Source organism: Halomonas sp. 11-S5 (assembly GCF_029889825.1).
In the GTDB taxonomy this organism is placed as follows: domain Bacteria; phylum Pseudomonadota; class Gammaproteobacteria; order Pseudomonadales; family Halomonadaceae; genus Halomonas.
The window spans coordinates 1-41,631 of the sequence record NZ_JARANW010000030.1; the positions used below are offsets into that span (position 1 = coordinate 1).

The window sequence follows — 41,631 nt, forward strand, 5'->3', positions numbered from 1 at the left end:
TTAGACTGTGTCATGACCTGCCTCCCTCAATAGTGGCTCTGCGTTTAGGTCCCTCCTCAACGTAACCCACGACGTTGAGGAGGGGCAGGTCAATCCATGATGTCTACGCGAGACTCTGTCATTTTCACGCCGAATTGAGATGACCCTCACCCCTCACTATTACTCACTTTCCCCTTCCGGCAACGGCTCCAGCTGGCGGCTAAGGGCGAGCACGTCGCTGGGCTTGTCACCCGGATCGAAGCTGACCCGCGCCACGGCGTCCTCGCGCAGCGTCGGCCAGCTCGCCTGAAGTTCTTCGGCGGTCACGGCCAGCGCCTGCTCGGCGAGGCGGCGGTGGCGGTCGAAGGCGGTGTCGCCATAGGCGAGCGCGCGCCACAGGCGGTTGGTGAGCGCGGAGAGGCTGGTGTCGCGCTGCATCAAGCTGTCGTGTACGGCCTGGCGATAGGGGGCCAGGTCGTCATCGTCGAGCGTCGCGAGCCGCCCGGTGAAATCGTCCAGGAAGGCATCGATGCGGGCCTGGATCGCCTCGCTTGCGGTGTCGGGAGACTGCACCAGCAGGCTGATGCCCGGCGCGTCCAGCATCGGCGAGTAACCCGCGTTGACCACATAGCCGAGCTGCTCCTCGGTACGCAGGCGCTGGTAGAAGGGTGTCTCCAGTAGCTGGCCCAGCACCGCCAGGCGCGCCTGGCTGTCGAGCGAGCGGTCCGGCCCCTGGAGGTAGCGCAGTGCCAGTGACTCCTCCCGGGTGGTGGCCGGGGTCAGCGCGGGCAGGTCGTCCACCTGCAGTGGGACGAGGTCCGGGATCGCCTCGGCCGCCAGGGACGGAGAGAGCGCCTCGGCGACCAGCCGGGCCTCGCGCTCGGCAAGCGCGGCGCCGAGGTTGCCCACGGCCATGGCTTCCAGACGCAGGTCGGCTAGGAAGCGCTCGCGGAAGTCGCGCAAGTCTTCCACATCGAGCGACTTGCTCGCCTCGAGCAGGGTATCGGTGGACCACTGGGGGCGCACCAGTGCCTCGGCCAGGGTGCGATGGGCCTGCCGGTAGAGAGGATCCTGGGGGGCGTTGCGCCATTCGCGCTGCAGGCGGTAGTGCTCCCGGTCGAAGCTCGCCGCGTCGATCTCGCCCTCCTGCAGTTGGGCGAGGACCCGGGCGATCAGTCGGTCCTGGCGGTCCCGCCAGCCGGAGAACGACAGGGTGATGCCCCGGGCGTGGGCATAGGCCTCGAAGTCATGGCCGGCCAGGCGTGCCGGGTAGAGGGTCTCGTTGAGGCTGTCGCCGAGCCAGCCGGCGAGCAGACGGGAAAGCGCCGCCTCGCGGGCCTCTTGGCTGGCGGCGGGGTGCTGCAGGCTGAAGCGCCACTCCACCTTGGGGGTGTCGAAGCTGTCATCTGCCTTGTGCCAGAGGGTGAAGCCCGGCGCCTCGATGCGCAGCTCGGGAATCTCGTCCTGGCCGTCGAGCAGCTCGAGGTCCTCAGCGATATAGGGGTTGGGTTCGGGCAGGGCGATGCCCGCCAGCGGCTCGGCCTCGCTTGTTGCCTCGACCTCGCGCCAGGGCGCATCGAACCAGGGCGAGACCTGGTCGCCCTCGACGTCCGGGCCGCTGTAGAGCCGCAGCAGCCGGTCGGGTCGCAGGCCGTCGAGCCAGCGCGTGATCTGGTCGCGATCGAAGCCGTCCATGCGGTAGGGCGCGACGTTGACATCCTCCAGCGGATAGCGTGACAGGTTCATGGCCAGGCGCATGGCATCGCCCTGCGGCGAGCCGTGCTGCTGGAAACGGAACTGCTGTTCGGCCAGGCGCGCCTGCTCCTGGTAGCGCCAGGCCTCCAGGCCCGAGGCGCGGATCCGCTCGATGGTGGCCAGCAGGCTGGCCTGGATGCGCTCGAGCTGCTCAGCGCCGTCCGGCGTCAGGCTGATGTCCACGGCGAACAGCGCATGGCGGCCGTCGCCACGCGTCACGCCGGCGGAGAGGCCATCGGCCCAGCCCGCCTCGCGCAGCACCGCGAGCAGGCTGCCCTCGCCCTCGTGACCGAGCAGGTGGGCCAGGTAGTCGGCGGGCTTGTGGCGGTAGGCCTCCTGGGGGTCGGGCACCGGGAACAGGAAGCTGACCCGCTGGCTGTCGCGCACCGACTGCATCTCGGCCGCGCGGGGCAGGGTCTGTTCCGCCACCAGCGGCGCCTCGATGACCGGGCGAGAGAGGCCGCGGTCGGGTATCTCGGCGAAGCGCGCGGTAACCATGGCCTCCAGGTCATCGAGGGGCTGGGGGGCGACCACGGCCAGGTGCATCACGTTGGCATCGTAGTGATCCTCGTAGAAGCCGATCACGCGCTCTCGCAGGCTCGGCTCGCCCGCGGGGCGGTCGGCCAGGGTCTCACGGCTGCCCACGGAGAAGCCGGTGGTCGGGTGGTCGGGATTGAGCAACTGGTCGAGCACGTCCTGGGCACGGCGCCCGTCATCGCGGATGCGCGCCTGGTACTCGGAGTGCACCACGCTGCGCTCGCTCTCCAGGCGGTCGGCATTGAACAGCGGGGCGACGAAGAAGCGGCTGAACCGGTCCAGGGCCCCGGGCAGGGCGTCGGGCTCGATGTTGAAGAAGTAGTTGGTGTCATGGGGGGCGGTAAAGGCGTTGTGGCTGCCCCCGTGGCGCGACAGATAGGCCTGGTAGGCATCCGACTCGGGGTAGGCGTCGGTGCCCAGGAACAGCATGTGCTCGAGGAAGTGGGCCAGGCCGGCCAGGTCCTCCGGGTCCTGGGCGCTGCCCACGCCGACGTTCAGCGAGGCGGCGGCCTGGTCGGCCTCGGGGTCGCTGACCAGCAGCACGCTCAGGCCGTTGTCGAGGGTCAGGGCGCGGTAGTCGCGGTCATCGTGGGGGCTGACCCGCGGCGAGACGACGTCGTCGACGGTTGCCGCCGGCTCGGGTGCCTCGGCCCGGGCGGCCAGGCCCGTGATCAGGGTCGCGGCCACGGCGAGCCAGGCGAGCAGGCGGGCCGTTTGGCGCAAGGGGGCAGGCAAGGGCTGTGTCATCATCGCTCCTGTGGCATGGGCTGGCGCAGCATGGGCCCGGTGGGGTGGGCGCAGGCCGGATCCTGGTTGGCGGGATCGTTCACTCGTCTTGATACCGGAAAGGCGCCCAACAGTTCCCCGGGAGCGGGCGCGAGCAGCGACTGCGCCTCGGCCAATGGGGTCTGTGGGTCGAGCCAGCGCCGGGCATCCTCGGGGGCGATCACCGCCGGCAGGCGGTCGGTGAGCGGGGCGAGCAGCGTTCCCGTGGGCACCGTGATCAGCGCCATGGAATCATTATACTCGCTCAGGGTGGTATGGAAGCGGCACCAGAGCCCCGCCAGCAGCAGCGGGCCCCGGTCGACGCGGGTCACCAGGAAGGGCTGCTTGGCGCGTGGCTGCGGCTTCCACACATAGATGCCGCTGGCCGGCACCAGGCAGCGGCGCGCGCCGAAGGCCTCGCGGAACATGGGGCGGGCCGTCAGCGCCTCGGCCCGGGCGCAGTGAGGCGCATGGTCGAGCACCTTCAGCCAGGGAGGCGTGAGCCCCCAGAAGGCGTTCACCAGGCGCAGCCGGCCCCCTTCCAGGCGCAGGATCGACAGGGGGCGACGCGGGGCCAGATTGGCGCCGGTGATCAGGGTGGTCTCGGCGACCAGGTCGGGCAGCAGGCGCTCGAGTTCGAGGGGGGCGATGTGCAGTCGGCCGGCCATGAGGTCTCCGGGGTGGTGGGGCGTCAGGGTAACCAAGTCGTCCTGGCGAGGAAAGCGGCGAACGGGCGGCGATCCTGTCGCCGGCTTGCGCCGTCATTCGTGTGGGATATCCTGTCGAAAACAGTGTTCGATGAGAGTATCCTTGTTGCCCGACCCGCGATGCCCGCCACCCCTGCGAGGAAGCCGATGGCCCGTCCCAGACAGCATGCCCCCGAGGCACTCCATGCCCAGGTCATGGCCGCATGCGATGCCTGGCTGCAGGAGCATCCGGCCCACACGCTATCGCTGCGTGCTCTCGCCCGGGAGGTCGGCTGTGCGCCGAGTACCCTGCTCAAGCTCTACGGCAGCTTCAGCAACCTGCTGCAGCACGTCAACATCGAGACCCTGGCGCGCCTGCGCGGGGTGATCGAGCCGCTGCTCGCCGACATCGCCCCCGAGGAGCGGCTCAAGGCGCTGGCCAGGGCCTACTGGCAGTTCGCCCGCCAGGATGCCTACCGCTGGCAACTGCTGTTCGACTACCCCCTGGCCCAGGAGGGGGAGCTGGACCAGCGCCAGAACGAGATGATCGAGGGCCTCTTCCTGCGCGTGGAGGCGACCCTCAAGGAGTACCAGCCGGCGCTGGACGACCTGGAGGCACGGCGGCTGAGCCGCACCCTCTGGGGCAGCGTCCATGGCCTGGTCCAGCTGGGGCTCAACGAGCGCCTCGGGTACTGGCAGGGCGAGCCGCTGGAAGTGGGCGAGTTGCTCGACCAGCTGCTCGCGACCATCCTGGCCGGCCTCAGGCACGCGCCCGGCGTGACGTGATGACCTCCTGGCTGTGGGGAGTCACGGGTCTGGCGGTGGCGGCGGGGAGCTGGCGACTGGCCAGTGCGCCCCGGCCCTTTCTGCGCTGGTTGGTCTTCCTGCTGCTTCACCTCGTCTATCGGCTGCGTTTTCGCGGCCGACACCATATTCCCCCGCGTGGCCCGGCCATCGTCGTCTGCAACCACGTCAGCTTCATGGATGCCTTGGTGGTGGGTGGAGCAAGCCCTCGGCCGCTGCGCTTTTTGATGGACAAGCCGGTCTATGAGTCGCCCTGGCTCAACTGGCTGTTCCGTCTGGTGGGGGCCATCCCCGTGGATGCCGACCGTCGCGATCCGGGCAGCGTGCGCCATGCCCTGGTCGAAGTCAGCCGCGCGCTGCGCCAGGGCGAGGTGGTGATGGTGTTTCCCGAAGGCCGCCTGACGCCGAACGGCGAGGTGCAACACTTCCGCCGCGGCCTCGAGCTGATCCTGGCCCGGGATGCGGTGCCGGTGGTGCCCGCCGGGCTGGCCGGTCTCTGGGGCTCCTGGACTTCGCACCATGGCGGCAAGGCGCTGACCAAGCCGCCTCGCCGGTTCCGGGCGCGGGTGGCCCTGTTCTTCGGTGAGCCTCTGCCGGCCGGCGAGGCGAGTCGGCCTAGCGTCGAGGCCCGAGTGCGTGCGCTCAAGGCCGAGGCCGACGGCTGGGCCGACAGCGTTCCGCGGCGAGGGTAGGCATCAGCCGCGGCGCGGGGGACGCCGTACCGGCTGCCAGCAGCGTGCCGCGGTGATCAAGTTGTCGCGGACCTCGAGGATCTCCATGCGCACGCTGCCGATCTGCAGGCAGGCCGGTCCGTCGGGGAAGGACTCCAGGTGCTCGAGGATCACGCCGTTGAGGGTCTTGGGGCCATCCGTGGGCAACTGCCAGCCCAGCGCCTTGTTGATGTCGCGGATATTGGCGGTGCCGTCGATCACGTGGCTGCCGTCTTCCTGCGGGTGGATCTCCTGATGCAGTCCCGCCACGTCGGTGGTGAACTCGCCGACGATCTCCTCGAGGATGTCTTCCAGGGTCACCAGCCCCTCCACGTCGCCGTACTCGTCGACCACGATGCCGATGCGTCGCTTCTGTTTCTGGAAGTTGAGCAGTTGGGTGTGCAGCGGGGTGGACTCGGGGATGAAATAGGGCTCACGGGCCTCCTGGACGATGGCGGCCTTGGTCACCTCGCCGCGGGACAGGAAGCGCGCCGCATTGCGCAGGTGGAGCATGCCGATGATGTTGTTGATATCGCCCTTGTAGACCGGCACCCGGGTGTGCTGGCTGGTGCGAATGTTGGCCAGGATCTCCTCCAGGTCGTCGTCCAGGTCGAGGCCCATCACCTCGTGGCGCGGCACCATGATGTCGTTCACGGTGACGTTCTCCAGATCGAGGATCGACAGCAGCATCGCCTGGTGGCGGCGCGGGATCAGGGTGCCGGCCTCGTGCACCACGGTGCGCAGCTCGTCGCGGGTCAGGTTGTCGGCGCTCCCGTCGATGTACCTGACCCCGAGCAGGCGCAGCAGGCCATTGGAGATCGCGTTGACCAGCCATACCAGCGGGTAGAGCAGCTTGAGCAGCGGCTCGAGCACCAGCGAGGCGGGATAGGCGATGCGCTCCGGCTTGACCGCCGCATAGGTCTTGGGGCTCACTTCGGCGAAGATCAGGATCACGATGGTGAGGATCAGCGGGGCGATGGCTGGGCCGGTGACCTCGCCGAAAAAATGGATGGCGACCACCGTGGCGATCGCCGCGGCCAGGTTGTTGACCAGGTTGTTGCCGATCAGAATCACGCCGATCAGCCGATCGGGGCGGGCCAGCAGGCGCAGTACGCGCTGGGCGGCGCGCTCACCGCTGTTCGCCTGATGGCTCAGGCGATAGCGGTTGATCGACATCATCCCGGTCTCGGAGCTGGAGAAGAAGGCGGAAAGACAGACGAGCAGGAACAGCAGGCCGAACAGCAGTCCCAGCGGGAAGTCGTCACTCAAGTCGAAGGGTCCTCAACGGCGTATCAGGCTCGAGTTGTAGGGGGTCGGTCATCCGGTGTCAAGGCGCGTGCCGGCCTCAGCCGCGGTTGAGCAGGATCTCCAGCACGAACTTGCTGCCGAAGTAGGCCATCAACAGCACCAGGCAGCCCCCCAGGGTCCAGCGCACCGCCCGCATGCCTCGCCAGCCCAGCCGATGATGGCTGAACAGCAGGGTGGCGAAGATCACCCAGGCGGCCAAGGAGAGGATCGACTTGTGGGCCAGGTGCTGGGCGAACATGTTGTCGAGGAACAAAAAGCCGCTGACGATCGACAGGGTCAGCAGGATCATGCCGGCCCAGATCAGCTCGAAGAGGACCCGTTCCATGGTGGTCAGCGGCGGCAGCGACTGGACCACACCGCGGATGTGGTGGTGGCGCAGCGCCTGATTCTGGATGCCGAGCAGCACCGCCTGGATGGCGGCGATGGCCAGCAGCGCGAAGGCCAGTGCGCTGCTCAGGGCGTGCAGGGCGATCCCCGGCGTCATGCCGGTGGCGCGCTCGGGGCTCGGCAGCTCGGTGGCCAGCAGCAGGGTCAGGCCGGCCAGCGGCAGCAGGCCGGTGGCGACGTTGAGGACCGGCTTGACGAGGCTGACCACCAGCAGCACCAGCACGGCCAGGCCGCTGGCCAGCACCGCGCTGGTGGAGAGCCCGGGCAGCAGGGAGTCGCCCCGGACCAGCAGAGTGGCGGCCAGGGGCAGGTGGCAGAGCAGGCCGAGCAGGCCCAGCCCGCGCACCAGCATGGCGCGTGGCGGCACCCGCCGGATCAGGGTCAGCCCCTGCCAGGAGGCGGCCCCGAGATAGAAGATGAAGGCCATGACGGCAAGTGATAGCGGCTGCATCGATCGCTGTCCGTGCGCCTTCGCCAGCGCCTGGTGGTGGGGAATGGAGCCGCCACTATACCGAATCCGCTCGGCCGCGCCCAGCCGGCGGCGCGCCCCTCAGCGGCGAATGCCCGCCATGCATGGAGACTGGTGGCCACAGGGCGTATAATTTTCGACCATTGCAGGGAGCCCCCGGCCGGTGCCGGGTCGGCTCTCCGGCCATCGTCACTGGAGAGGCCCATGTTCCAGAATCTCAGCGAGCGTCTGTCGCAGACGCTCAAGTCGATCAAGGGTCAGGCGCGCCTGACCGAGGACAACGTCAAGGATACCTTACGCGAGGTGCGCCGGGCGCTGCTCGAGGCCGACGTGGCCCTGCCGGTGGTCAAGGCGTTCATCGACCGCGTGCGCGAGCGCGCCGTGGGGCAGGAGGTCTCCCAGAGCCTCTCCCCGGGGCAGCAGTTCGTCAAGATCGTCCAGCAGGAGCTCGAGGCGATCATGGGCGAGGCCAACGAGGGGCTGGTTCTCAAGAGCGCCCCGGCCGTGGTGCTGATGGCCGGCCTGCAGGGCGCGGGCAAGACCACCTCGGTGGCCAAGCTGGCACGCTACCTGCGCGAGCGGGAAAAGAAGAAGGTGCTGGTGGTCTCCGCCGACGTCTATCGGCCGGCGGCCATCGACCAGCTCGAGACCCTGGCCCGCGAGGTCGAGGTCGACTTCTTTCCGTCGCGCTCCGACCAGAAACCCGTCGATATCGCCGAGGCGGCGATCAAGCACGCCAGGATCCAGTTTCATGATGTGGTGATCGTCGATACCGCCGGTCGCCTGGCCATCGACGAGGCGATGATGGCCGAGATTCAGGCGCTGTATAAGGCGGTGGTGCCTGACGAGACGCTGTTCGTCGTCGATGCCATGACCGGCCAGGATGCCGCCAATACCGCCAAGGCCTTCCACGAGGCGCTGCCGCTGACCGGGGTGATCCTCACCAAGGCCGATGGCGATGCCCGCGGCGGTGCGGCGCTCTCGGTGCGCCACATCACCGGCAAGCCGATCAAGTTCATGGGCGTGGGCGAGAAGGTCGACGCACTCGAGCCCTTCCATCCGGACCGCGTGGCCTCGCGCATCCTCGGCATGGGCGACGTGATGTCGCTGATCGAGGACGCCGAGCGCACCGTTGACAAGAAGAAGGCCGAGCAGCTGGCCAAGAAGGTCAAGAAGGGCCAGGGCTTCGATCTCGAGGACTTCCGCGACCAGCTCCAGCAGCTCAAGAAGATGGGTGGCATGGGCGGCCTGATGGGCAAGCTGCCGGGCATGGGGCAGATGGCCGAGATGGCCCAGGGCCCCGGCCCCGAGAAGGAGCTGGGCAAGCTCGAGGCGCTGATCAACTCCATGACCGCCCAAGAGCGGCGCAAGCCCGAGATCATCAACGGCTCGCGCAAGCGGCGCATCGCCGCCGGGGCCGGCCTGCAGGTGCCGGACCTTAACCGCCTGCTCAAGCAGCACAAGCAGATGCAGAAGATGATGAAGAAGGCGGGCAAGAAGGGCGGCATGCAGAAGATGATGCGCGGCATGTCCGGCATGATGGGCGGTGGCGGCCCGGGTGGGCCCGGCGGCATGGGGGGTATGGGCGGCCCTGGCGGCATGCCCCGGCGCTGAGCCGGCGCATGGCGCGGCGTCGAGCGCAAAAAGGTTTCCAAGTCGGGCGGTTTTCCGTAGAATGTCGCGTCTTCACTGGCAAGACCGCGATCGACGCGGCCATCGTCGTGACCGAATGACCCGAAGCCGGGCCGTCGGCCCGCTTTCCGTAGCAGTTCGTCGAGGGCCAGCAGGGTATCGGCACCTCGGCCGAAACATCCGCAACTTCAACCCGAAGGATAATCAACGCATGGTTACCATTCGTCTGGCACGTGGTGGCGCCAAGAAGCGTCCCTTCTACCACCTCACCGTGACCGATTCTCGCAAGTCCCGTGACGGCCGCTTCATCGAGCGCCTGGGCTTCTTCAACCCCGTGGCCCGTGGCCAGGAAGAGCGCCTGCGCGTCGACCTGGAACGCATCAGCCACTGGCAGAGCCAGGGCGCACAGCTCTCCGACCGCGTCGCCGAGCTGGTCAAGGAAGCCCGCAAGCAGGCCTGAAGGGCCTGACTTGCCTGCTGCAACGCAACGGTCCAGGGGTCGTCGATGAGCGAACACGCGCAAGCGCAGCCCGCCGACGATCATGTGGTGCTGGGCAATCTGACCAGCCCCTACGGCGTCAAGGGCTGGCTGAAGGTGTACTCGTACACCAGCCCCATGGAGGGCATCCTCGACTACGCGTCCTGGGTGCTGCGCCAGGGGACAACGCTGACCCGGGTGGGCGTCGTCCAGGGGCGTCGCCAGGGCAAGGGCCTGGTGGCCCGGCTCGAGGGCATCGATAGCCGCGAAGCGGCCGAGGCCCTGGCCGGCGCCGAGATCCTGCTGCCCAAGGCCGAACTGCCCGCGCTCGACGCTGATGACTACTACTGGTATCAGCTGGAAGGGCTCCGGGTGGTGACCCGCGACGGGTTGGCGCTGGGGTGCATCGACTCCCTGTTCGAGACCGGCGCCAACGACGTCATGGTCGTCAAGGGCGAGGTCGACGAGGGCATCGAGGCCCGCGAACGGTTGCTGCCCTACCTGCCAGGCGAGGTGGTGCGGGACGTGGACCTCGAGGCCGGCGTGATGACCGTCGACTGGGATCCCGAATTTTGACGCCCGGCTCGACCCCGGCGGGGCCGGCCATGTGGATCGGGGTGGTGTCGCTGTTTCCCGAGATGTTCGAGGCGATCACTTGCCATGGCGTCACGGGCCGGGCGGTGGACAAGGGGCGCATCGCGCTCGAGTTCTGGAACCCCCGGGACTACGCCACCGACCGGCATCGCACCGTTGACGACCGCCCCTATGGCGGTGGCCCGGGGATGCTGATGAAGGTCGACACCCTGCGCTCGGCCATCCACGCCGCCCGCGAGCGGGCCGAGGCGGCCACCGGGACACGGGCGAAGGTCATCTACCTGTCGCCCCAGGGGCGCCGCCTGGATCAGCGCGGCGTGCAGGAACTGGCATCGGGCCCACCCCTGGTGGTGGTGGCCGGACGCTATGAAGGCATCGATGAGCGGCTGGTGGAAGCCGACATCGATGAGGAGTGGTCGATCGGCGACTATGTGCTCAGCGGCGGCGAGCTGCCGGCCATGGTGCTGATCGATGCCGCGGCAAGGCTGGTGCCCGGGGTGCTGGGCCATCAGGATTCCGCGGTCGAGGACTCCTTCAACGACGGACTGCTGGACTGTCCGCACTACACGCGCCCGGAGGAAGTCGACGGGCGGCGGGTGCCGGAGGTCCTGCTCAGCGGCCACCACGGTGCTATCCGGCGCTGGCGGCTCAAGCAGTCCCTGGGGCGGACCTGGCTCAGGCGTCCCGACCTGCTGGAAGGCAGGACGTTGAGTGCCGAGCAGCGCGAGCTGCTCGAGGAGTTCCTCGAGGACTACGCCCTGTCCACCCGGTAGGTCAGGGCGGAGGTGCAGGACGCCACGACCCCATGAGCGGGCCAGGCGGACCTGTGTCACCAACGCATTCCCGCGCTCTCGAGCTCGTCTCGGGCGCCGGGATCACGATTCGCCGGCGACGCAAGCCGACCAGCGGATCAGGTTATCAAGGAGTCAATGTCATGAGCAGCAAGAGCAAGGTGATCCAGGCGCTCGAGAGCGAGCAGATGAGCAAGGAAGTCCCGGCCTTCGCCCCCGGCGATACCGTGGTCGTCCAGGTCAAGGTCAAGGAAGGCTCCCGCGAGCGCCTCCAGGCCTTCGAAGGCGTGGTCATCGGCAAGCGCAACCGCGGCCTGAACTCGGCCTTCACCGTGCGCAAGATCTCCCACGGGGTCGGCGTCGAGCGGACCTTCCAGACCTACAGCCCGCTGGTCGACTCCATCGAGGTCAAGCGTCGCGGTGACGTGCGCCAGGCCAAGCTGTACTACCTCCGCGAGCGCAGCGGCAGGTCTGCCCGCATTAAGGAAAAGCTGGCCTGAGGCGAGAGCCCCTGCCGGCCCGTGGTGTCGGGACCCCAGGCCCCGCACCCCTTGCGAAACCCCGTCACCGCTGCCGCGGGGCGGGGTTTCGTGCTGCTGGGACTTGTCCGGGAGCCGTATGGAAACCACCATGGATGCGGGCGCGCTGGTCGACGCCTTCCTCGACGGCCTGTGGCTGGAGCGGGGCGCGAGCGACAATACCCTGGCCGCCTATCGCCACGACCTGAGCGCCTGGCAGGCTCGCCTCGAGAGTGTCGACCAGCGGCTGCTGGCACCGGCCAGCGCGGTGTTGCCGGCCTGGCTCGACGCGCGTCGCGAGGCCGGTTACAGCCTGCGCAGCAACGCTCGGCTGCTCTCCAGCCTGCGCGGCTTCTACCGCTGGGCGCTGGCCGAGGGGCTTGTCGATCACGACCCGCTGGCCGAGGTGCGACTGCCCCGGGTGCGCCCCTCGCTCCCCGATACCCTGGAGGAGGCCGAGGTGGAGCGCCTGCTCGCCGCCCCGGACCTTTCCACCGATCTGGGCCTGCGCGACCGGGCGATGCTCGAGGTCCTCTATGGCGCCGGGCTGCGGGTCAGCGAGCTGGTCGGGCTGACCACCGACGCGGTCAATCTGCGCCAGGGCGTGGTTCGGGTGCGGGGCAAGGGCGACAAGGACCGCCTGGTGCCACTGGGCGAGGAGGCCGTGGCGTGCCTGTCGCGCTACTTGCGTGGCGCCCGGGGTGCGCTGATGGTCGACATCACCCGGCCGGCGCTGTTTCCCGGGCGCGGCGACCGTTGCCTGACGCGCCAGGCCTTCTGGCACCGTATCAAGGCCCATGCGCGGTCCGCCGGCATCGACCGACCGCTGTCGCCGCACACCCTGCGCCACGCCTTCGCCACCCATCTGTTGAATCATGGGGCCAACCTGCGTGTCGTACAGCTGCTGCTCGGTCATAGCGACCTCTCGACCACCCAGATCTATACCCATGTCGCGCAGGTGCGACTGGAAGCCCTGCACGCCGACCATCATCCTCGAGGCTGACTCATGAGACGATCGACCCTTACCCTCGGCGGCGCACTGTTCGCCGTCTCCCTGGCCCTGCTGCCCGTCGCCCAGGCCGATATGGCCGAGCAGCTGGCCGAGACGCTCACGGTCAATGGCCAGTCCATGTCCGTGGAACGCGTGCGCGAGACACCGCTGGACGGCTTCTTCGAGGTCAGGCTGGAGAGCGGCGAGACCTTCTACAGCAACGCCGAGGGCAGCCACTTCCTGGTCGGTGACCTCTACGAGAATGGCGAGGGCGGCCTGGTCAACCTCACCGAGCAGGGGCGCAACGCCGAGCGCGCCGCGCGTCTCGCCGCGGTGCCGGAGAGCGAGCGGGTGATCTTCCGCGGTGCCGGCGAGCCACGCGCCACGCTGGTGGTCTTCACCGACACCACCTGCCCCTACTGCCGGCAGCTCCATGAGGAGGTGCCGCGGCTCAACGAACTGGGCATCGAGGTGCACTACCTGGCCTTCCCGCGCAGCGGCCTGCGCTCGCCGGGGGGGCGGCAGCTGCAGCAGGTGTGGTGCGCCGACAATCCGGCCGAGGCCCTGTCCGCGGCCAAGCGTGACGAAGCGCTGCCGGGTGCCGCCGACTGCGACAATCCGGTCGAGGAACAGTATCATCTGGGCATGGCGCTCGGCGTCCAGGGCACACCGGCGATCGTGCTGCCCGACGGTCGCCTGGTGCCCGGCTATGTGCCGGCGGAGCGCCTGGCCGCCATGCTCGGCCTGAACGAGTGATGACCGACGTCGACGAACGTCGGCACGGCGGGCCCGGACGGGGCCCGATCCACGCTGAGACACACGCCAGAACGAGGGGAATGACATTGAAACCGGTGAGAGTGGGAATCTGTGGCCTGGGGACCGTCGGTGGCGGAACCTTCAACGTGCTGACACGCAATGCCGACGACATCGCCCGGCGCGCGGGGCGTCCGATCGTCATCGAGCAGGTCGCCTTCCGCAGCCTCAATCCCGACTGTGACACCACCGGCATCCGGACCACCTCCGACGTCTTCGAGGTGGCCACCAACCCCGACATCGACGTGCTGGTCGAGCTGATCGGCGGCTACGACGTGGCCCGCGAGCTGGTGCTCACCGCCATCGACAACGGCAAGCACGTGGTCACCGCCAACAAGGCGCTGATCGCCGTGCACGGCAACGAGATCTTCCGCGCCGCCCACGAGAAGGGCGTGATCGTCGCCTTCGAGGCGGCGGTGGCCGGCGGCATCCCGGTGATCAAGTCGCTGCGCGAGGGCCTGGGCGCCAACCGCATCGAGTGGGTGGCCGGTATCATCAACGGCACCGGCAACTACATCCTGACCCACATGCGCGACGAGGGGCGTGCCTTCGAGGACGTGCTCGCCGAGGCCCAGGCACTGGGCTACGCCGAGGCCGACCCGACCTTCGACGTCGAGGGCATCGACGCCGCCCACAAGCTGACCATTCTCGCTTCCATCGCCTATGGCGTGCCGCTGCAGTTCGACAAGGCCTACACCGAGGGCATCTCGCGCATCACCGCCGATGACGTGGAGCAGGCCGACAACCTGGGCTACATCATCAAGCACCTGGGCATCTCCAAGCGCACCGAGGCGGGCCTCGAGCTGCGCGTGCACCCGACCCTGATTCCCAAGGAGCGGCTGCTGGCCAGCGTCCATGGCGTCAAGAACGCCATCGCCATCATGGGCGATGCCGTGGGGCCGACCCTCTACTACGGCGCCGGTGCCGGCGCCGAGCCCACCGCCTCCGCGGTGGTCGCCGACCTGCTGGACGTGGCGCGCGACATCGCCACCGACCACCACTATCGGGTGCCCTACCTGGCCTTCAGCGGCATCGGCGAGCCGGAGTGCGACCTGCCGATCATGCCCATGGAGGACATCATCACCGCCTACTACCTGAGGCTGCTGGCGGTGGACCGCCCCGGCGTGCTGGCACGGGTGGCGACGATCCTCTCCGAGCAGGGGATCTCGATCGAGGCGCTGATCCAGAAGGAGGCCACCGAGGGCGAGCTGGTGCCGATCATCCTGTTGACCCATCGCACCCGCGAGAAGCAGATGAACGAGGCGATGCGCCTGATCGAGTCGCTGGCCGACATCGCCGGCCCGGTGACGCGGATCCGCGTCGAGTCGCTGGACGAGCAGGAGTAAGCCATGCGCTATATCAGTACCCGCGGGCAGGCGCCCGCGCTCTCCTTCGAGGAAGTCGTGCTCACCGGCATGGCCAGCGACGGCGGCCTCTATGTGCCGGAGGATGTCCCGCCGCTCTCCCATGACGACCTGGCGGCCATGGCCGGGCTCTCCTACGCCGAGATCGCCTTCCGGGTCATGAAGCCCTACGTCAACGGCGAGATCGACGACGCGACCTTCCGCGGCATCGTCGAGGAGGCCTATGCCACCTTCAGCCACGACGCCGTGGTGCCGCTCAATCAACTCGATGCCAACCACTTCCTGCTGGAGCTGTTCCACGGCCCGACGCTGGCCTTCAAGGACGTGGCCCTGCAGCTGCTCGGCCGCATCCTCGACCACTTCCTGCAGAAGCGCGGCGAGCGGGCCGTCATCATGGGGGCGACCTCCGGCGACACCGGCTCGGCGGCCATCGAGGGCTGCCGCCACTGCGACAACCTCGACATCTTCATCCTCCACCCCTACCAGCGGGTCTCGGAGGTGCAGCGCCGCCAGATGACCACGGTGCTGGCCGACAACGTCTTCAATGTCGCCATCGAGGGCAACTTCGATGACGCCCAGGCCATGGTCAAGGCGAGCTTCGCCGACCAGGGCTTCCTCGATGGCACCCGGCTGGTGGCGGTGAACTCCATCAACTGGGCGCGCATCATGGCCCAGATCGTCTACTACGTCGCCTCGGCCGTGGCGCTGGGTGCGCCGCACCGCCAAGTGAGCTTCTGCGTGCCCTCGGCCAACTTCGGCAACGTCTTCGCCGGCTACATGGCCAAGCGCATGGGACTGCCGGTGAAGCAGTTCATCATCGCCACCAACGCCAACGACATTCTGCACCGCACCCTGGCCGACAACGACTTCTCCAAGCAGGCGCTGGTGGCCACCCTGGCGCCCTCCATGGACATCGTGGTGTCCTCCAACTTCGAGCGGTTGCTGTTCGAGGCCTACGAGCGCGACGGGTCGGCGGTAAAGGCCCTGCTCGAGCGCTTCCAGAGCGAGCCCTCGGCGCTGGCCGAGGCGCCGCTGGCCAGGCTGCGCGAGTCCTTCGCCAGCCACAGCGTGAGTGATGCCACCATCCTTGAGGTGATCCGCGAGGCGCATCACCGCACCCAGGAGATCCTCGACCCGCACACCGCCACCGGCTACCGTGCCGCCGAGCGGGCGCGCGCCGATGCGACGACCCCGGTGATCACCCTGGCCACGGCCCACCCGGCCAAGTTCGCCGAGGCGGTGGTCAAGGCCGGCTTCCCGGGCGTGCCGTTGCCGCCGCACATGGATGACCTGCTGGAGCGCGAGGAGCGCTATACCGTGCTGCCCGCGGAGCTTTCCGCCGTGCAGCAGTTCGTTGCCGAGAACCGCCGCTGAAGTGCATGCCCCAACGCCATCACTAGCGAGGGGCGCCGGGGGCAGGCCGAAGAGGAGGTCCTACGCCAGGGATGGCGTCGGTAGCGCCCAGGGAGGGGTTTACAGCGCCTCCTCGCAGGCCTGTCGCCGGATCAGCCCCGAGCGGGCATCTGTCTCCCATCTCTCTTCTTCGTGTCTCTTAATTGCAGGAGCATGGCTTGGACGCTGCCACCACCGATCCCATTGATCTGCAGGCGCGCTTGCGCCCCCGCATCCAGCCCAGGCCCCGCGATGAGGCGCTCTATGCCCGTGCCCGCGAAGAGGGCCTGACCGAGCTCCAGGCGCGGGTGCTGGCGGGGCGGCTTTCCGGCTACCAGGGCGAGCTGGCGCCGCTGGTCTCGCCCAGCCTGCGCCACCTGGCCCACCCCGAGAAGCTCGCCGACGCACGCCGTGCGGCAGAGCGCATCGCCCAGGCGGTGGTGGATGGCGAGCATATCGGCATCCTCACCGACTACGACGTGGACGGCATCACCTCCCACGTGGTGATCCGGCGCACCCTGGTCGAGCTCTTCGGGGTGCCCGAGGCCCGCCTGCACAGCCTGATCGGCCACCGTATCCATGACGGCTACGGCATCAGCCTGCCGCTAGTGGAGCGCACCCTGGCACTCTCGCCGCAGCCGAGCCTGGTGATCACCGCCGACTGCGGCAGCTCCGACGAGCCGCGCATCGCCCGACTCAAGGCCGCCGGCATCGAGGTGGTGGTCAGCGACCACCACGCCCTGCCGCAGGAGGGCCCGCCGGCCTCGGCCTACGCCGTGGTTAATCCCACCCGCGACGACTGCGACTATCCCGACCCGACCATCGCCGGCTGCATGGTGGCGTGGCTCGTGATGTCGCTGGCCCGCCGGGTGCTGGTCGAGTGGGGCGTGCTGGCGCCGGCCACCCCGAAGCTCTCGCCCTGGCTCTCCTACGTGGCGCTGGGCACGGTGGCCGACTGCGTCTCGCTGGGTGGCAGCGTGGCCAACCGCGCGGTGGTGACCCACGGCCTGACGCTGATCAATCGCATGGAGGCCGCCTGCTGGCGGGCCATGGCGGCGCGCCTGGGGGCCGACAGCGTGCCCTTCGACGCCGAGACCCTGGCCTTCCAGATGGGGCCGCGAATCAATGCCCGTTCGCGCCTCGACGATCCCTATGCGGCGCTGCACTACATGCTGGCGGCGGATGACGCCACTGCGGCACGGCATCTGGAAACGCTGGATCAGGATAACCAGTCGCGCAAGGCGATCGAGGCCGAGATGGCCGAGGAGGCCAAGGCCCTGGCCCTGCCGGCCCTGGTCGCCGAAGAGCCCGCCATCGTCGTCTTCCTGGAGGATGGTCACCCGGGCGTGCAGGGCATCGTCGCCTCCCGGCTGGTGCAGGCCTTTGGCCGACCGGCCCTGGTGCTGACCCCGGCGGCGGCCCCCGGCATGCTCACCGGCTCCGGGCGCTCCATCGAGGGGCTGCACCTGCGCGACGCCCTGCAGCGGACCTTCGAGTTGGCCCCCGAGGCGCTGCCGCGCTTCGGGGGCCACCGCGGCGCCGCCGGGGTGGGGGTACCGCGCGAGCACCTGGCGGCCTTCCGTACGGCCTTCCTGCGGGCGGTGGGCGAGCAGCTGGGCGATACCGAACTCTGTCCTCGGATATTCACCGACGGCGAGCTGGCGCCCCATCAGCTCGGCCTCGCCACCCTGGACGAGCTCGAGCGACTTGCGCCCTACGGCCGGGAGTTCGATGCCCCGCTGTTCCAGGGCGAGTTCCTGGTCGAGGCGCTGCGTCCGGTGGGGGCTGATGGCAGCCACCTGATGCTGGAGCTCTCCGCTGGGGCCACGAGCCTCAAGGCGATCTGGTTCCGTGCCCTGACCCCCGGTGAGATGCCGGCCTTCGGCGTCGGCGCCACGCTGCACTGCGCCTTCAAGCTCAACCGCAACCGCTGGCGGGGGCGCGAGAGTCTCCAGCTGATGATCGAGCACGCGAGCGCTCACGAATTCTAAAGGAGCCCTTGATGGATCCCCAGGAACTACCCACCGACCCCCATCGCCCCCATGAGGACGTGATGGCGATGCTGGTCGGCACGCTCTTCGTCGCCCTCGGCGTGAGCTTCTATACCCAGGCGATGCTGCTCACCGGTAGTACTGCGGGCCTGGCCTTCCTGCTGCAGTACGCCACCGGCTGGCGCTTCGGCATCTGGTTCTTCCTGATCAACCTGCCGTTCTACTGGCTGGCCGTGCGTCGCATGGGCTGGTCGTTCACCCTGCGTACCTTCGTGGCCATCGGCCTGGTCTCGGTGTTCTCGGAACTCACCGCCAGCTGGATCCGCATCGAGTGGCTGCAGCCGTTCTACGCGGCCCTGATGGGCGGCAGCCTGATCGGCATCGGCATGCTGGTGCTGTTTCGCCACCGCACGAGCCTCGGCGGCATCAATATCCTCTCGCTCTTCCTGCAGGACCGCTACGGCTGGCGGGCGGGCTACGTGCAGCTGGGCATCGATGCGCTCATCATGCTGGTCGCCCTGCTGGTGCTGCCGGTGGAGCGGGTGGGGCTCTCGGTGCTCGGCGCCGTGGCGCTCAACCTGATCATCGCGCTGAACCACAAGCCGGGGCGTTATATGGGGGTCAGCTGAGGCATGGTGGCTCAGTAATTGGGCCAGACGCCGGGGGTGGCCAGCTCCAGCAGGTGGCTGTCGGGGTCGCGGAAATAGACGCTTTCTCCGCCCCGCGGCCAGTGGGTGCGCCCCTCGATGGCAATGCCGTGGTCCTCGAGCTGGCCTTCCCACGCCGCGAGCTCGCGGGCGGCGATGGCGAAGGCGAGGTGCACTCGGCCGCTGCCGTCGTGGGGCGGGATGGTGCCCATCTCGTTGGGCAGCACCACGGTCTCCAGTGTCTCGCCGCGCAGGAAGAGCAACAGCACCGAGCCGGCCCCGGCGTCATAGGCGGTGAAGCGATGGTCGGCGTTGAAGGGCAAAAGCCCCATCACGCCCTCGAAGAAGCTCCGCGCCCGGGCCATGTCCTCCACGTAGAGCGCGGTCTCCAGCACACCGTTGAGCCCGGGCATGGCCACCTCCGATCCTTGCATGTTCCTTCAGTCTAGCAAGGGTCAGCGCTGGCTCCCCCAGAACCACCAGGCGATCAGGGCGATCAGGGCCAGGCCGGCGAGATTGACGATCCAGCTCATCGTGCGTCCTCCTGCTTCTGGGGGTTGACCCTGTCATCGCCCGCGGCCTCGGCGGAGGGGCGGAACAGGCGCAGCCGGTTGGCGTTGCTGACCACGGTGATCGAGGAGAGCGACATGGCGGCCCCGGCGATCATCGGCGAGAGCAGGGTGCCGGTAAGGGGGTAGAGCACTCCGGCGGCGATGGGAATGCCCAGGGTGTTGTAGCCGAAGGCGCCCACCAGGTTCTGCTTGATGTTACGCAGGGTGGCCCGGCTGACTTCGATGGCGGCAGCCACGCCATGCAGCGAGCCACGTACCAGGGTGATGCCGGCACTCTCGATGGCCACGTCGGTGCCCTGGCCGATGGCGAAGCCCACGTCGGCGCGGGCGAGTGCCGGGGCGTCATTGATGCCGTCGCCGACCATGCCCACGACCTCGCCCTCGGCCTGACGGCGCTCGATCTCGGCGTGCTTGTCTTCGGGCAGCAGGCCGGCGCGGAAGTCGTCGATGCCGACCTCGCGGGCGATGGCCCCGGCGGTGTGGGCGTTGTCGCCGGTGAGCATCACCACCTTGAGGCCGTCGGCCTGCAGGCGCTTCACGGCGGCGATGGTGTCTTGGCGCAAGGGGTCGCTGATGCCGAATAGCGCGGTCAGCCGCCCGTCTACGGCGAGGTAGACCACGGTGCGTGCTTTCTGCTCGAGACCCGACGCGATCTCACGGCCGCTGGCCAGGTCGATATCGGCCTCTTCCAGCAGGCGGGCATTGCCCAGCAGCAGCGCTCGGCCGTCGGCACTGGTCGCCTTGACCCCACCGCCGGTGACGGTATCGAAGTCGCGAATCTCGCCGGGTGTGGCCTGCCGGGCTTCCGCATGCCCCATCAGGGCGGCCGCCAGCGGGTGCTCGGAGCCGCGCTCCAGGGCCGCCACCAGGCCCAATACGTCCTGCTCGTCGCCCTCGATCACCTCCGCTTCCGTCACCTCGGGCTTGCCCTCGGTCAGGGTGCCGGTCTTGTCCACCACCAGGGTGGTGAGCTTGCTGGCGGTCTGCAGGGCATCGCCGCTTCTCACCAGCACGCCGTGCTCGGCTGCCTTGCCGACGCCGATCATGGTGGAGATCGGTGTGGCCAGGCCCAGGGCGCAGGGGCAGGCGATGATCAGTACCGTGGTGGCGGTGACCAGCATATGGATCACCCGTGGCTCGGCACCAACGTTGAACCAGGCCAGCGCGGTGATCACGGCGATGATCATCACCGAGGGCACGAAGACGCTCGACACCTTGTCAGCCAACTTGCCGATGGGGGGGCGGGAGTTCTGGGCGCTGGCCACCTGCTCGGTGATCTGGCCCAGGCGGGTGTCATTGCCAACGCGGGTGGCGCGGTAGACCAGCGAGCCCTTGCCGTTGACCGTGCCGGCGCTCACCTCGTCGCCCTCGCCCTTGGTCACCGGCAGGGGCTCGCCGGTGAGCATGGATTCGTCGATATGGCTCTGCCCCTCGGTGACCTCGCCGTCCACCGGCAGGCGCTCGCCGGGGCGCACGCGGATGTGGTCCCCCTCGCGGACCTCATCGATCTCGACCTCGCGCTCCTCGCCGTCGCGGATCACCCGTGCGGTGCGGCTCTGCAGGTCGAGCAGCCGCTTGAGGGCGTCGCTGGTCCGGCCCCGCGCCCGTAGCTCCAGGGCATTGCCCAGCAGCACCAGGCCGATGACCATCGCCGAGGCTTCGAAGTAGATGCCGCGGGCCACCTCAGGCAGCCAGGGCCCGAAGGCGACCACCGCCATGGAGTAGAGCCAGGCGGTGCCGGTACCCATGGCGATCAGGGTATCCATGTTGGCCTGGTGGTGCCGGAAGTTCTTCCAGGCATTGATGAAGAAGTGGCGGCCGGGGAAGGCCATCACCGCCAGCGTCAGCGCCCCGATCGCCAGCCAGTAGAGCCGCCCGCTACCCACGGGCTGGGGGTGGAAGACGAACATGCTGGCCATCAGCGGCACGGCCAGGGCCAGCGACCAGGCGCTCCCCTTCAGGCGCCGGCGATAGTCCCGCTCGTCACGCTCGGCGCGGGCCTGCTCGGCCTCGCGCATGTCGACGATGGGTTCGGCACCGTAGCCCACGTCCTCCACGGCACGGACCAGGGCATCCGCGGCGGCCTGGCCGCGGACCTGGGCCGTATGGGTACCGAAGTTGACCTCAGCGCTGACCACGCCGGGCGTGCGCTCCAGGGCCTGCTGGACGCTCTTCACGCAGCTGGCGCAGGTCATGCCGCTGATCGACAGCCGCCGGGTGGTGGCACGTGTGTCGCCCTCTTCCGCCTCTGGAACCCTCGCCTTCTCGGGTGTTTCCTCGGCGGAGGGACGCTCGGGCTCTTGCGCGGGGGAGGGCTCGGCAGACTGCGACGCTCGAGCGGCCGGGTAGCCGGCCTCTTCCAGCAGCCGGTCAAGAATGGCGCCCTCCAGGGCCGTCTCCACCTCAAGGCGCTTCTCGTCCGGGATGCCGACCACCTCGGCCTCCGGGTCCTCGGCCTGGATCGCCTTGCGCATCCTGCCCACACACCCCTGGCAGCTCATGCCGGGCACCCGGCGCTCGTGACGTTGCCTGCCGGTGGCCGGGTAGCCTGCCTCGGCCAGGGCCTCGTCCAGGGTACCATCGGCCAGGGTGGTGGTGACCTCGAGGCGCTTCTCGGCAGGGGTGCCGGTAACCTCGGCCTTCGCGTCCCGGGCCTGGATGGCCCGGCGCATCGTGGCCACGCAGCCCTGGCAGTTCATGCCGGGGACCTGGCGTTCCAGGGGCTGTCTGGCGTTCATTGGGTCTCCTCGCCGGTCTCGTGGCCGGCAGTGAGCGGTTCGGGAAAGCTCTCGATCAGGCGGCAGAGGCTGTGGCCGTCGGGGGTGCCGTCGGGCATCTCCTCCCAGGCGGCCAGGGCCTGCTCCATGCGCTGTGCCAGGGATTGCAGCTCACGGATCCGTTCGCGGATCTGCGGCAGCCGGCTGGCCAGCAGGTCGCGCACCATGGGGCAGGGCGAGTCGCCATGGTCAGCGTGGTCGAGGATGTCGCGGATCTCGGCCACGCCGAAGCCCAGGGTGCGGGCCCGCTGGATGAAGCGCAGCCGATCCAGGTCACCCTGCCCGAACAGCTGGTAGCCGTTCTTGGGATGGCGCTCGGGATGCAGCAGCCCCTCGCGAGTGTAGTGGCGCACGGTCTCGGCGGTGACGCCGGCCAGGCGTGCCAGTTCGCTGACCTTCATGGCGGAGCCTCTCGGGGATGTCATCCGGCAAGTGTAAAACCCTTGGGTTACCCATAGGTCAAGGGACAATGGAACCGCGCCGGCCACGGTGAGCATGAATTACCTAAGTCAATGAAAGTTCGAGGGATGAAACGGCCGTGCGACCAAAGTATTAGCATTTTTTGTTTTCAAACGGCCGTTTGTGCTTGATCCCGGATGGTGGATTCGCAAACACTGGCCTGGACCTGGCCGCCCCGCGGCAAGAACGACAACAATCCTTCACCAGGAAAAGGGATGCCTCGCCATATGCCCAACACCTTCAACAAGCTGACCGTTGCCATCGCCCTCGCCTCCACGACGCTGATCGCCAGCCAGGCCGCCGCCTCAGGCTTCCAGGTCCGCGAGCAGAGTGCCAAGACCCTGGCCAATGCCCTCTCCAATGCCGCCGCGGGGGCCGAGGACGCCAGCTTCATGGCCTACAACCCGGCCGCCATCGGCAATATCGACGGCAACCAGGTCGTCGGCGGGGTGGCCTATATCGATGCCAATTTCGACCTGCAGGATGCCGAAGCCTACCCTACCGGAACGTCCCCCCTACTTAGCTACGATAGAGGTGGTTCGCGACAAGGGGGCGAGACGGCGGTGGTGCCGAGTTTCGCCGCCAAGACCCAGTTGAACGAGCAGTTCGACCTGGGCCTGGCCATCTATGCCCCCTACGGGCTCTCCACCAAGTATGACGAGGACTGGGTCGGCCGCTACCACGCCATCGAGACCGAGCTGAAGACGATCGACTTCCAGCCGACACTCAACTACCGGGCCACCGACCGCCTCAACCTGGCCGTGGGCCTGAGGGCGCAATATGTGGATGCGACGTTGTCTAATGCGGTGGATTTTGGCTCCGCGGCTGCTCTGAAGGGAGATCCTAGAGCGATCCCCGGGCGTGACGACGTGATCGGTACGGTTGAGGGTGATGACTGGGGATACGGCTATACGCTGGGTGCGCTCTTCCAGGTCACTGACAAGACACGGCTTGGTGCCAGCTACCGCTCCAAAATTGACCTGACCCTCGAAGGGGATGTCGGGTTCAGCGGAACGACTGCGTATTCTTCCGCTGCCGTGGCGAATGAGTCCGATCCACGTATCACCGATAAAGGAGGGAAGGCCGACCTGACGACGCCGGCCAGCCTGAATCTGGGCGTCTACCACCAGCTGACCGATCGACTGGCGCTGATGGCCAATGCCGAATGGACCGAGTGGAGCAGCTTCGATGAGCTGGTGGTCGAGTTCGAGGACGGCACCAATAGCCCAACCACCGAGAACTGGGAGGATACCTGGGCCTTCTCGGTGGGCGCCAACTATGCGCTGACCCCGCAGTGGCTACTGCGTGCCGGCCTGGGCCTCGACGAGAGCCCGGTGCCCAGCGCCGAGTTCCGCACCCCGCGGGTGCCGGATGCCGACCGCCAGTGGGCGACCCTCGGCGCCACCTGGATGCCCACGCCCGAGCTCGGCGTCACCGCCGGCTACATGCATGTCTTCGCCGACGATGGCGATATCGACCAGCAGGCGACCCCCACCAACGAGAACGCGACCAAGGGTAACCTCTCGGGGACCTACGAGGTCTCGGCGGATGTCTTCGCCCTCTCGGTGGACTACCGCTTCTAAGCCTCGATCCTCCGCCCCACCTCGAGACCCGGCTTCGGCCGGGTCTTGTCGTCATGGGCTCCCGCCGGCATCAGGGCTATTGTCGTTGGGCGTAGCGAGGGGCGCCGGGGGCAGGCCGAAGAGGAGGTCCTACGCCAGGGATGGCGTCGGTAGCGCCCATGGAAGGGTTTACAGCGCCTCCTCGCAGGCCTGCCGACGGATCAGCCCCGATCAGCGCTGCTATCTGCGATACCCCTGCCTTCGGCGTGGGGATGGATGCGGCAGGGCGGCACTTTCGCTACAATAGGCGCCTTTTCCGTGCCGTCGGGGCCCTGGCATCGCGCCCGCGCCGCGGCGGCCGTCTTTCCACTGCAGATTCAGGCGAGCGAGCCCATGCTGGAAACCAACCCGATTCACCACCTGATCAAGGACCTGTCTGAGCGGACAGACGTCCTGAGGGGGTATCTTTGACTATGCTGAAAAGAAGGATCGGCTAGAGGAAGTCACCCGCGAGCTCGAGGACCCGAACGTCTGGAGCGACCCGGACAATGCCCAGAAGCTCGGCAAGGAGCGGGCGACCCTGGAGGTGATCGTGGCTACCATCGATGATCTCGACCAGGGGCTCGGCGACAGCCGCGACCTGCTCGAACTCGCCGAGATGGAGGACGACGAGGGCACCGTCGCCGAGGTCCAGAAGGAGCTCGAGGGGCTGCAGGCCAGCCTCGAGAAGCTCGAGTTCCGGCGCATGTTCTCCGGCGAGATGGACGAGAACAACGCCTATCTCGACATCCAGGCCGGCTCCGGCGGCACCGAGGCCCAGGACTGGGCCAACATGCTGCTGCGCATGTACCTGCGCTGGGCCGAGCACCACGGCTTCAAGGCCGAGATCATCGAGGTCTCCGCCGGCGAGGTGGCGGGCATCAAGTCCGCCTCGGTGCATGTCCAGGGTGAGTATGCCTTCGGCTGGCTGCGTACCGAGACCGGCGTTCACCGCCTGGTGCGCAAGAGCCCCTTCGACTCCGGTGGCCGTCGGCATACCTCGTTCGCCTCGGTGTTCCTGTCGCCGGAGGTCGATGACAGCTTCGAGGTCGAAATCAATCCCTCTGACCTGCGCACCGATACCTACCGCTCCAGCGGGGCCGGTGGCCAGCACGTCAACACCACCGACTCGGCCGTACGCATCACCCACGAGCCCACCGGCATCGTGGTGGCCTGCCAGAGCCAGCGCAGCCAGCACGCCAACCGCGACTTCGCCATGAAGCAGCTCAAGGCGAAGCTGTGGGAACACGAGATGCAGAAGCGCAACGCCGCCAAGCAGGAGGCCGAAGACTCCAAGGCCGATATCGGCTGGGGCAGCCAGATCCGCTCCTATGTGCTGGATGACCAGCGCATCAAGGACCTGCGCACCGGCGTGCAGTCGAGCAGCTGTGACAAGGTGCTGGACGGTGACCTGGATCAGTTTATCGTCGCCAGCCTTAAACAAGGCCTCTAGCCGCAAGCCCGATGCCGCCTGCGGGGGAGGCCTTCGGCCTCCATTCGCTCAGCAAGCTGGGCTCCCACAAGGTCCGCACGGCGTCAGGCGTGTCCCCGACTTCGTATCAAAGATTTCCAACAGGTAGCGAAATGGCGAACGAAAGCTCCTCTCCGGATAGCCCTTCACAGAATAGCCCGCAGAACGACGAGAACCGCCTGATTGCGGAGCGTCGTGCCAAGCTGGCCGCTCGCCGCGAGCGTGCCGCCGAGACCGGGGAAAGCGCCTTTCCCAACGACTTCCGTCGCGACAGCCTGGCGGCCGAGTTGATCGATGAGCTTGGCGACCGTGAGAAGGCCGACCTGGAGTCGCTGGACCGTCGAGCCGCCGTGTCCGGGCGGATCATGCGCAAGCGCGGGCCCTTCATCGTCATCCAGGACCCGTCCGGGACGATCCAGCTCTATGTCGACAAGAAGGGGCTGCCGGCCGAGGTGCTGGAGGACGTCAAGGGCTGGGATATCGGCGATATCGTGGCGGCCCGGGGGCCGGTGCACAAGTCGGGCAAGGGCGACCTCTACGTGATGATGGTGGAGGCCAGGCTGCTCACCAAGAGCTTGCGCCCGCTGCCCGACAAGTTCCACGGCCTCACCGACATGGAGGCGCGCTACCGCCAGCGCTACGTCGACCTGATCATGAACCCCGACTCGCGCCAGGTGTTCGAGACCCGCGCCGGGGTGATCAGCGCCATGCGACGCTTCTTCGAGGATCGCGGCTTCATGGAAGTGGAAACCCCCATGCTGCAGCCGATTCCCGGCGGCGCCACGGCACGCCCCTTCGTCACCCACCACAATGCGCTGGACATCGACATGTACCTGCGCATCGCCCCGGAGCTCTACCTCAAGCGCCTGGTGGTGGGCGGCTTCGAGAAGGTCTTCGAGATCAACCGCAACTTCAGGAATGAAGGGCTTTCCACCCGCCACAACCCCGAATTCACCATGATCGAGTTCTATCAGGCCCATGCGGACCACAATGACCTGATGGACCTCACCGAGGAGATGCTGCGCAGCGTGACCCAGAAGGTGCTGGGCACCACCATGGTGGTGAATACCGTGCGCAACGGCGAGGGCGAGGTGCTGGAGACCTTCGAGTACGACTTCGGCCAGCCGCTGCGGCGCATCACGGTGTTCGATGCCATCCTCGCGTTCAACCCGGAGATCTACGCCGAGGCGCTGGCCGACGCGTCCGCCGCGCGCCAGATCGCCGAGCGCCTGGACATCGACGTCAAGGATGGCTGGGGGCTGGGCAAGGTCCAGATCGAGATCTTCGAGAAGACGGTGGAGCACCGTCTCCAGCAGCCCACCTTCATCACCGAGTACCCCACCGAGGTGAGCCCGCTGGCGCGGCGCAAGGACGCGAACCCCTTCGTCACCGAGCGCTTCGAGTTCTTCGTCGGCGGCCGTGAGATCGCCAACGGCTTCTCGGAGCTCAACGACGCCGAGGACCAGGCCGAGCGCTTCCGCGCCCAGGCCGCGGAGAAGGAGGCCGGCGACCTGGAGGCGATGTACTTCGACGCCGACTACGTGCGGGCGCTGGAGGTTGGTCTGCCGCCCACCGCCGGCGAGGGCATCGGCATCGACCGGCTGGTGATGCTGTTCACCGACAGCGCTTCCATTCGAGACGTGCTGCTCTTTCCGGCGATGCGCCCGGAAGTCGATTGACAGGTGATACGTTGAGGGGCGCCGGAGGTAGGTCGAAGAGGAGGTCCTACGCCAGGGATGGCGTCGGTAGCGCCCAGGGAGGGGTTTACAGCGCCTCCTCGTAGGCCTTCCGCCGGATCAGCCCCGCCCCAGCGTGTCTATGATCGGAAGTGTTGGCAAGGGGCGGCCCGAGTACCCATAATGGTCGTCGTTTCGACGTCGAGGAGACCGTGATGAAACTGCTCAACCGCTCCGCCCTGAGCGTCAGGCCGACCCGGCATTTCGTGGATTGGGTCAATGCGCTCGAACCCACGATGGAGGGTGATGACCTGACCCTGGCCGACGTCGAACACGAAAGCACCGTCTACCTGATCCCGGAGATGGACGCGCCCGAGGCCCTGGAGGCCTTCGTGCGCGAGCGCTACCTCGAGATCCTGGAGACCGAGCTGCGCGCCTGGGAAGAGGACGAGCGCCAGTGGCCGGAGGCCCTGGACTGGGCGCTGTTCCAGCGCTTCCTGCAGGTCGAGCACAGCTACCTGGCCATCGACCTCGACAACGAGGCGGCACTGGAGATCTCCGAGGTGGATGACGCCCTCCTCCTGGAGACGGACCAGGACTGACCCTCCTGCCCGACAGCGATCATGGGAAACCGGCTTCGGCCGGTTTCCTCGTTATGGACCCCGCAGTGATGGAAGCAGGATGAGTCGACTCTTCACGACCCGCCCCGGCGACGACGGCCTGCCGGGCCCCGAGCGGCGCCTGGCGGTACTGGCGCTGGTCGTCGGTACCCTGATGGCGGTGGTGGACACCACCATGGTCAACATCGCGTTGCCCTCCATGGCGGCCGACCTCGGGGTCTCCGCCTCCCGGGTGGTCTGGGTCACCAACCTCTTCCAGGTCGTCTGTGCCGCCTTCCTGCTGGTCTTTGCCGCCCTCAGCGAGCTGGTCAGCCGCCGGCGACTCTATGTCGCCGGGGTGGCGCTGTTCACCCTGGCGGCCCTGGGCAGCGCCCTGGCACCGAACCTGGAAATTCTGTTGCTCTTCCGTGCCCTGCAGGGCCTCGGGGCAGCGGCGACCCTGTCCATCGGCCCGTCGCTCTACCGCTCGATCTTTCCCTCGCGGCTGCTCGGCAGCGCCCTGGGGCTCTCCGCCCTGGTGGTGGCCGGTGGCTACGCCGCGGGACCGACTCTCGGTGGGCTGGTGCTCTCGGTGGCCAACTGGCCCTGGCTATTCGCCTTGCACGTGCCGCTGGGACTCTGCGCGTCCTGGCTGGCCTGGCGGGCGCTGCCCCGGGAGGCGGGGCGGCGCGATGGCTTCGACTGGCGCGGCGCGCTGTGTTCGGTGGCCATGCTGGCCGGGCTCTTCCTCGGCCTGGACGGTGTCGGCCACGGAGCGCCGGCCTGGCAGGTGCTCGCCTGGCTGGCACTGAGCCTGCTCAGTGCCGTGCTCTTCGTGCAGCGCCAGCGCCGGGCCCGCCATCCGCTGCTGCCGCTCTCGCTCTTCGACGAGCGACGCTTCACGCTGGCGGTCTCGGCCTCGGGGCTCGCCTTCGTCGGCCAGGGCCTGGCCTTCGTGGCACTCTCCTTCCTCTATCAGCAGGAGATGGGCTTCACGCCGCTGGAGACCGCCTGGATGTTCACCCCCTGGCCGCTGGCGATCATGCTGGTGGGCCCCCTGGCCGGGCAGCTGGCCGACCGGGTCAACCCCAGCCTGCTCTCCAGCGGCGGCCTGGTGCTGCTGCTGCTGGGACTGGCGGCCCTGGCCGGGCTCGACGCCGACGCCAGAGTGGCGGACAGCCTGTGGCGCACGGCGCTCTGCGGGCTGGGCTTCGGGCTCTTCCAGCCGCCCAACAATCGCGAGATGATGGCCAGCGTGCCCCGCGAGCGCAGTGCCAGGGCGTCCGGCGTGATGAGCACGGCCCGCACGGTGGGCCAGTCGCTGGGCGTCGCCCTGGTGGGGGCCTTCCTGGCCGCCGGGGCGCCGGTGCAGGCGACCCTCTGGGCCGGGGCGGGCGCCTGTGGGTTGTCGCTCGCGGCGAGCCTGGGGCGGGTGTCGCTGGCCGGGCGGGCCCAGCGCGAGGCGCGCCGTACCGAGCCGCGGCGGGCGTCGTCGGACCCGAACTGAAGGCGTACAATGGGCCCATCACTCACTCAGCATCGGAACCCCGACATGAGCATCCAGGCCACCATCGAAGACAAGCTCAGGGCCCTTGAGCCCGCCTTCCTGGCGGTGGAGAACGAGAGCCATCGGCATAACGTGCCGGCGAATTCCGAGACCCACTTCAAGGTCACCCTGGCCGCCTCCCGCTTCGAGGGGCTGATGCCGGTCAAGAGGCACCAGCAGATCTATGCGCTGCTCGCCGACGAGCTCGCCGGCCCCGTCCACGCCTTGGCCCTGCACCTCTTCACGCCCGAGGAGTGGGAGGCCAGCGGCCGCTCCCGCCCCGACTCCCCCGACTGCCGGGGCGGCGACCGGTCGTGACCCCGGAGCCGCAGCGCCTGCAGTACCTGGAGGCCATGGGCCTGACGGCCTGGGCCTCCCGCTATCGCCTGCCCAATGCCCTACCCACGCAGGCCTGTGAGTGGGAGGCCGCCGCGCCGGTGGCCGAGGTCCGCCGCGCCCCGGGGGAGCGGCTGCATGCGCTGCTCGACGAGGCCGTGGAGGCGCAGGTCGCCGCCCCACGAGCGGCCCCCGCCGAGCCCGAACCGCGCCATCGTCCCGCGGCCGGCAGGGCCCGCGCGCTGCTCGGTGACCTGGCGCCCAGCGACGAACCGGGGGCCACGCCCGAGGCGGTGAGCCCAGGCCCCGTGCGTCACCGCGGGGAGGCGCTGCGCTTCACCCTGCAGGTGGCCTGCCTGGATGGCCGCTGGCTGGTGCTGCTGCCCGGGGAGGCACCGCCCGGCGGCGTGGAGTTGCGCCTGTTGCGCCATCTGCTGCAGGCCGCTGGCGTGGTGCCCGAGCAGATGCCGGCCTTCGAGGCCTTCCGCTGGCCTCAGGTGGAAGGATTGCCGGTGGAGGTGCCGCTGGAGGAGGCCCGGGAGGGGCTCCAGGCCTTCCTGGCCGGCCGGCAGCGGCGAGGCTGGGTACCGGAACGGCTGCTGGTGTTCGGGGAAGACGAGACCCTCGCCAAGCTGCTGACTCTCTCCGAGGGCCACTGCCCGCTGCTGGCACTGCCGGCCTGGCAGGGGCCTGCGTTGGGCGAGCTGGCCGGTAGTGCCGAGGCCAAGCGCGTCCTCTGGCCGCAGATGGCAGGCTGGCGCGATGCCTGGCGAGCGGGTCGTGAGGTCGACTGAAACCTTTCGCCGGCTGGTGCCGGCCGACCTGGCGATGCTGTCGGCGCTGGAGCAGGCCGCCAGCCCCGACCCCTGGACGCCACACCAGCTGCAGGCGGCGCTGGTCGATTCCGATACCCGGGTGTTCGGCATCGAGCATGGGGCGTGCCTGGTCGGCCATGTGGTGGTGGTGCGGCTGCCCTTCGATGCGGAGCTGCAGGCGATCCTGGTGGTCCGGGAGGCGCGTCGCCAGGGAGCGGCGGGGCGCTTGCTGGCGGCGGGGATCGAGCAGGCGCGGACTTGGCGCAGCGAGCGCCTGCTGCTGGAGGTCAGGGCGGGCAACGAGGCGGCCCTGGCGCTCTACCGGCGTGCGGGATTCGGCGAGGACGGCCGGCGCCGTGGCTACTACCCGGCGCGCCTCGGCGGCCAGCGGGAGGATGCGCTGCTGATGTCGCGCCCGCTGGCCTGATGCTGCCTCAACTGCTGGCGGTCGTCTCGACCTCGTCGAACTTGCCCAGCAGGGCGGAGAGGCGACGCTCCCACTCCTCGCGCTCCTGCTTCAGGCGGGCGTTTTCCTCGCGCAGCTCCTCGGCTTCCATCCTCATCAACTCCAGGGCCTCGACGGCGCTGGTGACCTTCTGTTCGAGCTGGTTGAAGAGTTCGATACTCATCCTGTTCTCCTGACGACATCCTGCTGGTGGGGCGTGCCCGATGGGGTTCCTTCAGCGCGCAGCGTAACGCCGTGCTCGGGGCTCAGCAAGCGTCGCCGTCGGGCGACCTCGCGCCAGGCGGATGCCGGCGGTAGAGCCGCCCGGTGCTGTCGCCGGCGCGCACCTCGCGGTGCAGTTGCCAGCTGACGGGCACCTCGGGGGCGAGCGCCGACTCGGTTTCCACATAGACGAGGGCATCCTCGGCGAGCCAGCCGTCCTCCAGGGCATCGCAGCAGGCCTCGGCGAGCCCCTGGCGGAAGGGCGGGTCGAGGAACACCAAGGAGAAAGGGACGGGGTCGCCGGTGAGGAAGGCCAGGGCATCGGCGGTGACCAGGCGTCCGCGCTCGGTGGCCCCCAGGGTCGCGAGGTTGTCGGCCAGCTGGCGCGCCACCCGGGCGTCGTGCTCGACGAACACCGCCTGCCGGGCGCCCCGCGAGAGAGCTTCCAGGCCGAGCGCCCCGGTGCCGGCGAAGAGGTCGAGGACCCGTGCCCCGGGCGTGGTGGCGGCAAGCCAGTTGAACAGCGTCTCGCGCACCCGGTCGGGGGTCGGGCGCAGCCCCGGGCGGTCGAGCACCGGCAGTTGGCGGCGCCGGTACTCGCCGCCGATCAGGCGCAGCCGTCCGGGGGCCCGGCGGCCGGCGTTCTGGCGGCCGGGACCCTTGGTGGGTGTAGCGGCCGATCGGTGGGGCTTTCGAGAGGCGGGGCGGCGTCGTGTCATGGGGGCGGATTGTAACCGCCGGCTTGTCCACAGTCATGGTGCGCGATGGTAGGATGAGGCGATTCGTTCATCCGTGAGGCGTGATCCCCCCATGTTCGGTATTTTCAAGCGCAAGAAGCAGCAGGAAGAGCGGCAGACGACACCGCAACAGGAGGCCGAGCGCCGGTCGGAAGAGAAAGCGGCAGACGACGTCACCGAGACCGCGCCGCCGGCGGAGGCTACCGACGAGGTCGACGAACCGGCCCGGGACACGGCCGCCGAGCCAGAAGCGGCACCCGAGATGCCGGCCCCCGAACCCGAGCCTGCGCCGCCCAGGGCGGCCCTGCAGGAGAAGCCGGTCGCCGAGAAGACGGGCTGGTTCGCGCGTATCCGCGCCGGGCTCGGCAAGACGCGCGCCAACCTCACCGATGGTCTGGCCGACCTCTTCATGGGCCGCAAGCAGATCGACGACGATCTCATGGAGGAGCTCGAGACCCAGCTGCTGATGGCGGACGTGGGCATCGAGGCCACCACCGAGATCATCGACCGGCTCACCGACCGGGTCTCGCGCAAGGAGCTCAAGGAGCCCCCGGCGCTCTACCGTGCCCTGCAGGAGGAACTCGCGGCGATGCTCGAACCGGTCACCCGGCCGCTGGCGCTGCCGCCCAAGGGCGCAGGCCCCTTCGTGATCCTGGTGGTGGGGGTCAACGGCGTGGGCAAGACCACCACCATCGGCAAGCTGACCCAGCGCTTCCAGCGCGAGGGCCGCAGCGTGATGCTGGCCGCCGGCGACACCTTCCGGGCAGCGGCGGTGGAGCAGCTCAAGGTCTGGGGCGAACGCAATGACGTGCCGGTGATCGCCCAGCACACCGGGGCCGACAGCGCCTCGGTGATCTTCGATGCCCTCTCCGCCGCCCGCGCGCGTGGCGTCGACGTGCTGATCGCCGACACCGCCGGCCGCCTGCACAACAAGGCCCACCTCATGGAGGAGCTCAAGAAGGTCCACCGGGTGATGGGCAAGCTCGACGCCAGTGCTCCCCATGAGGTGATGCTGGTGCTCGATGCCGGGACCGGCCAGAACGCCCTCGCCCAGGCCTCGACCTTCAACGAGGCGGTGCCAGTCACCGGCATCACCCTGACCAAGCTCGACGGCACCGCCAAGGGCGGCATCATCTTTGCCCTGGCGCGCCAGCTCGGCACGCCGATCCGCTTCATCGGTGTCGGCGAGTCGCTGGATGACCTGCGCCCCTTCGCGGCCAGTGAGTTCGTCGCTGCCCTGTTCGACCGCGAGCCGGTGTCGCCCGAGTCATGATCGCCTTCGAGCACGTCGGCAAGCGCTATGGAGGGCGCTATGATGCGCTCGCCAACATCGACTTCCGAGTGCGGCGCGGCGAGATGGTCTTCCTCACCGGCCACTCCGGCGCGGGCAAGAGCTCGCTGCTGCGCCTGATCATGCGCCTGGAGCGACCCAGTCGCGGCAAAGTGCGGGTGGCGGGCCATGACATCGACCGCCTGCACCACAGCCAGATTCCCTTCTATCGGCGCCAGATCGGCGTGGTCTTCCAGGACCACCAGCTGCTCTTCGACCGCTCGATCTATCACAACGTGGCCTTGCCGCTGGAGATCCAGGGGGTCGAGCACCGCGAGGCGGCGCGGCGGGTACGAGCGGCGCTGGACAAGGTGGGGCTGTTGCACCGCGAGGCCGCGCTGCCCATCGAGCTCTCCGGCGGCGAGCAGCAGCGGGTGGGCATCGCCCGGGCGGTGGTCAACAAGCCGGCGCTGTTGCTCGCCGACGAACCCACCGGCAACCTCGACCCCCAGCTCTCCGCCGACATCATGGCGCTGTTCGAGGACTTCAACCGCATCGGCACCACGGTGATGGTCGCCAGCCACGACCTGGCGTTGATCGCCCGTCTGCGTCACCGCACCCTGCGGCTCCACGAGGGGCGCCTGGTGGCCGACGAGGAGGTCGCATGAGTCGCGAATCCGCTCCCTCGCCCCGTGGCGCACGCACCCACCGGTCGGCAGGCGGCGTCCGCTGGCGGTCCTGGGCGCGTCACCATCGCGTCATGGCCCTCGATAGTGCGCGCCGCCTGCTGCGCCGGCCACTGGGCAGCCTGCTGACCATGCTGGCCATCGCCATCGCCCTGGTGCTACCCGCGGGGCTCTGGTTGACCCTGGACAGCGCCCGCCTGCTCGACGCCGAGCTGGAGGAGAGCGCCACCCTCACCGCCTACCTGGCCACCGGGATCGGGGAGGGCGAGGCCGGTCGCATCGAAGAGGCGCTGGCCGCCCAGGCCGGCGTCGCGGCGACCCGGTTGATCACCGCCGCCGAGGGCATGGCCGAGTTCCAGCAGGCGCTGGGGCTGCGCGATGCCTTGGCCCGGCTCGAGGGCAATCCCCTGCCGGCCAGCGTGGTGGTGCGCCCCGGGAACCCCGATCCGGAGGCGGTGCGACGGCTCGCCGAGGCCCTCGAGGCCGTCCCCGGGGTCGACGAGGTGCGCCTGGATCTCGCCTGGCTCGAGCGCCTGCGCCACCTCGCCGAGCTGGGCCAGCGGGTCACCCTGGCGCTGGGCGTGCTGTTCGGGCTGGGCGTGCTGCTGGTGGTGGGCAACACCATCCGGCTCGCCGTGGAGAATCGCCGCCAGGAGATCGAGGTGGTGACCCTGATCGGCGCCACCCACGCCTTCGTGCGTCGCCCCTTCCTCTACAGTGGGGCCTGGTTCGGGCTGGGCGGCGGCCTGCTGGCCTGGGGCCTGCTGACCCTGGGCAGCGACTGGCTCTCGGCGCCGGTCTCGGCCCTGGCGGCGAGCTATGGGGCCAGCTTCCACCTGCCGCGGCTGGGCGCCGAGGGGTCTACAATATTGCTTGCCTGTAGTACACTGCTTGGCTGGCTGGGTGCCTGGATCGCCGTGAATCGGCACCTGGCGGAGATCCGGCCGCGCTGAGGCGGGTGGTTGGACGATTCTTCGCCTCATCTGGCTACATACGGAACTTTCCACGGCCTTTGCCGTCGTATTCAGCCACCATGAACAGCACTATGGGCTTCGAAGGAGACAACCTGCACATGAGCACCAGTCTTCTGCCGGTGGGTCAGCTCTCCCCGGGTCATGACCTGAACGGTTACATCCAGGCGGTCAACAGCATTCCCATGCTGACCGTCGACGAGGAGCGGGATCTGGCGTACCGGCTGCACGACGAGGGGGACCTCGAGGCGGCACGACGCCTGGTGCTCTCGCATCTGCGCTTCGTCGTCTACATCGCGCGCAGTTACTCCGGCTACGGCCTGCCCCAGGCCGACCTCATCCAGGAAGGCAACGTCGGCCTGATGAAGGCCGTCAAGCGCTTCGACCCCAACCAGGGGGTGCGGCTGGTCTCCTTCGCCGTGCACTGGATCAAGGCCGAGATCCACGAGTTCGTGCTGCGCAACTGGCGCATCGTCAAGATCGCCACGACCAAGGCCCAGCGCAAGCTGTTCTTCAACCTGCGCGGCGCCAAGAAGCGCCTGGCCTGGCTGAACAGCGACGAGGTGGAGGCCATCGCCAAGGACCTGGACGTCAAGCCCGAGGTGGTACGCGAGATGGAAGGTCGCCTGTCGGCCCATGACGCCGGCTTCGATGCCTCGCCGGGGGAGGACGACGAGTCCGCCTACCAGGCGCCGGTGCACTTCCTCGATGATGCCAGCGCCGACCCGGCCACCCAGCTCGAGGACAGCGACTGGGAGCAGGATGCCACCCATCGCCTGCAGCAGGCCCTGGAGGCCCTCGACGAGCGCTCCCGGGACATCCTTCAGCGTCGCTGGCTGGGGGACGACAAGGCCACCCTGCACGAGCTGGCCGACGTCTACGGCGTCTCCGCCGAGCGCATCCGCCAGCTCGAGAAGAACGCCATGAAGAAGATCCGCCTGCAGATCGGGGATGCCCTGGTGGCGTGACCGCCGGTAGCGCCGAGCTTCAAGCGCCAAGCTGCAAGGAACCCCCGAAGGTCTCGCCCTTAGGGGGTTCCTCGTTTGGGGCCTGCTGTTCGCTTGCCCCTGTTATGCCGTCTGCGGGCTCTCCCGCAGCAGCTGGGCCGAGAGCAGCGCCCACTGGTCGTCCCAGTGCTCGGTGGGACGGTGGCGGAAGTCGCTGCGCACGTAGCGCGAGATCTGCCCCTCGAGGTGGGCCAGCAGCAGGTTGGCAGCCGCCGAGACCGGCAGCGAGGGGCGCCGCCCCTCGCGTAGCTCCGCCTCGCGCAGCACCTGCTTGAGCTGGGTCTCGAGGCGCTCGAAGAGCTGGTGGATGCGAAGGCGCAGCCGTGCCGTCTCGCCGGTCAGGGCGTCGCCGCCCAGCAGGCGCGACAGCCCCGGGTTCTTCTCGGCGAAGGCCAGCACCAGGGTGAGGATCTGGCCGCAGCGCGGCACCGCCTCCGGCACCTCCTCGAGGATGCGGCCGATGCGCTCGAAGAGGGCCTCCTCGATGAAGGCGATCAGCCCCTCGAACATCCGTGCCTTGCTGGGGAAGTGGCGATAGAGCGCCGCCTCCGAGACGCCGACCTGGCGGGCCAGGGCGGCCACGGTGATGCGCTTGCCGCTGTCCTCCTCCAGCATCAGGGCGAGGCCCTGCAGAATCTGCTCGCGGCGACTGGGGGTTGGTGTTTCCTGCGTCATGTCGTTATGTTCTTGTCGGTTCGGTGGATCGGGCCGGGGGGCTCAGCCGGCGTTCGGGTCCTGGGGAATGTCGGTGATCAGGGTGCCCACCCCGGCGTTGGTGAAGATCTCCAGCAGGGTGGCATGGGGCACCCGGCCATCGATGATGTGGGCGCTCGCGACGCCGCCCTTCACGGCGTCCAGGGCGCAGCGGATCTTCGGCAGCATGCCGCCATGGATGGTGCCGTCGGCGATCAGGGCATCCACCTGCTCGGTGGTCAGCCCGGTGAGCACCTCGCCCTCGGCGTTCATCAGGCCGGCGACGTTGGTCAGCAGCATCAGCTTCTCGGCATCCAGGGCCTCGGCTATCTTGCCGGCCACCAGGTCGGCATTGATGTTGTAGCTGCGACCCTTCGCGTCCACGCCGATGGGGGCGATCACCGGGATGAAGTCGCGGGCGGCGAGCATCTCGAGGAGGTCGGTGGAGATGTGCTCCACCTCCCCCACGTGGCCGATGTCGATGATCTCCGGCGCGGTCATCTCCGGGCTCTGGTGTTCCACCTTGAGCTGTCGGGCGCGGATCTGCGCGCCGTCCTTGCCGGTCAGGCCGATGGCCTTGCCGCCGCACTGGTTGATCAGGTTGACGATGCCCTTGTTGACCAAGCCGCCCAGTACCATCTCCACCACGTCCATGGTCTCGGCATCGGTCACCCGCATGCCGTTGACGAAGCGCGACTCGATGTTGAGCTTCGCGAGCAGGTCGCCGATCTGCGGGCCGCCGCCGTGCACCACCACCGGATTGATGCCGACCTCCTTCATCAGCACCATGTCGCGGGCGAAGGAGTCGATCAGGGTGTTCTCGGTCATGGCGTTGCCGCCGTACTTCACCACCACGGTCTTGCCGGAGAAGCGCTGGATGTAGGGCAGTGCCTCGGAGAGCACCTCCACCACCAGGCGCGGGTCGCGGGTCTGTTCGGTCATCGGTCGGGTTCCCTCTCCTGTCTATGCGGCGAACCGCCCCTCACAGGGGCAACTCGAGGTCGGGTGACACCTGGGTGAGGGCGTCGGTGAAGCGGCCGCGGATGCGGGCCAGGGCGGCGTCGTCCTTGCCCTCGAAGCGCAGCACCAGCACCGGCGTGGTGTTGGAGGCGCGGCACAGGCCCCAGCCGTCCGGGTAGTCGACGCGGATGCCGTCCAGGGTCGTCTTGACGCCCTCCTCGCCGAAGTCGCCCTCCCGGGCCAGCCGGTCCACCAGCGCGAACTTGGTCGCGTCGGTGACCGTGATATTGATCTCCGGGGTGCCGACGTCCTGGGGGTAGCGAGCGAAGAAGGTATCGGCATCGTCGGCCTGCTTCGACAGGATCTCCAGCAGGCGGGCGGCGGCGTAGAGGCCGTCGTCGAAGCCGTACCAGCGCTCCTGGAAGAAGATATGGCCGCTCATCTCGCCGGCCAGCAGGGCGCCGGTCTCCTTCATGCGCGCCTTGATCAGCGAGTGCCCGGTGCGCCACATCTCCGGCGTCCCGCCGGCGTCCTCGATCACCCGGGTCAGGTTGCCGGTGCACTTGACGTCGAAGATCACGCGGGCGTCGCGATTGCGTGACAGCATGTCCTCGGCGAAGGCCATCAGCAGGTGGTCGGGGTAGATCAGCGTGCCACTCGGGGTGATCACGCCGAGGCGGTCGCCGTCGCCATCGAAGGCCAGCCCGATGTCGGCGCCGGTCTCCTGCACCGTGCGGATCAGGTCCTGGAGGTTCTCGGGCTTGCCCGGGTCCGGGTGGTGGTTGGGGAAGGTGCCGTCGATCTCGGCGAACAGCGGAATCGTCTCGGCACCGAGGCGCTCGACCAGCGCCGGGCCCAGTTCGCCGGCCACGCCGTTGCCGCAGTCAACCACCGCCTTGAGCGGGCGGGCAAGCGTGACGTCGCCGAGGATGCGCGCCAGGTAGGCGTCACGCACGTCCTCCTGGCGCACGCTGCCCTGGCCCTCGCTGAGCTCGCCGCTGGCCAGGCGGGTGTGCAGGGCGGTGATGGCATCACCGGAGAGCGTCTCGCCACCCAGCACGATCTTGAAGCCGTTGTAGTCCGGCGGGTTGTGGCTGCCGGTGACCATCACGCCCGAGGCCGTGCCCTCGAGCACGTGGGTGGCGAAGTAGAGTACCGGCGTGGGGACCATGCCGATGTCGACGACGTCGCAACCCGACGACAGCAGGCCGCGGGTCAGGGCGGCCAGCAGGCGCGGGCCGGAGAGGCGGCCGTCGCGGGCCACCACCACGGTGGACTCGCCGCGCGACCGGGCCTCGCTGCCGATGGCGCGGCCGATCTGCTCGACACCTGGCTCGGTCAGGGTGTCGTCGACGATGCCGCGGATGTCGTAGGCGCGGAAGATCGAGGCGGGGACTGCCTGGCTCGCTTCTTGGGTCATGGGGTCCGTCCTGTGTGGAGGTTCGAGTGGCTGGGTGCCGTCTCAGTGCCGGCCGGAACTGCCGAACCCACCGGTGCCACGCTGGTCGGTGCCCCGGTGGCTGGCGTCGAAGTCCTCGACGACCTCGAGCTCGGCCTGCACCACCGGCACGAGCAGGTACTGTGCCAGCCTCTCGAAGGGCTCGATGGTGAAGGGCGCGTCGCCACGGTTCCAGGTGGAGATCATCAGCTCGCCCTGGTAGTCGGAATCGATCAGGCCCACCAGGTTGCCCAGCACGATGCCGTGCTTATGGCCCAGGCCCGAGCGGGGCAGGATCATCCCGGCGAGGGCCGGGTCGGCGATGTGGATGGCAAGCCCGGTGCGCACCAGCTCGCACTGCCCGGGCGCCAGAGTCAGGGGGGCATCGAGCAGGGCGCGCAGGTCCATGCCGGCGGATCCTTGGGTGGCGTAGTGAGGCAGATGATCGCGCAGGCGCTCGTCGAGCAGCTTGACGGCGAGGCGCGGGCGATCGGGGAGGGTGGGCATCGGGGATCCTCGAGTGTTCGGTGTCAAGGGGCGTGGCGGGGCGACAGGCAGGCCAGGGCGCGGCGCACCACCGCCAGGGCGAGTTGCGACTTGGGCTGGGGGGCGAGACTCTCGCTGCCTTCCCTGTCGCCTTCCCGCCACAGCAGCAGGGCGGCGTTGTCGTCGCTGCCGAAGCCGAGCCCGGCCCGGGCGACGTCGTTGGCGACGATCATGTCGAGCCCCTTGCGGGCCAGCTTGTCCCGGGCATAGGCCTCCAGGTCGCGGGTCTCGGCGGCGAACCCCACCACCAGCGGGCGCTGCGCCTCGGGCAGGGCGGCCACGGAGGCGATGATGTCGGGATTTTTCACCAGGCGCAGGGTGAGGCCCTCCTCGCCCTCGACCTTCTTGATCTTGTGCTCGGCGGCCGCCTCGGCTCGGTAGTCGGCCACCGCGGCGCAGCCGATGAAGATATCGCTGTCGGCGGCCAGCCGCTGGGCGGCCTCGTGCATCTCCCGGGCGGTCTCCACGTCGGTGCGCTCGACGCCAGCCGGTGTCGGCAGGGCGACCGGGCCACTGATCAGCCGCACCCGCGCCCCCAGCGCGGCGGCGGCGGCGGCCAGGGCGAAGCCCATCTTGCCGGAGCTGTGGTTGGAGAGGTAGCGCACCGGATCGAGCGGCTCCCGGGTCGGACCGGCGGTGATGGTGACGGTCAGACCGTCGGCCTCCTTTGAGGCGGGTGCCATAGGGAGCAGCGCCGCCACGATCGCCTCGGGCTCCAGCATGCGCCCCGGTCCCACGTCGCCGCAGGCCTGGTCGCCGCTCTCCGGCCCCAGCAGCTGCCAGCCGTCCTCGGCCAGCTGGCGCGCATTGCGCTGCGTGGCCGGATGGCGCCACATGGCCTGGTTCATGGCCGGGGCCATCACCGTCTCGGCCTCGCTCGCCAGGCACAGGGTGGTCAGCAGGTCGTCCGCCAGGCCCTGGGCGAGGCGCGCCATCAGGTCGGCGGTGCCCGGGGCGATCAGGATGGTGTCGGCCCAGCGGGCCAGCTCGATATGCCCCATGCCGGCCTCGGCCTGGGGGTCGAGCAGCGAGGTGCGTACGGCTTCACCCGTCAGGGCTTGCAGCGTCAAGGGCGTGATGAAGGCCTGGGCGCCCTCGGTCATCACCACGCGCACCTCGCAGCCGGCCTGGGTGAGCAGGCGGGCAAGCTGGGCGCTCTTGTAGGCGGCGATGCCGGCGCTGATGCCGAGCAGTACGCGTCGGCGGGAGAGTGTCGACATGGCGGTATCCGAGCGAAAATCGGGTCGTCTACCTTACCACCGGTGCCCGACCTTGCGTAGCCGCTGGACCGACTACACTGACAGTCACGGATGTCAGGCAGGGAGGCAGGGATGTCGATTCGAGACTGGCCGGAGGGGGAGCGCCCCCGGGAGAAGTTGCTGGCGCTGGGCGTGGAGGCGCTCTCCGATGCCGAACTGCTGGCGATCTTCCTGCGCGTCGGTGTGGAGGGGCGCTCGGCGGTGGACCTGGCCCGGGACCTGCTGTCGGCCTTCGGCGGGCTTCGCCAGCTGCTGGAGGCCGACCAGGCTCGCTTCTGCGCCGAGCACGGCATGGGCATGGCCAAGTATGTCCAACTCCAGGCCACCCTGGAGCTGTCGCGGCGGCATCTCGCCAGCCAGCTGAGCCGGGGCGATGCGCTGACCTCGCCCTCGCTGGTGCGTGCCTACCTCGCCGCCCAGCTGCGCCATCTCGGCCATGAGGAGTTTGCCGCGCTTTTCCTCGACAGCCAGCATCGCGTGATCCGCTACGAGTCGCTGTTCCGCGGCACCCTGGACAGTGCCTCGGTCTACCCTCGAGAGGTGGCTCGCCGTGCCCTGGAGCTGGGCGCCGGCGCCATCATCTTCGCCCACAACCACCCCTCCGGCGTGGCCGAGCCCAGTGACGCCGACCGGCGCATCACCGAGCGCCTGCGCGAGGCGCTCGGGCTCTTCGAGGTGCGCGTGCTGGACCACTTCGTGGTGGGCGATGGCGAGGTGGTCTCCTTCGCGGAACGGGGGTGGTTGTGAAACCGGCATGCGTGATGGGAAAACGACAGGGCTATCGCAGTTGGATCTGACGAGGGGCGCCGGGGACAGGTCGTAGAGGGGGTCCTACGCCAGGGGTGAGGAGCATTGCTCCGAACGGGCTGGCCATGGATGGCCAGCACCGGCCCTGCAAGCGGAGCAGGACGCGAGAGCGAAGCAGGGCGTCGGT

40 protein-coding genes are annotated in these 41,631 nt (G+C 68.8%); 26 read left to right on the forward strand and 14 right to left on the reverse strand.

Features of this window, described 5'->3' with window-relative positions:
* Positions 1–159 precede the first annotated feature (159 nt).
* Both OP497_RS15565 and OP497_RS15570 read right to left on the reverse strand, forming a co-directional pair.
* A complete protein-coding gene (locus OP497_RS15565) occupies positions 160–3,018 on the reverse strand; it encodes an insulinase family protein (RefSeq protein WP_280550055.1) in 2,859 nt (952 codons plus the stop codon).
* Positions 3,018–3,704, reverse strand: coding sequence for an SOS response-associated peptidase (locus OP497_RS15570; protein WP_280550057.1), 687 nt, complete (start codon positions 3,702–3,704; stop codon positions 3,018–3,020). The genes OP497_RS15565 and OP497_RS15570 overlap by 1 nt, the downstream gene beginning before the upstream one ends.
* A gap of 186 nt (positions 3,705–3,890) precedes the next feature.
* On the opposite strand from OP497_RS15570, the gene OP497_RS15575 reads away from it, so the two are divergent.
* Together OP497_RS15575 and OP497_RS15580 are read left to right on the forward strand one after the other, a co-directional pair.
* Positions 3,891–4,508: a TetR-like C-terminal domain-containing protein gene (locus OP497_RS15575; protein ID WP_280550059.1), complete on the forward strand. Its 618-nt coding sequence runs from the start codon at positions 3,891–3,893 to the stop codon at positions 4,506–4,508.
* Positions 4,508–5,218, forward strand: a complete 711-nt coding sequence (locus OP497_RS15580; protein ID WP_280550060.1) for a 1-acyl-sn-glycerol-3-phosphate acyltransferase — start codon at positions 4,508–4,510, stop codon at positions 5,216–5,218. The genes OP497_RS15575 and OP497_RS15580 overlap by 1 nt, the downstream gene beginning before the upstream one ends.
* A 3-nt stretch (positions 5,219–5,221) precedes the next feature.
* On the opposite strand, the gene OP497_RS15585 is transcribed toward OP497_RS15580, so the two are convergent.
* Together OP497_RS15585 and ccsA are read right to left on the reverse strand one after the other, a co-directional pair.
* A complete protein-coding gene (locus OP497_RS15585; RefSeq protein WP_280550061.1) occupies positions 5,222–6,505 on the reverse strand; it encodes an HlyC/CorC family transporter in 1,284 nt (427 codons plus the stop codon).
* 76 nt (positions 6,506–6,581) lie between these two features.
* Positions 6,582–7,382 carry a cytochrome c biogenesis protein CcsA gene (gene ccsA, locus OP497_RS15590; protein ID WP_280550062.1) on the reverse strand — a complete coding sequence of 267 codons (801 nt, stop codon included), beginning with the start codon at positions 7,380–7,382 and terminating at the stop codon, positions 6,582–6,584.
* Positions 7,383–7,604: 222 nt separating this feature from the next.
* Here ccsA and ffh point away from each other — a divergent pair, with 222 nt between their 5' ends.
* From ffh to OP497_RS15645, 11 genes are all read left to right on the forward strand, one after another.
* On the forward strand, positions 7,605–9,014 hold the full coding sequence (gene ffh / locus OP497_RS15595; protein WP_280550063.1) for a signal recognition particle protein: 1,410 nt from the start codon (positions 7,605–7,607) through the stop codon (positions 9,012–9,014).
* 229 nt (positions 9,015–9,243) lie between these two features.
* Positions 9,244–9,492, forward strand: a complete 249-nt coding sequence (gene rpsP, locus OP497_RS15600; protein ID WP_133637530.1) for a 30S ribosomal protein S16 — start codon at positions 9,244–9,246, stop codon at positions 9,490–9,492.
* Between the two features lie 45 nt (positions 9,493–9,537).
* The gene (rimM, locus tag OP497_RS15605) at positions 9,538–10,086 is read left to right on the forward strand and encodes a ribosome maturation factor RimM (protein WP_280550064.1); all 549 of its coding nucleotides are present in this window, start codon (positions 9,538–9,540) and stop codon (positions 10,084–10,086) included.
* A 29-nt stretch (positions 10,087–10,115) separates the two neighbouring features.
* Positions 10,116–10,877 carry a tRNA (guanosine(37)-N1)-methyltransferase TrmD gene (gene trmD, locus OP497_RS15610; RefSeq protein ID WP_280550100.1) on the forward strand — a complete coding sequence of 254 codons (762 nt, stop codon included), beginning with the start codon at positions 10,116–10,118 and terminating at the stop codon, positions 10,875–10,877.
* Between the two features lie 161 nt (positions 10,878–11,038).
* The gene (gene rplS / locus OP497_RS15615) at positions 11,039–11,395 is read left to right on the forward strand and encodes a 50S ribosomal protein L19 (RefSeq protein WP_280550065.1); all 357 of its coding nucleotides are present in this window, start codon (positions 11,039–11,041) and stop codon (positions 11,393–11,395) included.
* Between the two features lie 118 nt (positions 11,396–11,513).
* Complete coding sequence (gene xerD, locus OP497_RS15620; protein WP_280550066.1) at positions 11,514–12,416, forward strand: site-specific tyrosine recombinase XerD; 903 nt, start codon at positions 11,514–11,516, stop codon at positions 12,414–12,416.
* A 3-nt stretch (positions 12,417–12,419) separates the two neighbouring features.
* A complete protein-coding gene (locus OP497_RS15625; protein WP_280550067.1) occupies positions 12,420–13,160 on the forward strand; it encodes a DsbC family protein in 741 nt (246 codons plus the stop codon).
* Positions 13,161–13,246: 86 nt separating this feature from the next.
* A complete protein-coding gene (locus OP497_RS15630; RefSeq protein ID WP_280550102.1) occupies positions 13,247–14,563 on the forward strand; it encodes a homoserine dehydrogenase in 1,317 nt (438 codons plus the stop codon).
* Positions 14,564–14,566: 3 nt separating this feature from the next.
* Positions 14,567–15,955 (forward strand): threonine synthase, encoded by a 1,389-nt coding sequence (thrC, locus tag OP497_RS15635; RefSeq protein ID WP_280550068.1) that lies wholly within the window; start codon positions 14,567–14,569, stop codon positions 15,953–15,955.
* 197 nt (positions 15,956–16,152) lie between these two features.
* A complete protein-coding gene (gene recJ / locus OP497_RS15640; RefSeq protein ID WP_280550069.1) occupies positions 16,153–17,964 on the forward strand; it encodes a single-stranded-DNA-specific exonuclease RecJ in 1,812 nt (603 codons plus the stop codon).
* 11 nt (positions 17,965–17,975) lie between these two features.
* The gene (locus OP497_RS15645) at positions 17,976–18,593 is read left to right on the forward strand and encodes a YitT family protein (RefSeq protein ID WP_280550070.1); all 618 of its coding nucleotides are present in this window, start codon (positions 17,976–17,978) and stop codon (positions 18,591–18,593) included.
* A gap of 11 nt (positions 18,594–18,604) precedes the next feature.
* Here OP497_RS15645 and OP497_RS15650 read toward each other — a convergent pair whose 3' ends face one another.
* The 3 genes from OP497_RS15650 to OP497_RS15660 form a co-directional block, all read right to left on the reverse strand.
* Positions 18,605–19,024 (reverse strand): VOC family protein, encoded by a 420-nt coding sequence (locus OP497_RS15650; protein WP_280550071.1) that lies wholly within the window; start codon positions 19,022–19,024, stop codon positions 18,605–18,607.
* Positions 19,025–19,140: 116 nt separating this feature from the next.
* Complete coding sequence (locus tag OP497_RS15655) at positions 19,141–21,921, reverse strand: heavy metal translocating P-type ATPase (RefSeq protein WP_348533131.1); 2,781 nt, start codon at positions 21,919–21,921, stop codon at positions 19,141–19,143.
* Positions 21,918–22,361, reverse strand: a complete 444-nt coding sequence (locus OP497_RS15660) for a MerR family transcriptional regulator (protein WP_280550072.1) — start codon at positions 22,359–22,361, stop codon at positions 21,918–21,920. Before OP497_RS15660 ends, OP497_RS15655 begins: the two co-directional genes overlap by 4 nt.
* Before the next feature lie 273 nt (positions 22,362–22,634).
* On the opposite strand from OP497_RS15660, the gene OP497_RS15665 reads away from it, so the two are divergent.
* From OP497_RS15665 to OP497_RS15700, 8 genes are all read left to right on the forward strand, one after another.
* Positions 22,635–24,002 carry an OmpP1/FadL family transporter gene (locus OP497_RS15665; protein ID WP_280550073.1) on the forward strand — a complete coding sequence of 456 codons (1,368 nt, stop codon included), beginning with the start codon at positions 22,635–22,637 and terminating at the stop codon, positions 24,000–24,002.
* 375 nt (positions 24,003–24,377) lie between these two features.
* Positions 24,378–25,473, forward strand: a protein-coding gene (gene prfB / locus OP497_RS15670; RefSeq protein ID WP_280550104.1) for a peptide chain release factor 2 whose coding sequence is annotated in 2 segments (ribosomal slippage) — positions 24,378–24,449 and positions 24,451–25,473 — 1,095 coding nt in all. Because the reading frame shifts where the segments join, the coding sequence is not laid out codon by codon here.
* 131 nt (positions 25,474–25,604) lie between these two features.
* Positions 25,605–27,170 (forward strand): lysine--tRNA ligase, encoded by a 1,566-nt coding sequence (lysS, locus tag OP497_RS15675; protein WP_280550074.1) that lies wholly within the window; start codon positions 25,605–25,607, stop codon positions 27,168–27,170.
* A gap of 212 nt (positions 27,171–27,382) precedes the next feature.
* A complete protein-coding gene (locus OP497_RS15680; RefSeq protein WP_280550075.1) occupies positions 27,383–27,769 on the forward strand; it encodes a hypothetical protein in 387 nt (128 codons plus the stop codon).
* Between the two features lie 79 nt (positions 27,770–27,848).
* The gene (locus OP497_RS15685; protein ID WP_280550076.1) at positions 27,849–29,273 is read left to right on the forward strand and encodes an MFS transporter; all 1,425 of its coding nucleotides are present in this window, start codon (positions 27,849–27,851) and stop codon (positions 29,271–29,273) included.
* A gap of 45 nt (positions 29,274–29,318) precedes the next feature.
* Entirely contained in the window at positions 29,319–29,630 is a 312-nt protein-coding gene (locus OP497_RS15690; protein ID WP_280550077.1) for a BolA/IbaG family iron-sulfur metabolism protein, read from the forward strand.
* A complete protein-coding gene (locus OP497_RS15695; RefSeq protein ID WP_280550078.1) occupies positions 29,627–30,442 on the forward strand; it encodes a hypothetical protein in 816 nt (271 codons plus the stop codon). Before OP497_RS15690 ends, OP497_RS15695 begins: the two co-directional genes overlap by 4 nt.
* Positions 30,429–30,890 (forward strand): GNAT family N-acetyltransferase, encoded by a 462-nt coding sequence (locus OP497_RS15700; protein ID WP_280550079.1) that lies wholly within the window; start codon positions 30,429–30,431, stop codon positions 30,888–30,890. Before OP497_RS15695 ends, OP497_RS15700 begins: the two co-directional genes overlap by 14 nt.
* A 7-nt stretch (positions 30,891–30,897) precedes the next feature.
* Here the strand turns inward: OP497_RS15700 and OP497_RS15705 are convergent, their stop codons facing one another.
* Together OP497_RS15705 and rsmD are read right to left on the reverse strand one after the other, a co-directional pair.
* The gene (locus tag OP497_RS15705; RefSeq protein WP_106231375.1) at positions 30,898–31,092 is read right to left on the reverse strand and encodes a cell division protein ZapB; all 195 of its coding nucleotides are present in this window, start codon (positions 31,090–31,092) and stop codon (positions 30,898–30,900) included.
* 82 nt (positions 31,093–31,174) lie between these two features.
* Positions 31,175–31,849, reverse strand: a complete 675-nt coding sequence (gene rsmD / locus OP497_RS15710) for a 16S rRNA (guanine(966)-N(2))-methyltransferase RsmD (protein WP_280550080.1) — start codon at positions 31,847–31,849, stop codon at positions 31,175–31,177.
* 91 nt (positions 31,850–31,940) lie between these two features.
* On the opposite strand from rsmD, the gene ftsY reads away from it, so the two are divergent.
* The 4 genes from ftsY (at position 31,941) to rpoH (ending at position 35,762) form a co-directional block, all read left to right on the forward strand.
* Positions 31,941–33,140: a signal recognition particle-docking protein FtsY gene (ftsY, locus tag OP497_RS15715; RefSeq protein ID WP_280550081.1), complete on the forward strand. Its 1,200-nt coding sequence runs from the start codon at positions 31,941–31,943 to the stop codon at positions 33,138–33,140.
* The gene (gene ftsE / locus OP497_RS15720; RefSeq protein WP_280550082.1) at positions 33,137–33,805 is read left to right on the forward strand and encodes a cell division ATP-binding protein FtsE; all 669 of its coding nucleotides are present in this window, start codon (positions 33,137–33,139) and stop codon (positions 33,803–33,805) included. The genes ftsY and ftsE overlap by 4 nt, the downstream gene beginning before the upstream one ends.
* Positions 33,802–34,776 carry a permease-like cell division protein FtsX gene (gene ftsX / locus OP497_RS15725; protein ID WP_280550083.1) on the forward strand — a complete coding sequence of 325 codons (975 nt, stop codon included), beginning with the start codon at positions 33,802–33,804 and terminating at the stop codon, positions 34,774–34,776. The genes ftsE and ftsX overlap by 4 nt, the downstream gene beginning before the upstream one ends.
* A 119-nt stretch (positions 34,777–34,895) precedes the next feature.
* Positions 34,896–35,762, forward strand: a complete 867-nt coding sequence (gene rpoH / locus OP497_RS15730; protein WP_280550085.1) for an RNA polymerase sigma factor RpoH — start codon at positions 34,896–34,898, stop codon at positions 35,760–35,762.
* A 102-nt stretch (positions 35,763–35,864) separates the two neighbouring features.
* Here the strand turns inward: rpoH and slmA are convergent, their stop codons facing one another.
* From slmA to coaBC, 5 genes are read right to left on the reverse strand one after another with little or no spacing between them, the layout of a single operon-like run.
* Positions 35,865–36,476, reverse strand: a complete 612-nt coding sequence (gene slmA / locus OP497_RS15735) for a nucleoid occlusion factor SlmA (protein WP_280550087.1) — start codon at positions 36,474–36,476, stop codon at positions 35,865–35,867.
* Positions 36,477–36,518: 42 nt separating this feature from the next.
* Positions 36,519–37,436, reverse strand: a complete 918-nt coding sequence (gene argB / locus OP497_RS15740) for an acetylglutamate kinase (protein WP_280550090.1) — start codon at positions 37,434–37,436, stop codon at positions 36,519–36,521.
* Between the two features lie 40 nt (positions 37,437–37,476).
* Positions 37,477–38,874, reverse strand: coding sequence for a phosphomannomutase/phosphoglucomutase (locus OP497_RS15745; protein WP_280550092.1), 1,398 nt, complete (start codon positions 38,872–38,874; stop codon positions 37,477–37,479).
* A 42-nt stretch (positions 38,875–38,916) separates the two neighbouring features.
* A complete protein-coding gene (gene dut, locus OP497_RS15750; RefSeq protein ID WP_280550094.1) occupies positions 38,917–39,399 on the reverse strand; it encodes a dUTP diphosphatase in 483 nt (160 codons plus the stop codon).
* 23 nt (positions 39,400–39,422) lie between these two features.
* Positions 39,423–40,658 carry a bifunctional phosphopantothenoylcysteine decarboxylase/phosphopantothenate--cysteine ligase CoaBC gene (gene coaBC, locus OP497_RS15755; RefSeq protein WP_280550096.1) on the reverse strand — a complete coding sequence of 412 codons (1,236 nt, stop codon included), beginning with the start codon at positions 40,656–40,658 and terminating at the stop codon, positions 39,423–39,425.
* Positions 40,659–40,769: 111 nt separating this feature from the next.
* Between coaBC and radC the strand changes: the two genes are divergently transcribed.
* Complete coding sequence (gene radC / locus OP497_RS15760; RefSeq protein WP_280550098.1) at positions 40,770–41,444, forward strand: DNA repair protein RadC; 675 nt, start codon at positions 40,770–40,772, stop codon at positions 41,442–41,444.
* Positions 41,445–41,631 lie beyond the last annotated feature (187 nt).

Coding starts and splice junctions, on each gene's coding strand:
- OP497_RS15565 (WP_280550055.1), bottom strand. CDS start 3,018: ATGACACAGCCCTTGCCTGCCCCCTTGCGCCAAACGGCCCGCCTGCTC.
- OP497_RS15570 (WP_280550057.1), bottom strand. CDS start 3,704: ATGGCCGGCCGACTGCACATCGCCCCCCTCGAACTCGAGCGCCTGCTG.
- OP497_RS15575 (WP_280550059.1), top strand. CDS start 3,891: ATGGCCCGTCCCAGACAGCATGCCCCCGAGGCACTCCATGCCCAGGTC.
- OP497_RS15580 (WP_280550060.1), top strand. CDS start 4,508: ATGACCTCCTGGCTGTGGGGAGTCACGGGTCTGGCGGTGGCGGCGGGG.
- ccsA (WP_280550062.1), bottom strand. CDS start 7,382: ATGCAGCCGCTATCACTTGCCGTCATGGCCTTCATCTTCTATCTCGGG.
- ffh (WP_280550063.1), top strand. CDS start 7,605: ATGTTCCAGAATCTCAGCGAGCGTCTGTCGCAGACGCTCAAGTCGATC.
- rpsP (WP_133637530.1), top strand. CDS start 9,244: ATGGTTACCATTCGTCTGGCACGTGGTGGCGCCAAGAAGCGTCCCTTC.
- rimM (WP_280550064.1), top strand. CDS start 9,538: ATGAGCGAACACGCGCAAGCGCAGCCCGCCGACGATCATGTGGTGCTG.
- trmD (WP_280550100.1), top strand. CDS start 10,116: ATGTGGATCGGGGTGGTGTCGCTGTTTCCCGAGATGTTCGAGGCGATC.
- rplS (WP_280550065.1), top strand. CDS start 11,039: ATGAGCAGCAAGAGCAAGGTGATCCAGGCGCTCGAGAGCGAGCAGATG.
- xerD (WP_280550066.1), top strand. CDS start 11,514: ATGGAAACCACCATGGATGCGGGCGCGCTGGTCGACGCCTTCCTCGAC.
- OP497_RS15625 (WP_280550067.1), top strand. CDS start 12,420: ATGAGACGATCGACCCTTACCCTCGGCGGCGCACTGTTCGCCGTCTCC.
- thrC (WP_280550068.1), top strand. CDS start 14,567: ATGCGCTATATCAGTACCCGCGGGCAGGCGCCCGCGCTCTCCTTCGAG.
- OP497_RS15645 (WP_280550070.1), top strand. CDS start 17,976: ATGGATCCCCAGGAACTACCCACCGACCCCCATCGCCCCCATGAGGAC.
- OP497_RS15650 (WP_280550071.1), bottom strand. CDS start 19,024: ATGCCCGGGCTCAACGGTGTGCTGGAGACCGCGCTCTACGTGGAGGAC.
- OP497_RS15655 (WP_348533131.1), bottom strand. CDS start 21,921: ATGAACGCCAGACAGCCCCTGGAACGCCAGGTCCCCGGCATGAACTGC.
- OP497_RS15660 (WP_280550072.1), bottom strand. CDS start 22,361: ATGAAGGTCAGCGAACTGGCACGCCTGGCCGGCGTCACCGCCGAGACC.
- OP497_RS15665 (WP_280550073.1), top strand. CDS start 22,635: ATGCCTCGCCATATGCCCAACACCTTCAACAAGCTGACCGTTGCCATC.
- lysS (WP_280550074.1), top strand. CDS start 25,605: ATGGCGAACGAAAGCTCCTCTCCGGATAGCCCTTCACAGAATAGCCCG.
- OP497_RS15680 (WP_280550075.1), top strand. CDS start 27,383: ATGAAACTGCTCAACCGCTCCGCCCTGAGCGTCAGGCCGACCCGGCAT.
- OP497_RS15685 (WP_280550076.1), top strand. CDS start 27,849: ATGAGTCGACTCTTCACGACCCGCCCCGGCGACGACGGCCTGCCGGGC.
- OP497_RS15690 (WP_280550077.1), top strand. CDS start 29,319: ATGAGCATCCAGGCCACCATCGAAGACAAGCTCAGGGCCCTTGAGCCC.
- OP497_RS15705 (WP_106231375.1), bottom strand. CDS start 31,092: ATGAGTATCGAACTCTTCAACCAGCTCGAACAGAAGGTCACCAGCGCC.
- rsmD (WP_280550080.1), bottom strand. CDS start 31,849: ATGACACGACGCCGCCCCGCCTCTCGAAAGCCCCACCGATCGGCCGCT.
- ftsY (WP_280550081.1), top strand. CDS start 31,941: ATGTTCGGTATTTTCAAGCGCAAGAAGCAGCAGGAAGAGCGGCAGACG.
- ftsE (WP_280550082.1), top strand. CDS start 33,137: ATGATCGCCTTCGAGCACGTCGGCAAGCGCTATGGAGGGCGCTATGAT.
- ftsX (WP_280550083.1), top strand. CDS start 33,802: ATGAGTCGCGAATCCGCTCCCTCGCCCCGTGGCGCACGCACCCACCGG.
- rpoH (WP_280550085.1), top strand. CDS start 34,896: ATGAGCACCAGTCTTCTGCCGGTGGGTCAGCTCTCCCCGGGTCATGAC.
- slmA (WP_280550087.1), bottom strand. CDS start 36,476: ATGACGCAGGAAACACCAACCCCCAGTCGCCGCGAGCAGATTCTGCAG.
- argB (WP_280550090.1), bottom strand. CDS start 37,436: ATGACCGAACAGACCCGCGACCCGCGCCTGGTGGTGGAGGTGCTCTCC.
- OP497_RS15745 (WP_280550092.1), bottom strand. CDS start 38,874: ATGACCCAAGAAGCGAGCCAGGCAGTCCCCGCCTCGATCTTCCGCGCC.
- dut (WP_280550094.1), bottom strand. CDS start 39,399: ATGCCCACCCTCCCCGATCGCCCGCGCCTCGCCGTCAAGCTGCTCGAC.
- coaBC (WP_280550096.1), bottom strand. CDS start 40,658: ATGTCGACACTCTCCCGCCGACGCGTACTGCTCGGCATCAGCGCCGGC.
- radC (WP_280550098.1), top strand. CDS start 40,770: ATGTCGATTCGAGACTGGCCGGAGGGGGAGCGCCCCCGGGAGAAGTTG.